At 57.9% G+C, this 55,552-nt stretch carries 57 protein-coding genes and 1 pseudogene (2 of these 58 running past the window's edge); 33 read left to right on the top strand and 25 right to left on the bottom strand.

The genetic code is table 11. The features are described from left to right. A protein-coding gene (gene hldE / locus G5287_RS04920; protein ID WP_043849643.1) for a bifunctional D-glycero-beta-D-manno-heptose-7-phosphate kinase/D-glycero-beta-D-manno-heptose 1-phosphate adenylyltransferase HldE crosses the window boundary here: on the top strand, positions 1-528 show its 3' end. It extends 900 nt beyond the left edge of the window; the window shows 528 of its 1,428 coding nt (coding positions 901-1,428); the start codon falls outside the window, past its left edge; the stop codon is at positions 526-528. A gap of 116 nt (positions 529-644) precedes the next feature. Here the strand turns inward: hldE and tolC are convergent, their stop codons facing one another. Continuing rightward, positions 645-1,967 (bottom strand): outer membrane channel protein TolC, encoded by a 1,323-nt coding sequence (gene tolC / locus G5287_RS04925; RefSeq protein WP_227341446.1) that lies wholly within the window; start codon positions 1,965-1,967, stop codon positions 645-647. A 304-nt stretch (positions 1,968-2,271) separates the two neighbouring features. Between tolC and nudF the strand changes: the two genes are divergently transcribed. The 6 genes from nudF to parC all read left to right on the top strand — a co-directional run bounded on the left by nudF (position 2,272) and on the right by parC (position 9,214). Then, the gene (nudF, locus tag G5287_RS04930) at positions 2,272-2,913 is read left to right on the top strand and encodes an ADP-ribose diphosphatase (protein WP_005335901.1); all 642 of its coding nucleotides are present in this window, start codon (positions 2,272-2,274) and stop codon (positions 2,911-2,913) included. Then, complete coding sequence (locus tag G5287_RS04935) at positions 2,876-3,364, top strand: DUF1249 domain-containing protein (RefSeq protein ID WP_196783449.1); 489 nt, start codon at positions 2,876-2,878, stop codon at positions 3,362-3,364. Before nudF ends, G5287_RS04935 begins: the two co-directional genes overlap by 38 nt. A gap of 22 nt (positions 3,365-3,386) precedes the next feature. Continuing rightward, positions 3,387-4,205: a 3',5'-cyclic-AMP phosphodiesterase gene (gene cpdA, locus G5287_RS04940; protein WP_041202814.1), complete on the top strand. Its 819-nt coding sequence runs from the start codon at positions 3,387-3,389 to the stop codon at positions 4,203-4,205. A 12-nt stretch (positions 4,206-4,217) separates the two neighbouring features. Further along, a complete protein-coding gene (locus G5287_RS04945) occupies positions 4,218-4,805 on the top strand; it encodes a YqiA/YcfP family alpha/beta fold hydrolase (protein WP_139741668.1) in 588 nt (195 codons plus the stop codon). A 132-nt stretch (positions 4,806-4,937) separates the two neighbouring features. After that, entirely contained in the window at positions 4,938-6,848 is a 1,911-nt protein-coding gene (gene parE, locus G5287_RS04950) for a DNA topoisomerase IV subunit B (RefSeq protein ID WP_005363090.1), read from the top strand. 71 nt (positions 6,849-6,919) lie between these two features. Further along, positions 6,920-9,214, top strand: a complete 2,295-nt coding sequence (gene parC, locus G5287_RS04955; RefSeq protein ID WP_421230963.1) for a DNA topoisomerase IV subunit A — start codon at positions 6,920-6,922, stop codon at positions 9,212-9,214. A 48-nt stretch (positions 9,215-9,262) separates the two neighbouring features. Here parC and G5287_RS04960 read toward each other — a convergent pair whose 3' ends face one another. After that, a complete protein-coding gene (locus tag G5287_RS04960; protein ID WP_421230964.1) occupies positions 9,263-9,976 on the bottom strand; it encodes a hypothetical protein in 714 nt (237 codons plus the stop codon). 501 nt (positions 9,977-10,477) lie between these two features. On the opposite strand from G5287_RS04960, the gene G5287_RS04965 reads away from it, so the two are divergent. Further along, positions 10,478-10,858 (top strand): VOC family protein, encoded by a 381-nt coding sequence (locus G5287_RS04965; RefSeq protein ID WP_179903110.1) that lies wholly within the window; start codon positions 10,478-10,480, stop codon positions 10,856-10,858. A 105-nt stretch (positions 10,859-10,963) separates the two neighbouring features. Here G5287_RS04965 and G5287_RS04970 read toward each other — a convergent pair whose 3' ends face one another. From G5287_RS04970 to G5287_RS04990, 5 genes are all read right to left on the bottom strand, one after another. Then, complete coding sequence (locus G5287_RS04970) at positions 10,964-12,451, bottom strand: peptide MFS transporter (protein WP_227341441.1); 1,488 nt, start codon at positions 12,449-12,451, stop codon at positions 10,964-10,966. A 525-nt stretch (positions 12,452-12,976) separates the two neighbouring features. Further along, positions 12,977-13,879 (bottom strand): cold adaptation protein AtcC, encoded by a 903-nt coding sequence (gene atcC, locus G5287_RS04975; RefSeq protein WP_421230965.1) that lies wholly within the window; start codon positions 13,877-13,879, stop codon positions 12,977-12,979. Between the two features lie 11 nt (positions 13,880-13,890). Next, positions 13,891-14,658 (bottom strand): cold adaptation protein AtcB, encoded by a 768-nt coding sequence (gene atcB / locus G5287_RS04980; protein ID WP_005335887.1) that lies wholly within the window; start codon positions 14,656-14,658, stop codon positions 13,891-13,893. A 12-nt stretch (positions 14,659-14,670) separates the two neighbouring features. Beyond that, entirely contained in the window at positions 14,671-15,213 is a 543-nt protein-coding gene (atcA, locus tag G5287_RS04985; RefSeq protein ID WP_216947417.1) for a cold adaptation protein AtcA, read from the bottom strand. A 23-nt stretch (positions 15,214-15,236) separates the two neighbouring features. Beyond that, positions 15,237-15,521, bottom strand: coding sequence for a DnaJ domain-containing protein (locus tag G5287_RS04990; RefSeq protein WP_005343121.1), 285 nt, complete (start codon positions 15,519-15,521; stop codon positions 15,237-15,239). Between the two features lie 284 nt (positions 15,522-15,805). Between G5287_RS04990 and G5287_RS04995 the strand changes: the two genes are divergently transcribed. After that, entirely contained in the window at positions 15,806-16,234 is a 429-nt protein-coding gene (locus G5287_RS04995; protein ID WP_421209333.1) for an EF-hand domain-containing protein, read from the top strand. A 137-nt stretch (positions 16,235-16,371) separates the two neighbouring features. Here the strand turns inward: G5287_RS04995 and G5287_RS05000 are convergent, their stop codons facing one another. Beyond that, positions 16,372-17,115: a DsbA family protein gene (locus tag G5287_RS05000; protein ID WP_421172396.1), complete on the bottom strand. Its 744-nt coding sequence runs from the start codon at positions 17,113-17,115 to the stop codon at positions 16,372-16,374. Between the two features lie 218 nt (positions 17,116-17,333). Beyond that, positions 17,334-17,711, bottom strand: coding sequence for a hypothetical protein (locus G5287_RS05005; protein ID WP_421230966.1), 378 nt, complete (start codon positions 17,709-17,711; stop codon positions 17,334-17,336). 186 nt (positions 17,712-17,897) lie between these two features. On the opposite strand from G5287_RS05005, the gene G5287_RS05010 reads away from it, so the two are divergent. The 4 genes from G5287_RS05010 to pspG all read left to right on the top strand — a co-directional run bounded on the left by G5287_RS05010 (position 17,898) and on the right by pspG (position 19,973). Continuing rightward, on the top strand, positions 17,898-18,626 hold the full coding sequence (locus G5287_RS05010; RefSeq protein WP_421172394.1) for a 1-acylglycerol-3-phosphate O-acyltransferase: 729 nt from the start codon (positions 17,898-17,900) through the stop codon (positions 18,624-18,626). Between the two features lie 211 nt (positions 18,627-18,837). Beyond that, entirely contained in the window at positions 18,838-19,500 is a 663-nt protein-coding gene (gene pspA, locus G5287_RS05015) for a phage shock protein PspA (RefSeq protein ID WP_421230967.1), read from the top strand. A gap of 2 nt (positions 19,501-19,502) precedes the next feature. After that, positions 19,503-19,709, top strand: a complete 207-nt coding sequence (locus G5287_RS05020; protein WP_124241612.1) for a PspC domain-containing protein — start codon at positions 19,503-19,505, stop codon at positions 19,707-19,709. Positions 19,710-19,754: 45 nt separating this feature from the next. Further along, positions 19,755-19,973, top strand: a complete 219-nt coding sequence (gene pspG, locus G5287_RS05025) for an envelope stress response protein PspG (protein ID WP_216952098.1) — start codon at positions 19,755-19,757, stop codon at positions 19,971-19,973. 79 nt (positions 19,974-20,052) lie between these two features. On the opposite strand, the gene G5287_RS05030 is transcribed toward pspG, so the two are convergent. Further along, on the bottom strand, positions 20,053-20,397 hold the full coding sequence (locus G5287_RS05030; RefSeq protein ID WP_421230968.1) for a GIY-YIG nuclease family protein: 345 nt from the start codon (positions 20,395-20,397) through the stop codon (positions 20,053-20,055). 45 nt (positions 20,398-20,442) lie between these two features. On the opposite strand from G5287_RS05030, the gene G5287_RS05035 reads away from it, so the two are divergent. Then, positions 20,443-21,177, top strand: coding sequence for a substrate-binding periplasmic protein (locus tag G5287_RS05035; protein WP_421230969.1), 735 nt, complete (start codon positions 20,443-20,445; stop codon positions 21,175-21,177). On the opposite strand, the gene rarD is transcribed toward G5287_RS05035, so the two are convergent. Further along, on the bottom strand, positions 21,159-22,049 hold the full coding sequence (gene rarD / locus G5287_RS05040) for an EamA family transporter RarD (protein ID WP_201904372.1): 891 nt from the start codon (positions 22,047-22,049) through the stop codon (positions 21,159-21,161). The genes G5287_RS05035 and rarD overlap by 19 nt on opposite strands. Before the next feature lie 99 nt (positions 22,050-22,148). Here rarD and G5287_RS05045 point away from each other — a divergent pair, with 99 nt between their 5' ends. Next, complete coding sequence (locus G5287_RS05045) at positions 22,149-22,736, top strand: uracil-DNA glycosylase family protein (protein WP_139410909.1); 588 nt, start codon at positions 22,149-22,151, stop codon at positions 22,734-22,736. A gap of 3 nt (positions 22,737-22,739) precedes the next feature. Here the strand turns inward: G5287_RS05045 and G5287_RS05050 are convergent, their stop codons facing one another. Beyond that, positions 22,740-23,597 carry a DMT family transporter gene (locus tag G5287_RS05050; RefSeq protein WP_421230970.1) on the bottom strand — a complete coding sequence of 286 codons (858 nt, stop codon included), beginning with the start codon at positions 23,595-23,597 and terminating at the stop codon, positions 22,740-22,742. Between the two features lie 91 nt (positions 23,598-23,688). On the opposite strand from G5287_RS05050, the gene G5287_RS05055 reads away from it, so the two are divergent. Further along, complete coding sequence (locus G5287_RS05055; RefSeq protein ID WP_005335856.1) at positions 23,689-24,579, top strand: LysR substrate-binding domain-containing protein; 891 nt, start codon at positions 23,689-23,691, stop codon at positions 24,577-24,579. 7 nt (positions 24,580-24,586) lie between these two features. On the opposite strand, the gene znuB is transcribed toward G5287_RS05055, so the two are convergent. Further along, positions 24,587-25,366, bottom strand: coding sequence for a zinc ABC transporter permease subunit ZnuB (gene znuB / locus G5287_RS05060; RefSeq protein ID WP_421172390.1), 780 nt, complete (start codon positions 25,364-25,366; stop codon positions 24,587-24,589). A 21-nt stretch (positions 25,367-25,387) separates the two neighbouring features. Further along, positions 25,388-26,164 carry a zinc ABC transporter ATP-binding protein ZnuC gene (gene znuC, locus G5287_RS05065; RefSeq protein WP_005354861.1) on the bottom strand — a complete coding sequence of 259 codons (777 nt, stop codon included), beginning with the start codon at positions 26,162-26,164 and terminating at the stop codon, positions 25,388-25,390. A gap of 93 nt (positions 26,165-26,257) precedes the next feature. Between znuC and znuA the strand changes: the two genes are divergently transcribed. Together znuA and G5287_RS05075 are read left to right on the top strand one after the other, a co-directional pair. Further along, a complete protein-coding gene (gene znuA, locus G5287_RS05070; RefSeq protein ID WP_323896567.1) occupies positions 26,258-27,196 on the top strand; it encodes a zinc ABC transporter substrate-binding protein ZnuA in 939 nt (312 codons plus the stop codon). 67 nt (positions 27,197-27,263) lie between these two features. Then, positions 27,264-27,938 (top strand): transglutaminase-like cysteine peptidase, encoded by a 675-nt coding sequence (locus G5287_RS05075; protein ID WP_005335848.1) that lies wholly within the window; start codon positions 27,264-27,266, stop codon positions 27,936-27,938. Here the strand turns inward: G5287_RS05075 and G5287_RS05080 are convergent. Together G5287_RS05080 and G5287_RS05085 are read right to left on the bottom strand one after the other, a co-directional pair. Beyond that, positions 27,933-28,874, bottom strand: coding sequence for a TAXI family TRAP transporter solute-binding subunit (locus G5287_RS05080; protein WP_227341429.1), 942 nt, complete (start codon positions 28,872-28,874; stop codon positions 27,933-27,935). The two genes, G5287_RS05075 and G5287_RS05080, sit on opposite strands and share 6 nt — an antisense overlap. Beyond that, on the bottom strand, positions 28,871-30,169 hold the full coding sequence (locus G5287_RS05085; protein ID WP_421230971.1) for a LapD/MoxY N-terminal periplasmic domain-containing protein: 1,299 nt from the start codon (positions 30,167-30,169) through the stop codon (positions 28,871-28,873). Before G5287_RS05085 ends, G5287_RS05080 begins: the two co-directional genes overlap by 4 nt. 259 nt (positions 30,170-30,428) lie before the next feature. Here G5287_RS05085 and mepM point away from each other — a divergent pair, with 259 nt between their 5' ends. Beyond that, on the top strand, positions 30,429-31,766 hold the full coding sequence (gene mepM / locus G5287_RS05090; protein ID WP_216952090.1) for a murein DD-endopeptidase MepM: 1,338 nt from the start codon (positions 30,429-30,431) through the stop codon (positions 31,764-31,766). Positions 31,767-31,838: 72 nt separating this feature from the next. Here the strand turns inward: mepM and G5287_RS05095 are convergent, their stop codons facing one another. Next, a complete protein-coding gene (locus G5287_RS05095; protein WP_421230972.1) occupies positions 31,839-32,783 on the bottom strand; it encodes a D-2-hydroxyacid dehydrogenase in 945 nt (314 codons plus the stop codon). 162 nt (positions 32,784-32,945) lie between these two features. On the opposite strand from G5287_RS05095, the gene G5287_RS05100 reads away from it, so the two are divergent. Next, positions 32,946-33,527, top strand: coding sequence for a YjaG family protein (locus G5287_RS05100; RefSeq protein ID WP_216952088.1), 582 nt, complete (start codon positions 32,946-32,948; stop codon positions 33,525-33,527). Positions 33,528-33,598: 71 nt separating this feature from the next. Here the strand turns inward: G5287_RS05100 and G5287_RS05105 are convergent, their stop codons facing one another. Further along, positions 33,599-34,078, bottom strand: a complete 480-nt coding sequence (locus tag G5287_RS05105) for a MarR family winged helix-turn-helix transcriptional regulator (protein WP_216952087.1) — start codon at positions 34,076-34,078, stop codon at positions 33,599-33,601. Positions 34,079-34,241: 163 nt separating this feature from the next. Here G5287_RS05105 and G5287_RS05110 point away from each other — a divergent pair, with 163 nt between their 5' ends. After that, the gene (locus tag G5287_RS05110) at positions 34,242-34,769 is read left to right on the top strand and encodes a hypothetical protein (RefSeq protein WP_216954452.1); all 528 of its coding nucleotides are present in this window, start codon (positions 34,242-34,244) and stop codon (positions 34,767-34,769) included. A 9-nt stretch (positions 34,770-34,778) separates the two neighbouring features. After that, complete coding sequence (locus G5287_RS05115; protein WP_005335834.1) at positions 34,779-36,377, top strand: BCCT family transporter; 1,599 nt, start codon at positions 34,779-34,781, stop codon at positions 36,375-36,377. Positions 36,378-36,495: 118 nt separating this feature from the next. On the opposite strand, the gene G5287_RS05120 is transcribed toward G5287_RS05115, so the two are convergent. Continuing rightward, positions 36,496-37,734 (bottom strand): multifunctional CCA addition/repair protein, encoded by a 1,239-nt coding sequence (locus tag G5287_RS05120; RefSeq protein WP_216952086.1) that lies wholly within the window; start codon positions 37,732-37,734, stop codon positions 36,496-36,498. A gap of 237 nt (positions 37,735-37,971) precedes the next feature. Here G5287_RS05120 and mutY point away from each other — a divergent pair, with 237 nt between their 5' ends. From mutY to mltC, 3 genes are all read left to right on the top strand, one after another. Then, complete coding sequence (gene mutY, locus G5287_RS05125; protein ID WP_421230973.1) at positions 37,972-39,024, top strand: A/G-specific adenine glycosylase; 1,053 nt, start codon at positions 37,972-37,974, stop codon at positions 39,022-39,024. Between the two features lie 8 nt (positions 39,025-39,032). Beyond that, positions 39,033-39,305, top strand: coding sequence for an oxidative damage protection protein (locus G5287_RS05130; RefSeq protein ID WP_005335828.1), 273 nt, complete (start codon positions 39,033-39,035; stop codon positions 39,303-39,305). Positions 39,306-39,422: 117 nt separating this feature from the next. Further along, the gene (mltC, locus tag G5287_RS05135) at positions 39,423-40,526 is read left to right on the top strand and encodes a membrane-bound lytic murein transglycosylase MltC (RefSeq protein WP_042052484.1); all 1,104 of its coding nucleotides are present in this window, start codon (positions 39,423-39,425) and stop codon (positions 40,524-40,526) included. Positions 40,527-40,611: 85 nt separating this feature from the next. Here mltC and G5287_RS05140 read toward each other — a convergent pair whose 3' ends face one another. Continuing rightward, a complete protein-coding gene (locus G5287_RS05140) occupies positions 40,612-40,998 on the bottom strand; it encodes a YgiW/YdeI family stress tolerance OB fold protein (RefSeq protein ID WP_005335826.1) in 387 nt (128 codons plus the stop codon). Between the two features lie 254 nt (positions 40,999-41,252). On the opposite strand from G5287_RS05140, the gene G5287_RS05145 reads away from it, so the two are divergent. Next, on the top strand, positions 41,253-42,290 hold the full coding sequence (locus tag G5287_RS05145; RefSeq protein WP_227341427.1) for an SGNH/GDSL hydrolase family protein: 1,038 nt from the start codon (positions 41,253-41,255) through the stop codon (positions 42,288-42,290). Between the two features lie 265 nt (positions 42,291-42,555). Then, a complete protein-coding gene (gene ompA, locus G5287_RS05150) occupies positions 42,556-43,593 on the top strand; it encodes a porin OmpA (RefSeq protein WP_227341426.1) in 1,038 nt (345 codons plus the stop codon). Between the two features lie 129 nt (positions 43,594-43,722). Here the strand turns inward: ompA and G5287_RS05155 are convergent, their stop codons facing one another. Then, positions 43,723-44,745: a GGDEF domain-containing protein gene (locus tag G5287_RS05155; protein WP_047434508.1), complete on the bottom strand. Its 1,023-nt coding sequence runs from the start codon at positions 44,743-44,745 to the stop codon at positions 43,723-43,725. A 134-nt stretch (positions 44,746-44,879) separates the two neighbouring features. On the opposite strand from G5287_RS05155, the gene rnr reads away from it, so the two are divergent. Further along, entirely contained in the window at positions 44,880-47,267 is a 2,388-nt protein-coding gene (gene rnr / locus G5287_RS05160; RefSeq protein ID WP_042052453.1) for a ribonuclease R, read from the top strand. Between the two features lie 297 nt (positions 47,268-47,564). On the opposite strand, the gene G5287_RS05165 is transcribed toward rnr, so the two are convergent. The 3 genes and pseudogenes from G5287_RS05165 to G5287_RS05175 form a co-directional block, all read right to left on the bottom strand. Continuing rightward, complete coding sequence (locus tag G5287_RS05165; RefSeq protein ID WP_421230974.1) at positions 47,565-48,446, bottom strand: hypothetical protein; 882 nt, start codon at positions 48,444-48,446, stop codon at positions 47,565-47,567. Positions 48,447-48,634: 188 nt separating this feature from the next. Beyond that, a pseudogene (locus G5287_RS05170) lies at positions 48,635-48,817 on the bottom strand (DUF645 family protein). A 283-nt stretch (positions 48,818-49,100) separates the two neighbouring features. Then, entirely contained in the window at positions 49,101-49,793 is a 693-nt protein-coding gene (locus G5287_RS05175) for a DUF4145 domain-containing protein (RefSeq protein ID WP_421230975.1), read from the bottom strand. Between the two features lie 836 nt (positions 49,794-50,629). On the opposite strand from G5287_RS05175, the gene rlmB reads away from it, so the two are divergent. The 3 genes from rlmB to G5287_RS05190 are packed head-to-tail and all read left to right on the top strand — an operon-like array spanning position 50,630 to position 52,466. Continuing rightward, positions 50,630-51,379 (top strand): 23S rRNA (guanosine(2251)-2'-O)-methyltransferase RlmB, encoded by a 750-nt coding sequence (gene rlmB / locus G5287_RS05180; protein ID WP_265061576.1) that lies wholly within the window; start codon positions 50,630-50,632, stop codon positions 51,377-51,379. A 2-nt stretch (positions 51,380-51,381) separates the two neighbouring features. Continuing rightward, positions 51,382-51,954 carry a Crp/Fnr family transcriptional regulator gene (locus G5287_RS05185; protein WP_159162904.1) on the top strand — a complete coding sequence of 191 codons (573 nt, stop codon included), beginning with the start codon at positions 51,382-51,384 and terminating at the stop codon, positions 51,952-51,954. A gap of 56 nt (positions 51,955-52,010) precedes the next feature. Then, on the top strand, positions 52,011-52,466 hold the full coding sequence (locus G5287_RS05190; protein WP_227341421.1) for a GNAT family N-acetyltransferase: 456 nt from the start codon (positions 52,011-52,013) through the stop codon (positions 52,464-52,466). Positions 52,467-52,538: 72 nt separating this feature from the next. On the opposite strand, the gene srmB is transcribed toward G5287_RS05190, so the two are convergent. After that, on the bottom strand, positions 52,539-53,765 hold the full coding sequence (gene srmB / locus G5287_RS05195) for an ATP-dependent RNA helicase SrmB (RefSeq protein WP_236269395.1): 1,227 nt from the start codon (positions 53,763-53,765) through the stop codon (positions 52,539-52,541). A 119-nt stretch (positions 53,766-53,884) separates the two neighbouring features. Here srmB and G5287_RS05200 point away from each other — a divergent pair, with 119 nt between their 5' ends. Both G5287_RS05200 and brnQ read left to right on the top strand, forming a co-directional pair. After that, positions 53,885-54,595 (top strand): tRNA1(Val) (adenine(37)-N6)-methyltransferase, encoded by a 711-nt coding sequence (locus tag G5287_RS05200; protein WP_323912517.1) that lies wholly within the window; start codon positions 53,885-53,887, stop codon positions 54,593-54,595. Positions 54,596-54,786: 191 nt separating this feature from the next. Further along, positions 54,787-55,552, top strand: the 5' portion of a protein-coding gene (brnQ, locus tag G5287_RS05205; protein ID WP_005335813.1) for a branched-chain amino acid transport system II carrier protein. It continues 539 nt past the right edge of the window; 766 of the gene's 1,305 nt are visible here — the first part of the coding sequence; it begins with the start codon at positions 54,787-54,789; its stop codon lies beyond the right edge, outside the window.

Below are 55,552 nucleotides of genomic sequence, written 5' to 3' on the forward strand. Positions count from 1 at the left end.
TCTACCGTCAGCCCGGTCGAGTTGGCCAATGCCCTCTACACCGAGCAGGAGACCGGCTTCGGCGTCATGTCCGAAGCCCAGCTGAAAGTGGCGGTTCGTGCCGCCCGTCTGCGCGGCGAGAAGGTAGTGATGACCAACGGTTGCTTCGACATCCTGCATGCCGGCCATGTCTCCTATCTGGCCAACGCCGGCAAGCTGGGGGATCGCCTGATCGTGGCGGTCAACACCGACGAGTCGGTTCGCCGTCTGAAAGGGCCGGGTCGTCCGGTCAACCCGACCGAGCGCCGTATGGCCGTACTGGCTGCGCTGGGCGCGGTGGACTGGGTTGTGCCCTTCTCCGAGGATACCCCGCAGCGCCTGATCGCCGAGATCCTGCCGGATCTGCTGGTCAAGGGCGGCGACTACAAGCCGGAAGATATCGCCGGTTACGCCGAAGTGACTGCCAACGGCGGTGAGGTCCGCGTCCTCAACTTCGAGGATGGCTGCTCCACCACCGACATCATCAAGACGATCCGCGAGCGCGGCTAACGTTCTGCTAGCCCCGCAATCTGGCGGGGCTCACTATCGGCGGTAGCAAACCGGCAGAAATACGGATAACAAAAAGGCGACCTTGCGGTCGCCTTTTTCATGTCCGATAACGGCTATCAGCCTTTGGCTTTTGCCGTGGCAGGCATCAGACCCTGGTTCACTTCCACCAGGTCCTGCGCTTCCAGAATACCGGCAGCCTGTTTCAGGCTCAGGATATTGAGGATGTAGTTGTAACGGGCTTCGGAGAGTTTCTGCTTGGCTTCATACAGCTTGCGAGTGGAGTCCAGCACGTCGACGATGGTACGGGTACCCACTTCGTAGCCGGCTTCGGTCGCCTTCAGGGCGCTGTCGGCGGAGACTACAGACTGGCTGTAGGCGCGCACCGAGCCGATGCTGGCGTTCACGTTGTTGTAGGAGGAGCGCACTGTGCTCTGCACCGAGCGGAAGTTCTTCTCCAGCAGTTCGCTGGCCGCCACGTAGTTGTATTGAGCCTGTTTCACCTTGGAGCTGGTGGCGCCACCGCTGTAGATGGGCAGCTTGAAGGTCAGACCGATATTGGCCTGATTGTCATTGCCGCCGCTCTGAATACTATCCAGCTTGTAATCGGTATTGCTGGTTTGCAGTCCGGCACCCAGATCCAGCGTCGGCTCATGGCCGGTTTTGGCCAGATCGATCTGCTCCTTGGCAATGTCCTTGCTGATGCGGGCACTGTGCAGTTGCAGGTTTTTGTCCAGCGCCAGCTCCAGCCACTTGTCGGAGCCGAAGGCGGTCTTTTGCGGGCTGAAACGATCGGTGTTCAGCACGTCCAGATTGCGGTGATCAACACCGGTCAGCTCGCGCAGGGTCTCGTAGCTGTTGTCCAGCGAGTTTTCTGCATTGATCTCGTCGGCCAGCGCCTGGTCACGGGAGGCTTCTGCTTCATGGACGTCGGTGATGGCGGTCAGGCCCACTTCGAAACGCTGCTGGGTTTGCTCCAGCTGACGCTCTACCGCAACCTTGTTGGCACGGACGAACTCCAGGGTATCCATCGCCTTGAGCACATCAAAGTAGGCTTTGGCGGTGCGCACCATCAGGTTCTGGATCTCGAGGTTGTAGGCGACATCTGACTGGGTGGCCTGCTTCTCGCTGATATCCAGATTGACCCAGTTACTGCGACGATAGAGGGATTGCGACAGCGTCACCTCGCCCTTGGCGTTGGTATTGCTCTGGGTATCGTTCTTGTTTTGCAGATAATTGAGCCCGGCACCCAGATCGATCTGGGGCAGCAGAGGGGCACGGGATTCGTTGATCTTCTCGAAGGCCTGGTCGCGAACGGCTTTGGACTGCAGCAACTGCGGGTCTTTGATCTGGGCTTGCTGGTAGATGTCGAGCAGGTTTTCGGCATGGGCACCGGCACTGACGCCCAGCAACACCATGACTGACAAAAGTGTTCTTTTCATAGATCGTTTTAACCTTATGTAGTAACCCAAACTGGTTGCTGGAGAGGCAAATATTGTCACCGACCAAGCTTGATTGCAGCTTAATCACTCTACTATAAGCAAAATTTAATGCTAAGAGTCTCAGGTCCGGTGACGGGAACGTCAAGAACCGGACGCAGTTTTCTCCCCGCGCGCCTAGCCAAATGGTCTGTGGCTGCTAAAATCCACCCCTCATTACCATGGCACGCCGAGTGAATGAACGTTCATTCATGTTCCTCGGATTTTATGGTCAAACTGATACAAGTCAAGCTGACGGGAGCCCCGGATGTCGCAGCAACCCTTGCCGCAAGATCGGCATTACGCCGCCGATGATGTGAAAATCATTGAAAAATCAGCTGGATATAACGGCTTCTTCAAGGTGAATGTCTATCGTCTGCAGCATCGGTTATTTGCTGGCGGCTGGAATCAGCCCATCGTGCGCGAGCTGTTCGAGCGGGGCCATGCTGCCGCGCTGCTGCCCTATGATCCGGTGCGCGACCAGATCGTGTTGGTGGAGCAGTTCCGTATCGGCGCCATGGAGACCAGCCCGACCCCCTGGTTGCTGGAGCTGGTGGCCGGCATCATCGACGAAGGGGAAACCGCCGAGGCGGTGGTGCGCCGCGAAGCGGTGGAAGAGGCCGGGATCGAGGTGGCCCGCTGCGAGCATGCCATCAGCTATCTGGTGAGCCCGGGCGGCAGCACCGAGCGGATCGAGGTCTTTGTGGGCGAGGTGGATGCCAGCAAGGCCGAGGGGCTGCACGGTCTGGCGGATGAAGGTGAGGATATCCGGGTGCACGTGGTGAGCCGCGAACAGGCCTATGCCTGGCTCAAAGAGGGGCGCATCGACAATGCGGCCTCGGTCATTGCCCTGCAGTGGTTAGCCCTCAACCATGGCGAGCTGCGCGCCCGCTGGCTGGCGGATCGCTGAGGTGGCGCTGACCCTGCAACAGAGCAGGCGCTATGTGCCTGATCTGATGTCCTTGCAGCGTACCTGCGAGGTCAACTACATGGCATTAATGAAACTGCTGCCGCCAGATGGGGAGGTGGGAGCCGAGCGCCGCTATCGGGTCGGCAACGATCTGCAGTTCCAGCTCACCATCATTGGCGAGAGTCGCTTCACCAATCAGGTGATCCTGAGCCAGCACAACCCCGAATTGCCCGAATATTTACAAGCTCAGATAGAGATTCGTTTGTATCATGATGTGAGGATGGCGGAAGTGTGTGCAGCGCAACAGATTTCCCGTTTGCAACCACGTTATGATTATCCCAATAAAAAGATGCACCAGCGGGACGAAAAGGAGCAGGTAAATCTGTTTCTGGCCGAATGGCTAAAATTTTGTCTCAGACATGGTACCAGCCCGATCAATATCTCCAGTTGAACAAATAAAAAGAAGCGTGATTTTGGAAACAGAGCTCCCCCAGGCGCAGGACGGCAGTGTGCGCCTGTTGCAAATTACCGACACCCACCTCTTCGCGAGTGCCGAAGGGCGGCTGTTGGCTGTGCGCACCGCAGAGAGTCTGGCCGCCGTGCTGGAACAGGTGCAGGCCAATGAACACCCCTACGAGGTGATTCTGGCGACCGGCGATCTGTCGCAGGATCACAGTCCGGAATCCTATCAGCGTTTCGCCTCGATGATGGCGCCCCTGGGCCGCCCCATCTACTGGCTGCCCGGCAATCACGATGACAGCCCGCTGATGACCGAATATCTCCATGCCGCCGGGATCAGTGAATCCAAACAGTTGGTGGGCGACCACTGGCAGGTGATCCTGCTCGATACCCAGGTGCGCGGCAAACCTCACGGCATGATCGGTGATCACCAGCTGGCCGCCCTCGACCGCGCCCTGCGCCAATATCCTGATCGCCACGCTCTTATCACCCTGCACCATCAGGCTGTGCCGGTGGGTTGCGCCTGGCTGGATCAGCACAATCTCAAGAATGCTGATGATCTGTTTGCCGTACTGGCCCGTCATCCACAGCAGAAGACCATCCTGTTCGGTCACGTTCATCAGGAGTTTGACGAGGTGCACCGCGGGGTGCGGCTGATTGCCAGCCCCTCCACCTGCATTCAGTTCAAACCGCTCTCTGATGGCTTCGCGCTGGACGAGTCCGGCCCGGGCTGGCGCTATCTCACCCTCTATCCGGATGGGCGGGTGGCCAGCGAGGTGTGGCGCCTGCCGGTGGGGCAGTTTGTGCCCGACCCCAACGCCACCGGTTATTGAGGAGAGCATCCCATGAAGTCGGTTCTCCTTTATCTGCACGGTTTCAACTCCTCACCGGGCTCCGCCAAGGCGCAGCAGATGGCTGCCTGGGTGGCCGCCAACCGGCCCGACATCGAAGTGATCATTCCGGCCCAGCCCAATACGCCAGCGGCGGCCTGGGCGGCCATCGAGCAGACCATTGCCGATCTGCAGCGTCGTTATGGTAGTGAATACAAGCTCGGCGCCGTGGGCAGCTCCCTCGGCGGCTTTATGGCGACCCGAGTGAGCGAGCAGTACGGCTGCCGCGCGGCGCTGATCAATCCGGCGGTGCGCCCCCACGAGCTGCTCTGTGACTACCTCGGCCCCCAGACCAATCCCTATACCGGGGAGCAGTACGAACTGCGGCCTGAACATATGGATGAGCTGCGGGCACTGGCGGTACCGGTGACGGCGCCGGAGCGGCTCTGGATCCTGCAACAGCAGGGGGATGAGGTGCTCGACTATCGCAAGGCGCTGGATGAATACCGCTTTGCCCGCCTCTCGCTGGAGTGCGGTGGCAACCATGCCTTTGTTGCGTTCGAGCGCTACCCCGCCCAGATCATCCGTTTCCTCGGGTTATAGTCAGGTTTGAGTCAATAAGGGCGGTCTCGCCCTGCTTGTTCTTCTCCAGATCAAGCTTTCGGTGCGGGGAGTTTGTTCTACCCCCGCCTAGCAGTTAAGATTCCCTCCAAACGTCAATTCGCAAGGCCCTCCATGTCTACTCAATACAATGCGGATGCCATTGAGGTCCTCAATGGCCTTGAGCCGGTGCGTCGCCGCCCCGGCATGTATACCGACACCACCCGGCCCAACCACCTCGGCCAGGAGGTCATCGACAACAGCGTCGATGAAGCGCTGGCAGGTCACGCCCGCAATCTGGAGGTGATCCTGCATGAAGACCAGTCCCTCGAAGTGATCGACGACGGCCGCGGCATGCCGGTCGATATCCACCCGGAAGAGGGGGTCAGCGGGGTGGAGCTGATCCTCTGCAAGCTGCACGCGGGCGGCAAATTCTCCAACAAGAACTACCAGTTCTCCGGCGGTTTGCACGGGGTGGGTATTTCGGTCGTAAACGCCCTCTCCGATCGGGTCGAGGTGACGGTGCGTCGCGACGGTCAGGTCTACGACATCGCCTTCGAGCGTGGCGAGAAGGTGCAGGAGCTGACCATCACAGGCACCTGCGGTCGTCGCAACACCGGCACTCGGGTGCGCTTCTGGCCGCAGGCGAGCTACTTCGATTCGCCCAAATTCTCGGTCACCAAGCTGGAGCACCTGCTCAAAGCCAAGGCCGTGCTCTGCCCCGGCCTCACCATCAAGTTCCTCGACAAGAACACCGGCATCAAGCTGGAGTGGTGCTACGAAGATGGCCTCAAGGATTATCTGGTCGATGCGGTCAAGCAGTTCACCTGCCTGCCGGAGCAGCCCTTTATCGGCTCGTTCAGCTCCGAACAGTCGGCGGTGGACTGGGCGCTCTGCTGGTTGCCGGAAGGGGGCGAATGCCTTGCCGAATCCTATGTGAACCTCATTCCCACCGCGCAGGGCGGTACTCACGTCAACGGCCTGCGTCAGGGCCTGCTCGACGCCATGCGCGAGTTCTGCGAGTTCCGCAACCTGCTGCCGCGCGGGGTCAAGCTGACCCCGGAAGATATCTGGGATCGCTGCGCCTACATCCTCTCCATCAAGATGCAGGATCCGCAGTTTGCCGGTCAGACCAAGGAGCGCCTCTCCTCCCGTCAGAGCTCGGCGTTCGTCTCCGGCGTGGTGAAGGATGCCTTCAGCCTCTATCTGAACAGCAACACCGAGCTGGCGGAGCAGATCGCCGAGATCTGTATCAGCAGCGCCCAGCGCCGGATGCGCGCCGCCAAGACGGTGGTGCGCAAGAAGATTACCCAGGGCCCGGCGCTGCCCGGCAAGCTGACCGACTGTAACTGCGCCGACCCCATGCAGGGCGAACTGTTCCTGGTGGAGGGTGACTCCGCAGGCGGCAGTGCCAAGCAGGCGCGGGATCGCGAGTTTCAAGCCATCATGCCGCTGCGCGGCAAGATCCTGAACACCTGGGAGGTAGAAGCCGGTCAGGTGCTCGCCTCACAGGAAGTACACGACATCTCGGTCGCCATCGGGCTCGACCCCGACTCCGAGGATCTCAGTGGCCTGCGCTACGGCAAGGTGTGCATCCTCGCGGATGCTGACTCGGACGGTCTGCACATCGCCACCCTGCTCTGCGCCCTGTTTGTGAAGCACTTCCGCACGCTGGTGGAGAAGGGGCACGTTTACGTCGCCATGCCGCCCCTCTATCGGATCGATATCGGTAAAGAGGTCTACTACGCCCTCGACGAGGACGAGAAGAACGGTGTGCTGCAGCGGGTCGAAGCCGAGAAGAAGAAGGGCAAGGTGATGGTGACCCGATTCAAGGGTCTGGGTGAAATGAACCCGAAACAGCTGCGGGAAACCACCATGGATCCCAACACTCGCCGTCTGGTGCAGCTCACCATGGAGCCGGCAGGAGAGAGTGAAGGGGATGCGGCTGACGAGACTCTGCAGCTGATGGACATGCTGCTGGCCAAGAAGCGGGCGGGTGATCGCCGTGAATGGCTCGAAGAGAAGGGTAACCTCGCCATCATCTAAGCCGTCGGTCACCTGCCGACCCGCATTTCAGGCGTGCCCTCCTGGGGCGCGCCATAGCAAGAGAAAAACATATGAGTGATGCTATCGAGCTCAGTCTGGACGGGGTAGAGCGCCAGCCAATGCGCACCTTTACCGAACAGGCTTACTTGAACTACTCCATGTACGTCATCATGGATCGGGCCTTGCCGCATATCGGCGACGGCCTCAAACCGGTGCAGCGGCGCATCATCTACGCCATGAGCGAGCTGGGTCTGTCGGCCCTCTCCAAGCACAAGAAGTCCGCCCGTACCGTGGGTGACGTGCTGGGTAAGTACCACCCCCACGGCGACAGCGCCTGTTATGAAGCCATGGTGCTGATGGCCCAGCCCTTCTCCTACCGCTACCCGCTGGTGGACGGTCAGGGCAACTGGGGTGCGCCGGACGATCCCAAATCCTTCGCGGCCATGCGTTATACCGAGGCGCGGCTGTCCCGCTTCTCCGAGCTGCTGCTCTCAGAGCTCGGCCAAGGCACGGTGGAGTGGACGCCGAACTTCGACGGCACCATGAAGGAGCCGGTGGTGCTGCCCGCCCGTCTGCCGCACATCCTGCTCAACGGGGTGACCGGTATTGCGGTGGGGATGGCGACCGACATCCCGCCCCACAACGCGCGGGAAGTGGCTTATGCCTGTGCCGAGCTGCTCGACAACCCCAATGCGGGGCTGGATGCATTGATGCAGCACATTCAGGGGCCGGACTACCCGACCAACGCCGAGATCATCACCCCGCGCGACGATATCCGCAAAATCTACGAGACCGGCAAGGGCTCCATCAAGCAGCGAGCGGTCTGGAGCGAGGAGGATGGCGACATCGTCATTACAGCGCTGCCCCATCAGGCCTCCGGCGCCAAGATCATGGAGCAGATCGCCGCCCAGATGGTGGCGAAAAAGCTGCCGATGGTCACCGACCTGCGGGATGAATCTGACCACGAGAACCCGACCCGTCTGGTGATCGTGCCGCGCTCCAACCGGGTGGACGTGGAGGGGCTGATGGCCCACCTGTTCGCCACCACGGATCTGGAGAAGAACTACCGGGTCAACCTCAACATCCTCGGCCTCGACAACCGGCCGCAGGTGAAGTGCCTCAAGACCATCCTCAGCGAGTGGATCCAGTTCCGCCGCGAGACCGTGCGTCGCCGTCTGCAATTCCGCCTCGACAAGGTGCTGGCTCGCCTGCACATCCTCGAAGGCTTGCTGATCGCCTACCTCAACATCGACGAGGTGATCGAGATCATCCGCACCGAGGATGAGCCGGGCAAGGTGATGGTGGAGCGCTTCAACATTACCGAGACCCAGGCCGAAGCGATCCTCGAGCTGAAACTGCGCCATCTGGCCAAGCTCGAAGAGTTCAAGCTGCGCGCCGAACAGAACGAACTGGCCGAAGAGCGCGACAAGCTGGAGCTTATTCTGGGCTCCGAGCGTCGCCTCAACACCCTGCTCAAGAAAGAGCTGCTGGCCGATGCCGAGAAGTACGGCGACGATCGCCGCACCCCGCTGGTGGAGCGTGCCACCGCCGTGGCGCTGACCGAGAAAGAGCTGGTGCCTAGCGAACCGGTCACCGTCATCCTCTCCGACAAGGGGTGGGTGCGTGCCGCCAAGGGCCACGATGTGGATGTCGAGGGGCTCTCCTACAAGGCGGGGGACAGCTATCTGACCCACGCCTGTGGCCGCAGCAACCAGCAGGCGGTGTTCCTCTCCACGTTGGGCCGAACTTACGCCCTCGAATCTCACACCTTGCCATCCGCCCGCAGTCAGGGCGAGCCGCTCACCGGCCGCTTTGCGCTGGGGGCAGGGGAAGAGGTGCGCCATCTGGTGATGGGCAACGAGGGCGAGCCCTACCTCATCTGCTCCGATGCCGGTTACGGCTTTGTCTGCACCTATGACGACCTGATCGGCAAGAACAAGAACGGCAAGGCGCTGCTCACCGTGCCGGAAGGGGGTCAGGTGATGGCACCCCAGAAGATCGGCTTGCCGGAGACCGATCTCTGCATGGCCATCTCCAACGAAGGGCGCATGCTGCTGTTCCCGCTCAACACCCTGCCGGTGCTCGGCAAGGGCAAGGGCAACAAGCTGATCAGCATTCCGTCTGCTCGCGTCAAGGCGCGGGAAGAGTTTGTGGTGATGGCCGCCGTCATTCCACAGGGCCAGTCGGTCACCCTGTTTGCCGGCAAGCGCAAGCTGACTCTCAAGCCGTCCGATCTCGACTACTACCGTGGCGAGCGCGGCCGCCGCGGCGCCAAGCTGCCCCGCGGTTTGCAGCGTGTCGATCGCATTGAGATTGAACCCGCCGCCGGTGCCGAGCCGGTAACCGGGGAAAATCAGGAAGGGTAATTAATATAGAAGGGTGCGAAAGCGCCCTTCATTTATAAATATATGTATTTATTTATATTTTGGAAGACATTCAATATCTAATACACAGATACTATTATTTTTTTCCTCATCAGTTATTTCTGTTGTCGATAATAAAGAGTGCTTCCTCGAGTAATCGTACATTCTACCTAATTTAGCATGTAATAGACATATGTCGTTAGCATGGCTTGAAAATGTACATTCTGTAATTAGGTTGTTTTTATCTTTCATGCTCTCAATTCTTGCGCGTGTTATTTGCATGTCAGATAGTATTGATGCCATGAATTTTGCTTCAGTTTCATGCTCATGAATCATGCAGTTTTTAAATACTTCAAAAACCCATTCTTTTGGTGGAATGGGGGGTTCATGGTTTTCTTTGGTTGTTGATGTATCTATCTGGTGTTTTTCACTAAGAAAAATAAATTCATTTTTTAGGTATGTAGCTAATTCGGTACAGTAGGTGTGTAGCTCTGACAAGGCTAATGGCAGGAGAGATTTTGCGGCGATTAGTTCTCTGTATCTCTTCGCATTTTCAGAATATTGAGCTGCGTATATTGCAAGTACGGCAGCCAAAAGAGCAATCATACCTGAGTTGAATGTCTGCCAGCGATCCCAGACTTTCTGTATTTCAAGCCAAGAAAAATCAGTCATTATCAATGGGGCAGTAATCATTGCATTCACCCACAAGAAAATAAAAGCAAGTGATAGCGATTTAATTAATTTTATTTTCGTTATATGTGTCACGCTAGGAATCCTGAAGTTTGAATTTTATTATTCTATTCAAGGTGGAGTAACTAGTCTAGCTAGATGAAGCAACCGAAGAGCCGTAGATCGCGAAAACAGGTTACCGTAATTCTACCGGTGCTCCAGCTGATCTCTTCTCTATATCCATCGCCACCGAGATTGCAGTGCGGACGATTACGCTTCGCTAATCGACCCTACTTCTTTCTGTTTGCTTTAACGTTTTGCTGCTTGTCGATTGTTTGCTCCCCTCATCCCCGACCCTTCTCCCCTTATCTATGGCAAAGAGTGGGAGAAGGGAGCAGAGATCGCAGCCATTTTGGTATGGCGTGACAACTAGGGCCAAAGGTTGGCATGCACTTGTCCCCTGCGAGATCGTGCTTCTCAGCGCACCATCTGGTCTTTTGACCCGTCTGCGTGGATCTGATGGATGGCTTCATGGCAATAATGGGGGCATGATTCGGTCTGCACGGCGCTTTCGCTAACTAACAAGGAAGGGGTTCGATGGTCAATATTGGGATGCATTTCGAGATTCCGGTGACGGATATGCAGCGGGCAATCGCCTTTTATTCTGCTGTTTTTGATATCGAGTTCGAGCGTGCTGATATCGATGGCAATGAGATGGCGCTATTTCCGCTTATTGACGGTGCCGAAGGCTGCTCTGGTGCGTTGGCCAGAGGGGAGAGTTATGTCCCGAGTCTGGATGGCACGCGTATTTATCTGACGGTGAACGATATTGAGCGGGTGATGGCAGATGCGCTATCGGCGGGCGCCAGGTTGCTTTACCCCGTGACCCGGGTGGGGGAAGTCATCAAGGTGGCCGAATTTCAGGATCCTGAAGGTAACCGGATTGCCTTGCTGGATAAGGCGATTTGCGCTGATTAGCGAAGTCTAAACGATCCATCCCACCAAAAGCAGAGGCCCCGCAATCCATGATTGCGGGGCCTCTAATCTTCTCTGCGGTTCACGCCGCCAAGTGATTCAAACCTATCAGACGGGGATAGCTGTCGCCGCCGGTGGCGGGGTGATCTTGGAGGCGATCAGCTGGCGCAGGCGGGGCACCAGCAACAGCAACACCACGCCGCCCGCCAGCGAGCCCCAGCCGAGCATATTGAATACCGAGCTGTAACCCGGGTTGGTGGCGACCGGGGTGCTGCCGATATTCTGCGGCATGGCGCCGGAGACATAGCCCGCCAGCACCGAGGCAACGCCGGTCACCATCATCCAGCAGCCCATCATCAAGCCTTGCAGGCTGGCGGGAGCCAGCTTGCCAATCATGGCGTAACCGATGGGGGAGATCAGCAGCTCGCCAAAACTCTGCAGCACATAGCTGATGGCGATCCACTTGAAGGCGACCAGCCCGTCGGCCCCCGCCAGATGAATGCCGATCGGCAGCACCAGCATCCCCAATCCCATGCAGAACAGGGAGGCGGCAAACTGGGAGGGGATGTCGATATTCCACCCCTGTTCGCGCAGTCGCTTGAACAGCAGCGCCATCAGCGGGCCACCGATGACGATGACAATGGTGTTGATGTTCTGGATCCACTGGGGAGCAACCCGCAGCCCGAACACGTTGAGGTTGATGTTGTGCTCGGAGAAGAGCATCAGCCCCATGGGCGCCAGCTGGTAGAGCGACCAGAAGATGAGGGAGCCGAGGGCGAGGATCAGGTAGGCCACCATGCGGCTGCGCTCGGCGGCGTCCGGATGGCGGGCGGTCATCACGCAGAGCAGCACCAGCACCACGGCCCCCAGGATCAGCACGAAGCTGCCGCTGAAGCTGGCGTGGGTCAGCAGCAGACGCAGCGCTGGCACCAGCATGGCCAGAATGGCGATACCCGCCAGCATGCGGCGGTAGAAGCCGCTCCCTTTGACATGGCGCAGCGGGGTGCTGATATCCGCCAGAATGGGCCAGCAGGCGAAGGTAGCGATGATGGCAATGATGTTGCCCAGCGTCGCAAACAGGAACAGGGTGCGGTAATCCTCGGTGAGCTGGAAGTAGCCCGCCACCGTGAAGCCGATAAAGAAGCCCAGATTCATCCCGGCGTAGTTCCACAGGAAGGCGCTCTCGCGGCGGTGATCATCCGGGGCGAAGCGCTGGGTCAGCATCATGTTGAGGCAGGTGACGTTGAGGCCGCTGCCGGTGAGGAACATGGCGAGCCCCCAGTAGAGGCCGGTGATCCCCATCTCGGCGATGAAGTAGCAGCCGATCACCTGCAGCACCATCCCCATCACGAACAGGTTGCGGTTGCTGAGGTAGCGCCCGCCGAGATAGCCGCCAAACAGGTGCAGGCCATAGTTGAAGGCCCCGAAGACCCCCATCATGGCGTTGGCCTGGGATTCGCTAAAGCCGAGCCGCTTGGTGGCGTAGAGCACCAGCGTGGAGTAGAGCACGGCAAACCCCAGAGTCGAGAAGGTCTGGATAAAGAACAGCGCCCCGGAGCCGGGGGGAATGGTGGGGTGTTGATTCGAAGCGCTCACGGTCTGTCTCCTGTGAGAGAAGAAAGTCATTACTCGTCCTGAGAGCGTACCGGTCTGCTGCCGGTTAGCCTTGTGCGCTTCCATGCTGGTCTGAAGGCCGGTCTGTCATTTAGCGGCCAAGCGGTGCAAATAGCCATACCTGAAATTTAATCCGGCGCGATTAATTGCTTTTTATTGATCTATTCCGTCTTTTTATGCGTAATTGAGTCGTGGTTTTAGCTCGGCTTACCACGCGGTTGCGGCACGGTTGATGTGATCCAGTCGGCTATTTGGTGCCGATTATGGCGCTGTAGCGGGATCTGCGTCCCGCTTTGTTGCCCCGAAACGCAGCCGGCGCCAAGTTGTTGTATTGCAGGTTGTTTATTCATCCTTGGGCATTGAGTGAATAAATATCGGGAAGAGAAGGGGCAGCCCCAGGGTGACTTGCGTGTGTTCTCTCTTTGCTGTCGAGAGGGTGAGGGGAGGATAGAACAACGCCCGGCAGGCCGGGCGTTGTGGTGCGACTGATGGGCGGCGAAAGCGGCCTTAGAAGTCGTGGTAGAGCGGCCAGCCGAGCAGCGGGTGCTTGAGCCCGGCGCGCATCTCGATGTTGTCGAGCTTCTCCGGCGAGGCGTTCTCTTTTTGCAGCAGCTGGTACTGGCGCACAAAGCCGAGAGTGTGCAGCAGGTTGGGCACAAAGCCCGGGCTCAACTCCTGGCGCAGGGCGGTGGCCATATCGGCGGGTAGCGCGCTCAGCATCAGGGCGAGCTGGGCGGCGAGGTAGTCGGTGTCGTACCAGCCCTCGTCGAGCTCAATCTCCCGCGCCAGTTTGCGCTTGAGATCCTGCTTCACCTTGAGCGGGGCGGCGCCACTGCCCTTGCCGCAGAGGATGCGGTAGAGCAGCGCTTCGGCCAGCTTGTCCTCCATGGTGGGGTGGTCGCTCTCGCAGGCGAAAAAGTGCTGGTCGATGAGCTCCATCAGGCGGCTCTTGTTGTGCTCGGTCAGCGCCTTCTCGTACTCCTGCCACCCTTGCCACTCCTCCACATCGGGCGGGCTCGAGATCTTGTCCAGCAGGCGGGCATCCACGTCACCGTAGAGGCTGTTGCCAGCCTGCTTGGGGCTGACGGTAATGAGCATTGACCAGCCCTTCTGGAACGGCTTGATAGGGCCTTCCGGCGCCTGCAGCAGCGCCAGCGCTTTGGCAGGATCCCGCGCCGAGAGCTCCTGCAGGCCGAGGCTCACCACGCCGATGACGTCGTGGGCCGCCTGCTCCAGCAGGTGCATCTTGTACTTGTTGTAGTACTTGTCGGCGAATTTGAGGCTCATCAGCACCGCCTTGCCCTTGATGGCGGCGAGCTGTTGCTCGGTCAAACGTTCATTGTCGCGGCCAAAGCGCAGCACCTGGGTCAGAAAGGGGCCCTGGTTGGCATCGCGAATGACTAACTGCATGAATGGGCTCCTTAATCCAGAAAGCTGAACATGTCGTCGACGTCGCCGTACTCGTCTTCCTCGACCTTGTTCTTCTCTTTGGCCTGCATCACCAGCTCGGCGGCAAACTTGTTGATGATGCCGTCCCAAGTGGAGTGCTCGTTGCGCAGCAGCGCCTTGATGGCTTTCTCCACCTCGGGGGCCAGCTCGCGAATGAGCATCAAGAGGCTGCGCGGGTCATCCAGCGCGTAGTCGTGAACATCCTCGCTCTGCTGGCGCTCGCTGTAGCGCAGGGACTCTTCAAGATCTTCCTCTTCGGCGTGCAGCACGTCGCGATAGCCTTCGTCCTCTTCATAGCGATCGCCGCGATAGAACTCGATAAAGGGGATGGCGAGGTAGAAGAGACCGGCCGGATCTTCGGCCACGCACTCGAGGATCTCGCGCTGCTTGGCTTCGCTATCCTGGGTGCGGATCAGGTAGTTGAGGAAGTCGAAGGTGTGCTGTTGCAGCTCGTCGGCGTTGTTCTTGATCGCCTCTTCCCAGTAGAGCGGCTGCTGGCAGACGATGTCGCGGATCCGCTCCGGGGTCATCAGCTCGGAGATGATGGAGGGGAAGGAGATATCGTGCTGGCCGTTAATCTGGGTCAGGGTAACGATATCAATGTTTTCAATCACTTCTGCCAGCTGGTCGTCAGACATGGTCTTGGCGATCAGCTCGAACTTCTCGCTGGCCTGCTTCGGCTCGATAACGGCCAGCTCTTTGATCTCGATGGCGGTAATTTCTATCAGACTGTTGCTCATGCCTTGCCCCAATTAGAAACGGACTTCGTCGTACATATCCTGATCGCCGTCGTCATCACCATAGCGGTCACTGCCTCCATGGTAGTCGGCGTCGGCATCTTCCCCGTCTTCATCTTCTTCGTCGCGCAGCTCATAGTCGTCATCACCGCGGTGGCTGCCGCGCGGCAGCGGGTTGTCGAGCAGGAACAGCACGGCGCAGGCTTCCATCAGCTGATCTTCGCTCTGGGCCCGCACCGCCTTGACCAGCGGCAGGGCGGCGTTGTTGAAGCCGACGCTCATCTTGAACTCGTCCCAGCTTGGCTGCTCGCCGCTGGTGAGCCACTTGTTCCACTGCGACTTGGCCTTGGCCGGGAACTGCACCCGGCCATAGAGGGCCAGCGGCAGATACTCGGGCATAAACTCCAGCATGCTCATATCGGCCAGCAGCAGGCTCTTCATCTGGTCGGTGAACTGTTCCAGCCCCTTGGGGTCGTCCTGATCCCGGTAGGATTCGATGTTTTCGCTGGCATCGCTTTGCAGCGACTTGAGCCGCGCCTGGTCCCATCTCTTTTGCATAGTTGCTCTTTCTGCCTGCTGTTTCAGGGGTAGAACTGATCCCACATCTCCTGCATGGCGGAGGCGGGGTCGGTCACGATGACGTTGTTGAAATCCTTGATAAAGGCGGCCCGCTGTTTCGGATCGGACAGCACTTCATAGGCCTGCTTTACCTGGTGCAGCTTGATGGCTGCCTGCTCTTTCTCTTCTTCACTGGCCCCGTGCAGCTTGTCGGGGTGGTACTGGTTCGACAGCCGACGATAGGCTTTCTTGATGTCGTTTTCGCTGGCGTTGGACTTGACGCCCAGCACCCGAAAGTAGTTGTTCATGGCAGATCCTGCATCACTGGCATCATAGGATTCACGCTGCGAGTGCCTGATGGTGGGGATTGGCAAACCAGGCACGGCAAAAACCCGTCATTTTAACGGAAACCTCCCGCCATCGCCATGAATAGGACGCAAGGTCACTGGCAGAAAAGCGTGACGGGGCACCTTGGGATCTGTCTCCCTGTCGGGAATAGCCCAGGGACTACACTACAGGAGGCGCCGGGGATTATCTTGGCGATCGTCAGTTGGCCTCGCGTACCGAGACCCTTACTAAGGAATGGACAGCCATGCTCAAATTTTATCTTCTGCCTATGGTGCTGCTTGGCGGTTTCGCCATCGCTGCCGATGAGAGAATCGATGAGCCCTTGATGTTCATCAAGGGGGACATTACCAAGGCACAGTTTATGGAAAGAGCCGAGCAGCGTTTCACCCGGCAGGACAGTGACAAGGATGGCACCCTCTCGATTGCCGAGAGAGAGGCAGCCATGGCCAAGATGCACGAGGCAATGCAGCAGTCAGGCAAGGCCATGCCTGGCAAGATGGGGAACATGGGCAACATGAGGCCGATGCAGGACACGACCAGGGAACAGTTCATGGCGCATCATGAGGCTCTCTTTACCCAAATGGACAAGAACGGAGATGGTGTGCTTGACGAAGCCGAGCGTACCAGTGCCAGAGGGCGGCTCGGGCAGGGGATGATGGCGCCCGCCCAATAGAGCTGGTTTGTCACCTTTCTTTCCTGAAATAAAGAGCCCGGTAGTGATACCGGGCTCTTTGCATGGAGACGGGGTGACCTGAGGGCTCACCATTGCCGCAGTGCGAGCGCTTCCTGCCCCTGCGGGCGACCCCGACCTTAGCTCTGCCTGGCCAGCTCTGCCTTCACCAGCTGCTCCAGCTCCTCATAGGGGATGGCGCCCGACACCAGCTGGTTGCCGATCAGGGTCGCCGGTGTGCCCTGTACACCCAGCAGGGTGCCAATGCGCAGGCTGTTGCGCAGCTCCTCGGTGGCTTTACCCTCCGGTTTGAGTGCCACATTGCCGGTGGCCGCCAGCGCCTTGTTGATGTCCGCCTCGGTCAGCATCCCCTGCTTGCTCATCAGCTTGTCGTGCAGGGCGAAGAAGCGGGCGGGATCCTGTTGCCACAGGGTCAGGCTGTACTGGGCTGCCTTGGCGGAGCTCTGCCCCTTGAACGGCAGCAATTTGATCACCAGCCCCAGATCATTCGGATAGGCCTTGAGCAGCCTGGTCAGCTGGGGATCGAACTGCTTGCAGTAGGGGCAGTTGTAGTCGGTAAACAGCACCAGCGTCAGCTTGGGGTTTTTGGCACCCAGGCGCGGGCTGGTAGCGCTGTTGAACAGCACATCCTTGTTGCCCTTGATGAAGTTGCCAAGCTGGGCCTCCTGGGCTGCGGCATTCTGCTTCTCCCAGGACTCGGCCGCCTCGTCGAGGATCTTGGGGTTGGCGATCAGAGTCTCGCGGATCAGCTCCTTGATGCGTGCTTCCTGTTCAGGGGTGAAGGGGGCCGCGTGTAGGGTCGGAGCCAGCAGGGGTGCGCAGAGAGAGGCCAGCAGGGGCAGGGCGCTCAGAGTCGGTTTCATGGATACTCCTTAAAATCGGGTAGTGCCAGCCTGAAGTGGCCAGCCTTGTGCAAGCTAGTCGGCAGTCGTCGTGGTTGCGCCGGGGCAGCAAGGTATTCCCCTGCAACAACGCCATGCCGTAAATCTGTTTTCAGTACGCCGCAGTCGTGCCCCGTTGGTGCAAGAAGGCGGCGATGGTCTCGCAAACATGAGTCATGACCAATGGCAAAGAGCCGGAATCATTCCCGCCAGATGCAGAGGGTGAGATGCAGACGCCGTTCGGGTGGCGAGATGACTCTGGGTGGGGGTAGTGGCGGTGTGTAGCGCCAAAGGGGGGCCAGCAGGGCGATCAGCACCGCCACGGCAAAGAAGAGCTGTTCGATGCAGAGCAGGGGGGCGGCGCTCAGCCACTTGCCGTTGAGCTGGCAACTGCCTGGCTGCGGGCTGGCCGGTTTGGCATCCCCCAGATCCGTTGTCGAGTTCTGAACGGGTAGCGCCTGACAGCTGAGCGCCTGATCGAGCAGGGCAAGCCGGGCCAGCGGCTGGGCCGCACAATTGAGCAGCAGCAGGCAGACCAGCAGCAGGAGATGTTTCGCTATCCGTTTTTGCAAAATCATGTTCGCCCCGTCCATCAAGATGGGGCCATCCTAGCGAGCTATGTCTGGAGGGGCAAGTTACCGCGCTCGTTATGACTGATCGCCTGGGTGACAGAGCAGGTAAGTCTGGTCGGTTCTGTTTGGCGAACGCTTGTTCGCTAAAAGGGGGATCAGTATACTGCGCCGAGTTAAAACTCGAGGTGTTCGATGCTCAAAATTGCCCGTGTGCTGCTGCTTGGTCTGCTGCTCATTTTCTGGTTCCTGTTCGGCCTGCTGCTCTGTCTGGTTCGTCCGCGCCATCCCAACAACGTCTATGTCTTCGCTCGCATGTATCACGCGGTCTGCCCGCTGATCGGGTTGCGAGTCAAGGTGACGGTGGCCGACGAGGTGAAATCGGTCGGCCCGGCGGTCTACGTCTGCAACCACCAGAGCAACTTCGACATCTTCACCGTGACCGGTGCGGTGCAGCCCGGTGTGGTGGCGGTGGGCAAGAAGAGCCTGCTGTGGCTCCCCTTCTTCGGCCTTATCTTCTGGCTATCCGGCAACGTGCTGATCGACCGCTCCAACCGCTCCCGTGCCATCGGCACCATAGGTCAGGTGGTGGATCGCATCAAGAATCGCGGCACCTCCATCTGGATGTTCCCGGAAGGGACCCGCTCCAAGGGGCGTGGCCTGCTGCCATTCAAGGCGGGCGCTTTCCACACTGCGGTACAGGCTGAAGTGCCCGTGGTGCCCATCGTCTGCTCCAGCTACTTCGGTCAGATCGACCTCAATCGTTGGGACAACGGCGAAGTGCTGGTGGAAGTGATGGCACCGGTCTGCAGCAAGGAGCACGGTGCCGCTGGCATTCGCGAGCTCTCCGAAGTGTGCCGTGCCAGGATGGAGGCCAAGCTGGCCGAATTGGACAGCAAGCTGGGCCACAGCCACGCAGCTTGACTAGATATCGCAGATGAATCGACAAGGGAGCCTCAGGCTCCCTTTTTTATTGGTAAAAATCACCACCTGGTTGGCTATTTTCACCAATAAACCCTTCTTGAATTTCCTCGGTAAATTCCCATCTATATGTAAAACAACAATAATTTTTCTTGGCACGGCTCTTGTAATGCAATGGGAAGAGATAGCCATCCCATCAACAAGGAACCAGACCATGAGCGTATTCAGCCGCCTGACCGACGTGATAAATGCCAACCTGCACAGCCTGCTCGACAAGAGTGAAGAGCCGGAGAAGATGCTGCGCCTGATGATCGAAGAGATGGAGCAGGTGCAGGTCGAGATGCGTACCCAGGCCGCCCGCGTGATTGCTGAACAGAAACAGCTGGAGCGTCACCAGCAGGCGTTGCAGGCGCAGATCCTGGAGTGGTCGGCCAAGGCCGAGCTCGCCATCCAGAAAGGCCGTGAGGATCTGGCCCGTGCCGCCCTCACCGAGAAGCTGGCGGAGGCCAGGAAATGTGAACAGCTGGAGCAGGACAAGGCCCGGGTGGCCGAGGTGCTGGCCCAGCTTACCGCCGACAGCGAGCGGTTGGCAGCCAAGCTGACCGAGGCGCGGGAGAAGCAGAAACTGCTGACCCTGCGCGAGCAGACGGCCCACAGCCGCATTCGTGCCCGTGCCCAGGTGGACAATCAGCGTATGCACGAGCTGATGGCACGGTTCGAAGGCTTTCAGGGGCGGGTCGATCAGCTGGAAGCCCAGCTGGAGGCGGCCACTTTGGGGCAGAATCCCTCGCTGGAGGCTCAGTTCCGCGAGCTGGAGCTCAATGACGAGATCGAGCGCGAGCTGGCCCGTCTCAAGGGGCAGAAGGTGGAGGTATAACCATGACTCCCTGGCCCAAGGATCTTGTCCATCGCAAGCTGACTGGCGTTTGCGCCGGCATTGCCCAACGGCTGGGGATCTCCAGAGTGACGGTGCGAGTGGTAGCCCTGCTCGCCCTGATCCTGGTGCCACCGCTGGCACTGGCTGCCTATCTGCTGGCGGTGCTGGTGATGCCGCCCCGTTATGAATTGAAACGCTGGCTGGATTGACCGCAAGGCAGCCCGGCGGCACAGAGAGCCCGTAAGGAGCAAGTTATGCTGGAATTTTTCATATTGCTGGGAGTGTTGCTGGTCATGGCACTGACCGGCTTTACCCTGGTAGCCATGCTGCTGGTGAGCGGCGTGTTTGTACTACTGGGGCTGCTGAGCGGCATGCTTGCCCTGATCGTCAAGTTGGCCCCCTGGCTGCTGGTCGCGCTGGCAGTCTGTTGGCTCATCAGCCACCGTCGTCAGCGCAACAATACCTATCTGTAGTTGTGCAACAAGTTATGAAATGCTCCCTGATTTCCCCTTTTCGGCCACTCATCGAGTGGCCTTTTTTTAGCTGTAACCCTTAAGGTCGGGTCGTTTCGGGTAACCACTGCGGGCTCCAGCTCTGCCAGAGTGCCGGGCTGTGGATCAGCTGCTCCTTGAAGGATTTTGGCTGCTGCTTGAGGCGATATTCGAGGCGCAGGGCTGCCCCCTTCTCGCCGACCTCCTGCTGCCAAGCCAGCGTCAAGGGGCCCTTGCCGCGCAGGGCGCGAGCCCCCTTGCCGCTCTGGTGCTGACGCAGACGACGTTGAGGATCCGTGCTGACCCCGGTATAGAGCAGGCCGGTGGCGGTGCGCACCATATAGATAAACCAGCGAGAAGAGGGGGGAGAGGCGTGCGGGGATATCCCGTCAGGAGGTTTTCTCATTTGTACTTCTCTGTGCCAAACTCAAAAGCAGTGCAAGGAGGTGCGATGAGAGTCTGGTTCTGGTTGTGGTTACTGTTGTCGGTTCCGGCTCTGGGGGAGACGATCCGTCTCTACGATTACCATCAGCATCCCCCCTTCAATACCGGAGTGGATGCCGGACTGAGCCGCGAGCTGGTCAAGTATCTCAATGAAAAGTTGGGGGGGGAACCCAGAATCGAGCTCTGGCTGGTTAATCGCGCCCGGCTGGCGCTGGAGATGGCGGATCCCGACTTTGACGGTCTGGTGGTCTGGGTCAATCCCGCCTGGGTAGGGGATCCCCATCGCGAGCGTTATCTCTGGACCTTTCCGGTGATGCGCGACACCAACGAGCTAATCTCGAACATCGACAAGCCGATCACCTATCGCGGACCCGACTCCCTCAAGGGATTGGTGTTCGGCGGGGTGGAGGGCTACCGCTATCAGGGGATCGACGATGCGGCAGCAAGGGGAGAGCTGGAGCGTCACGATGCCAAGAAGGTGAAGACCAATCTTGAGCTGCTAGTGCGCGGCCGCATCGATGTGACCATGGTGCCTGGCTCCGCGCTGGGCTTTTTCATCGACTCAAACCACTATCAGGGTAAGCTGTTTATCTCGCCCTTCCCCCAATCCAGCTATACCCGCCATATCCTGCTGCCCAAATCCCGTCCCGAGCTGCATGCCACCCTTAACGACATCGCCGAGCAGATGGACAGGGATCCCCGCTGGCACAAGGTGTTGGAGTCCTATCGCGGTACGCCCTGAGGGCGGCGCTTGAGCCGATGCAGTGGCAACAGGCTCACTAGCAAACCTGCCCAGACGAAGGCAAAACCGACCGCCTTGATGGGGTCCGGCGCCTCACCAAACCAGTAGATGGCGAGCAGGAAGGCGAGGCTGGGCTCGATATATTGCAGCAGCCCCACCGTGCTCATCCGGGTTCTCGCCACTGCGTAGCAGAACAGTCCCACCGGCAGCAGGGTGGCGGGCGCACTGCCCATCAGCAGCAGCTTGTCGGCCAGATCTCCGTTCACGAATGCCCCTTCCCCGTGCCATGCCAGCGTGCCGATGATGATCAGCGCGACGGGCAGTTGCACCATGGCTTCCAGATAGAGGCTGGTGCCGGTGTCGTAGTGGATTTTCTTCTTGATAAGGCCATAGCAGGCGAAGTTGGCCCCCATGATGAGGGAGAACCAGGGGAGCTGGCCGTAGCAGAAGAGCATGTAGGCGAGACCCGCCAGTGCCAGAGCGACTGCCAGATGCTTTTGCGGGGTGAGCCGCTCTTTGAGGAAGATGACGGCGAATACGATATTGAACAGCGGGGTCATAAAGAAGGCGAGGCTGGTTGTTAGCACCTGCCCGGTAGTGAGGCACCAGGTGAACATGCACCAGCTGATGGACATGACGGGGCCTGCCAGCAGAATGAGGCCGAGCTGGCGCGGCTCACTGCGTAACCGTGCCCACGGCACCTGGTGGCCAAGCAGCAGAAACAGGGCACCCAGCAGCACCACAGACCAGAGCACCCGGTGGGAGATCAGCTCCCACATGTTGACCTCGGGCATGAATTGATAATAGAGCGGTAGCATCCCCCACAGGATGAAGGAGAGGGTCGCGGTGCCGGTACCTAGCCAGTTTTTCATTATTGTCCGTTTATTAAATTAAACACTCATGGCGATAGTAGGGGGCGCGCCCTGTTTCCACAAGAGGGAAAACAGGGAAATGCTGGTACTATCAACGTCATGCAGCGAATCGATAAGTTGTTTGAGCAAATCAGGGCCTGCCGTCTGTGCGAGGCTCATCTGCCACTGGGGCCTCGTCCGGTGATCCGCGGGGCCGAGAGTGCCCGCCTGCTGATCATCGGTCAGGCGCCCGGCACCCGGGTGCATGCCAGCGGTATCCCGTGGGATGACCCCTCCGGTGACAGGCTGCGCCAGTGGCTCGGGGTCGATAAGGCCACCTTTTACGACGAATCCCGCATTGCCATCATGCCGATGGGCCTCTGCTATCCCGGCAGGGGAAAATCCGGCGATCTGCCACCGCGCCCCGAATGTGCGCCCACCTGGCACGACAAGGTATTGATGCTGTTGCCCAATATCGAACTGACCCTGCTGATCGGCCAGTATGCACAGGCCTACTACCTGCGGGGGGCGGCCAAGGGGTCGCTCACCGAAACGGTGCGCAACTGGGCCGATTATGGCCCCGGCTGGCTGCCGTTGCCGCATCCCTCCCCGCGCAACACCCTCTGGCTCAGGAAGAATCCCTGGTTCGAGCAGGAGATCGTCCCCCATCTGCAGCAAAGGGTCGCCCCGTTTCTGGGGAGACCCTGAGTATTAGAGCGCTGGCTCGGCCAGCGGTTTTGGCTTGCTGCGCGCCATGGCGATGAGCGGCAGGACGATGCAGATACAGCCCAGCAGCAGCGGCAGGCCCGGTTGCTCGTCAAACAGCCACACCCCAATGGCGACGGCCATCAGCAGACCGGTATATTCCGCCGAGGCGATCTTGCTCGCCTCCGCCTTGCGATAGGCCACTACGCACAATCCCGCATAGACCATGATCAGCGCCGACGAGCCGAAGGCGGGCCACCACATCTGCCACTGCCAGTCGCCCCCTTCCCACAATGCCAGCGCCAGGATAAAGGGCATGCTCAGCACGTTGGTGAAAAACAGGGTCTGGGCGATGGGCTGCTTGAGCGGGATCCGCTTGATCAGCAGGTTGTTGAGCGCCATCGACAGCGCCACCCCGAGCGCCGCCAGTGCGGCCCAGTTCACTTCGGTCGGGCGCAGCACGATCAGTACCCCGATAAACCCGATAACCGCGGTCAGCACCTTCTGGCGCGAGAGCGCTTCCCCCGCCATCCACACCGCCAGCGGCACCATCATCAGGGGGGCGGCATAGAAGAGGGCATTGGCGGTAGCGAGCGGCAAGCGGGTGAGGGCCACTACCATCAGGCAGACGCCGACCGCCCAGATATGGGCCCGCAGCAGGTGCCACTTGATGGCCACCGGTGGATTGCGGCGCCATGACCAGAGCAGCCAGGGCATCAGCAGAATGGCGGCCGAGAGCTGGCGGAAAAAGACAAACTGGAAGATGGGCTGATCCGGTTCCAGCACCTTGACCAGCGCATCGGAAAAGACCGCCACCATATTGCCCAGCACCAGATAAAGGATGCCGATCCCTACTGCATTCATACCACCTCCCACTTCAGATGAGCGGAGGGTAGCGTGCCGGTTGATATCCAGTAAAATGATAAAAAATGACCACTCATGAGATATTTAGATAATGAAGCTTCCTCCCCTGCGTGCGGTGCAATATTTCGAGGTGGTGGCCCGGCTGCTCAGCTTCTCCCGTGCCGCCCTTGAATTGAACGTCAGCCAGAGTGCGGTCAGCCACCAGATCCGCCTGCTGGAGGATTTTCTGGGTGAGCGCTTGCTGCTGCGTCAGGGTCGGCTGCTCTCGCTGACGCCGCAGGGGGAAAGCTACTTCGAGGGGATTGCCGCTGGGCTCAGCCAGATTGCCCAGAGCAGTGAACAGTTGCGTGGTGGTGGCGAGATGCGGCTGCGCCTCGCAGTCTACAGCTCGTTTGCGGTGAAGTGGCTGATCCCGCGGTTGGCCGGATTGCGCCAGCTCTACCCCGAGCTGGATTTGAGTCTGGAGATGGTGGCGGAAGATCCCGAGCTCTCTGATCGGGTGGCGGACTGTTTTATCACAGTCTCACCCCACGGGCGGGGCTACTGCCACGACCTTATCTATCAGGAGCGGCTCTTTCCGGTCTGCAGTCGCCGTCTGTTGCAGCAGATCAGCGGGGAGTGGCCCGAGGCCATCTGGCAGTTGCCGCTGCTCTCGGTGCAGTCCATTTACAAGGCGCGGGGGGAGGATTGGCAGCGCTGGGCCAAGGCGGGTGGCTTGGTGATCCCTGACGAGGCGCGAATGCACCACTTCAGCCATGTGCTGCTGGCGATGGAGGCGGCGGCCTGGGATCAGGGGGTGGCGTTCGTGAATGACTACATGCTGCGCCCCGATGATCCCCAACTGGTGGCCTTGCCGGTACACCAGCTGGAGACGGGGGATGCCTTCTACTTTACCTGCAAGCGCTCGCGGGCCCATGAGCCCGCCATCAGCCGGTTGCGCCAGTGGCTGATGATGGAGACACGCCAGAGCATGCCGCTCTAGCGCGGCATCAAGCTTTCTTGAACTGGCTTAGGACAAACAGGCTGGTGGCGCAGACGACGACAGAGGGGCCTGCCGGAGTATCTTGATACCAGGAGAGGGTCAATCCACCCAGCACGGCGAGACAGCCAATCAGCGCGGCAAAGCCGGCCATCTGCTCCGGTGTCTGGCTAAAGCGGCGGGCGGTGGCGGCAGGGATGATCAGCAGGGAGGTGATGATCAGCGCCCCGACAAACTTCATCGCTACGGCGATCACCAGCCCGATCAGCAGCATCAGCACGCAGCGCAACACGTCGACCCGGATCCCCTCGACCCGCGCCAGCTCTTCCGAGATGGTTATGGAGAGCAGGGGATCCCAAAGTCGCCACAGGGTGAGCAGCACCAGCGTGCCACCGCCGTAGATCCAGAGCAGGTCCATCGGTTGTACCGAGAGCAGGTCGCCGAACAGGTAGGCCATCAGATCCACCCGCACGTTATCCATAAAACTCAAGGTAACCAGACCGAGCGACAGGGCGCTGTGGGCCAGAATGCCGAGCAGGGTATCGGTCGCCACCTGCTGGTTGCGACTCATGATCACCAGCAGCATCGCCATGGCGAGGCAGCAGACCACCACCGCCAGGGTGAGATCGACCTGCAGCAGGATGCCCAGCGCGATGCCGAACAGACAGGCATGGGAGAGGGTGTCGCCAAAATAGGCCATCTTGCGCCATACCACGAAGCTGCCAAGGGGGCCGGCCAGCAGGGCGATGCCGAGACCGGCCGCGAGGGCGTATAACAGAAAGCTGTCCACTTGAATGTCCTGTTGCTTGCGCTATTTGCTGTGAGCGTTGTTGCGAGAAGGCAGGCGGATGACGGGGGCCTGCGGTTCATGATGATGGTGTTCGCCGTCGCAGTGGTGATGGTGGGTATAGACAGCCAGCACCTCCTGCTCCGGTCGCCCGAACAGACGGGCAAATTCGGGGTGGCGCGCCACGCTTTCCGGCTCGCCATGACAGCAGACGTGGCGATTGAGGCAGATCACCTCGTGGGTGCTGGCCATCACCAGATGCAGGTCGTGGGAGACCATCAGCACGGCGCAATTGAACTCGGCGGCGAGCTGGCCGATGAGAGCATAGAGTTCAATCTGGCCGGTGATATCCACACCCTGCACCGGTTCATCCAGCACCAGCAGCTCGGGCTTGACCAGCAGGGCGCGAGCCAGCAGTACCCGCTGCATCTCGCCACCGGAGAGTTTTTGCATCCGGTTTTCCAGCAATCCCTCTGCGCCCACCCGGGCCAGAGCTTCCTCGATGGAGAGGCGGCTATTTTTGCCCAGTTGCAGGAAGCGTCGCACCGTCAGCGGCAGGGTGGGATCCAGATAGAGGCGCTGTGGCACATAGCCGACTCTCAGATCGCGGCTGCGGGTGATCTTGCCCGAATCCGGCGTGAGCAGGCCCAGCACCAGCTTGCTCAGGGTGCTCTTGCCCGCCCCGTTGGGGCCGACTAGTGTGGTGATTTTGCCTTTATTGAGGGTAAAGGAGACCTTGTCGAGCACAGAGCGTCCATCAAACGAGAGAGAGACCTCTTTCAGCTCTACCAGTTGGCTCATGACAACTCCGGGGTTTACAGCCAGTGAGAGTTATAATATAACAAAAAGCGGCTGTTATATTATCACATACTCACCCCCTGACGAGATTCACCAATGAGAATTATTGCGCTTTTTACTGCCCTGCTGGCGGTGAGTTTGCCTGTTCGTGCCATTGAGGTACTGACCACCATCAAGCCCCTTGGCTTCATCGCTGCGGCGATCACTGACGGCGTGAGTGAGCCCAAGGTATTGTTGCCGACCGGCGCCTCTCCCCACGATTTCTCCCTGCGCCCCTCCGATATTCGCAGCATCAACAGTGCTGGGCTGGTGGTGTGGGTTGGCCCCGAGCTGGAAGGGTTTATGGCCAAGCCGCTGGCCAATCATCCCCATGCTTTGGCCCTGACTCAGGTTGAGGGAATGCCGCTGTTCAACTACGCGACTCAGGATAGTCATGACTCCCATGACCATGATGATCACGATCATGCCGCCCACGAGCACGGTAACCATGATCATGATGAAGGGCATGAGGGACATCATCACGAAGGGGTCGATCCCCATATCTGGCTTGGCCCGACGCAGGCCAAGGTGATTGCCAAGGCGATCGCAAGTGAATTGGGCAAGCTGGATCCGGCCAATCAGGCTCGCTATGACGCCAACCTCGCGGCATTTGATGCCAAGGTGGATGCCAAGGACAAGGTGATTGCCGGCCAGATGAAGGCAGTGAATGAGAAGGGGTACTTTGTCTTCCACGAGGCGTATGGCTACTGGGAGCGCCATTACGGCATGAGTTCAAAAGGTCACTTTACCGTGAGCCCTGAGCGTCGCCCGGGCGCCAAGACCCTGGTGGATATCCGCAAGGCACTGGAAGAGAAGCAGGCGAGCTGTATTTATGCCGAGCCGCAATTTTCACCGGCAGTGATCGAATCGGTGGCACGCAATACTGGCGCCAAGGTGCTGTTGCTTGATGAGGTGGGTGAACAGGTGCCGCTTGGCCCGGATGGTTATCCCCAATTCATGCAACAACTGGCAGACGCATTTGCCCAATGTCGCTGATTAGCGGCTGAGTCTCTCATCCGGACGGACTATACTGACCTCCAGCATCTGACATGGAGTGTCCGGTATGAAATGGTTGTTGATCCCGGCCTGCACGTTGGCGCTATGTTGCGCCAACGTGCAGGCTTCGCGTCTTTCCGAATATATTGCCAGTCCGGACCTGCGGGCCAAGCTGCAGGAAGTGTATGGTGGCCGGGCCATCCAGCGGGCCGAGGCATTTTCTCGCCTGCTCACCCCCAGAGCGGGTACAACCGACCAGCAGAAGATCGAGCTGGTGAACAACTACTTCAACAATCTGACCTACAGCGAGGATCCCAAGCTGTGGGGGGATGAGGATTACTGGGCCAATCCGCTGGAGTTCATCGGTGCCCGGGGTGGGGATTGCGAGGATTACAGCATCTCCAAGTACTACACCTTGATGGAGCTGGGGGTGGATGAGAAGAAGCTGCGGCTGGCCTACGTCAAGGCTGTGCGTTACAACCAGTTCCACATGGTGACGCTCTACTTCCCTACGCCCAAGGCTGACCCACTGGTGCTCGACAACATCAACAGCCGGATCCTGCCGGGCAGCAAGCGTACCGATCTCATTCCCGTTTACAGTTTCGATGCCAAAAGCATCTGGATCATGAAGTCACGGCGGGAAGGGACGCTGGCGGGGAGCGCCGATCGGTTGGCGCAGTGGACATCGATGAAGACCCGTTTCTCGAGCGAGCAACTGCGCTCTCCCCGCCGTCAGCTATAGTTTGCCCGCCGCTTTCAGCTCCTCGAAATATTTCGCCGCGCCCGGATGCTGCTCAATACTCAGCACCGGGCCGGTTTTATTGCGTGCCCGGTGAAACATATTGGCGTAGCCATAAGTCTGCTCATTGAACTTGGTCTGCTGGGTCAGCATGGCCTTGGTCAGACGATAGACAGACTCTTCCGGCATGCTGGCATTGGTAACCAGGGTGGCGGCAATGGCAAAGGTGGGCGTTGCCTTCAGATTGCCGGGGTAGATACGAGCGGGCACCTGACTACGTTGGTAATATTTGACCCCCTTGAGTAGCTGATCCCGGGTGGCCCCATCGATGGGGAGGAAAGTGACCGCGCAACGTTTGGCGGTGTCGAGCACAATCCGGTTGGGATGCCCCATCACCAATGCAAATGCGTCGATCTGCTTGCTGCAGAGCGCATCCGGCAGGTTGGCCATGCTTTTCAGATCGAGATCCTGTTCTTTCGCTCCCAAGATGTTGAACAGGGTCAGCGCCGTCTGGCGGGTTCCCGAGCTCTTCAACCCCATATCGATGGGGGCGAGCTTGAGCTGTTCCAGTGACGTGATATCACCATCGGCACGGATCACTATGGTGAAGGGCTCGGCATGGGTGGCAAACAGGGCGCGCAGCTCAGGTTGCGGCTGCGTGGCAAAAGGGCCCAAGCCCTGGCTTGCCTGATATAGCCAGTCTGACTGCACCATGGCGTAGGCGGTCTCGCCACTCTTCAGCCGCTTCAGGTTTTCTATTGAACCCGATGAGCTCTGCAATGTGCACGCAAGTTGCTCATCGACCTCATGGGCCAGACGGCAAAACTCTTTGGTTATCTGGTGATAAATCCCCTGCTCACCCCCGGTGGTTATAGTGACGGTTTCAGCCATCAGGCCGGGTTGCCACAGCAGAGGCAACAGCATGGCGAGCTTCTTCATGATTGCGCCTCCTTGGCATAACCATCGATACCCCAGGTCCGCAGTTTGTCGATGTCGCGACACTCTCCCGATTCTGCCAGTAGGGTATAGCCAGCAGCATGCATGGTTTGGGAGAGCAGATTCCAGTAGAGCGGCGCATCGGTCAGCTGACAGCTGATAAAAATGGGATTGAGCGGGTCAAGTTGATTGAAGGTATCCGCATTGAGGGGAATGGCGCTGAAGGCGAGCTCACACCCCTGTTCCTGCAACGCAGCCAATGTGGCTTGGCCGTGGGCGGGAAAGGTGACCACATCCCAGCGCCAATCCAGTGTTTTGCCGCGGCCCTGGCTTAGCAGGGGGGAGATCTCGGACCATTGCGGGTGATTGAGCAGGGAGAGGGGCAGCAAGATCCCCTCTATATGAGAGTGCTGCCACTGTTGCAGGGCGCTCTGGATGGTTGCGAGAGCGCTGTCGGCACCGAGGGGCTGACTGGGCAAGAAACGCTGATAGAGCGCGATCTCCCCTTGTGTGGAGACAAATTTTTGCAGTTGCCCGCCTTCCGGCATTGGGCTTAGCCCTTGCAGTGGCTGTGGCATGGTTGGGGCAAGCTGTTTTCCCAGTTGGGTGATCTTGAGTCGTTGTTGCAGCAGATCCCGTTTGCGTTCGGAAACCAATTGGTTGATGGAAAGTGCCACCTCTTTAAGGTCTTGCAACCAGGGAGTGGGCAGGGTGCTGTTGAACTGGTGTTTGCGGATACGGATCAGCTGCAGGTTGATCTGCTCCAGGGGCTGCAGCAGGCGTTTGCACACCAGGGAGATGATCAGGGTAAATACGACGAGGCCCGCCAACAGCGCCAGACCGGTGCGACTGATGGCATTCCACAGATGCTGATAGGCGTAGCCGCTATGTCCCTCAAGGGTCAGAGTGCCCAGCATGCGCCAGCCATCGGTCAACTCTTGCTCAATCTTGACGGGGGGCATGCCGATAACCGAGGGAAGCCAGCCGGGAACATTCTGCTGGGTAGAGTGGAATACCTTCTGAAACAGCACCTGACCATCCGGATCCACCAGCATGACCGAGCTGACGAAACCGCCATCGAACATGGCATTGACGATGGTTTCGGCCAGCACCTGATCATCATTGAGCAGGGTGCCTTGCAGTACCAGTCCAAGGGCTGTGATGGCGGTCTCCAGATTGGCCGACATCTGATCAAGGATTGACTGGCGGACTGTGGAGACTTCAAGAACGAACAACATAACTGCACCAATCAGGAACAGTACAAGGATTATCCAGCGCAACAGTTTTGATAACGTCATATCCACTCCATGGAAAAATTATCGCAACATTTGAATTTTTAATGCCGAATCGAGTCCGACCCGGCTCTTAAAAATAGGAAAAAATAGTTAAAAAAGGCGATCATTTCTGCCCATCAGGGCGTGTTATGCATAAAATGTGAGGTTCATGCAGATTGTGATGAACTATTTGTAATTTGTTTTGTCCAAAAAACAGTTTTATACGGTTTTGTCACAACTGACATCGCAATACTCTCTCTTGGATCTAAATACAGGATAGCGGATGAAACGTCTCCGTCCCTTGGTAGCACAGGCTGCCAATTGGGAACCACCGGTTCCCCGCAAACATTTTTACGCCATGCTGATGCTGACGGCCATGACCTTGTCAGCAGTGGCATTGCTGCCAGCGCCGGGGGATATCCTGGAGCGGCCTCTTCGCCTTGAGTTGCCCATTGATACCGCCGGTACGGCAACCAACGAAAACAACACCGATTTTAACGAAATCCCAGACCACGAACTGGTTGATCAGAGTGCGGCAGAGGACGATATCCCTGTTGATACCGCACCGCAGTGGCAGGATTACCGAGTGCGTAATGGTGAGAACCTGACCGCCATTTTTAACAATCTGGGACTCTCTACCACTACTCTCTACAAGGTACTTGATGCGGACAGCAAGAACTATCTGGCCAGATTGAAACCGGGCCAGACCATAGAGCTGCTGATCGATCAGGACAACATTCTGCAACAACTCAAGATCCGCTTGAACATCAAGCAGACGCTGGTGATGGCGCGCAGTGACGATGCTTATACTGCCTCCATGATCAACGAGAAGGTCGAGTGGCAGCCGCAGCGTTACAGTGGCGTGATCAACGGCAGTTTCTATGTCAGTGCCCGCAATGCTGGCATTCCTGCCAATCATATCCAGAAGATTGCCAACCTGTTCCAGTGGCGGATGAACTTTGCCCAGGATCTGAAAAAGGGCGATAAATTCAAGGTGTTGGTACGCCAGGAGACAGTCGAGGGCAAGAGCACCGGTAACAGCCAGCTGCTGGGTGTGGAAATGATCAGTCAGGGCAAGACGGTGTCGGCCTGGCTCTCCGATGATGGCAACTATTACGATGGTCAGGGCAACAGCCTGGAGCGTGGTTTCCGCCGTTATCCGACCCACAGTCGTTACCGGATCAGCTCAAACTTCAACCCCGCGCGCAAGCATCCTGTGACTGGTGCTATCCGTCCCCACGAGGGGACCGACTTTGCCGTTCCGGTGGGTACCCCGGTACTGGCCACGGGTGACGGTGTGGTCCAGAAGGCGACCAGCCACCCGCTGGCGGGTACCTATATCGTCATCAAGCACGGTCGAACCCTCTCTACCCGTTATCTGCACCTGAGCAAGTTGCTGGTCAAAACCGGTCAGCGGGTGAAGATGGGCGACAAGATCGGCCTCTCCGGCAATACCGGTCGCTCGACTGGTGCTCACTTGCATTACGAGCTGCGGATCAACAACCGTCCGGTTAATGCCATGACCGCCAAGCTGCCGATGGCTGAACCGCTCAGTGGCAAGGAGCGTCGCCAGTTCCTGGCCAAGGTGAAGAGCTACCGCAAGGAGCTGGCCGCCGGTTAATCGCTGTAGCCACTAGCTGAAATGAAAAGGCCCCGCCAGACTGGCGGGGCTTTTTTGCATGAGCAGTGTTGGTCAGTAACCCTTGTCGAAGTCAATCTTGCCATCCAGTGGCTGGCCATCGATAAAGCGAATGTAGTTGCGTACAAATATCTGGGCCACATCCTCTGGAAAGCTGTAGGCGCTGTTGTGGGGGGTGACGATTAGGTTGGGTTGTCCCCACAGTGGACTGTCGGCGGGCAGCGGCTCCTGCTCGAATACATCCAGCACCGCCATTGCCAGCTTGCCGGTACGCAGCGCTGTGAGCAGGTCACCCGAGTGTACAGCGCTGCCACGACCGACGTTGAACAGGATGGCGCCCGGTTTGCAGTGTTCGAAGCGCGCGGCATTGAACAGATGACGGGTATCGCGGGTGGCAGGCAGCACGCTGACGATGACATCGGCCTGCGCCAGCATCTTGTTGAGCGCAGGCAGTTGATAAACCTGGTCAAACCCGGCACGTTCCCGACCACTGCGGCTGATGCCCAGCACCTTCATACAAAAATGTTTGCCGGTGTGGGCGATATGCTGGCCAATGCTGCCGGTACCCAGGATCAGCATGGTTTTCCCTTTGAGCCCCTCATAGGGGTGACTCTGCCAGAGTCGTTGTCTTTGTTGTTCCCGATAGAGAGGAAGTTGGCGTGTCAGACTGAGCAGATGACCAAAGACATACTCGCTCATCAGCGGGCCGAAGATGCCGCGCACGTTGGTGAGCTGATAGTTGCGACGACTGTCCGGATCGAGCAGCACGTCGACCCCGGCATAGGTGGACTGGAACCAGCTCAGCTTGTTGGCTTTGGGCAGCAGTGGCTTGGCGCGGGCTGGCTCTGCCAGCAGAATATGGGCCTCGCCGATAAGTTGTTCGGCATCGCTCGGGTTGTCGGCCCGCAGAATGCGCAGATGAGGGAGGTTGGCCGCCTTGAGCAGACGTTCGTAGTGAGCATTATCCTGGCTGAGCAAAAGAAGGGTACGTTGGCTCATACTCTTGTTCCTTATCAGAATTTGCGGCGCGACAAGATGCCGCTCTCGTCCCATCTTACCCGAGTTGCCAGCGCAACATAGCCGACCAGGGCGCTTTTTCGTTTTCGCCACGCCCCTCGTGGGCTACAATCTGCCCCACATTTTGCAAAGGATCCGACTCCAGTGTTTGGTGACAAGTTTTATAAGCGACTGGCCGAGCTACAGCCTTGGCAACAGACCGTCTACACCCTGGCGCTGGCAGAGCGCATGTACCCCAACTATGCCCTGTTCAGCCAGGCTTCCGGTTTTGGCAATGCAGATGCCTTCCGGCACGCGCTGGATCAGATGTGGAACTATCTGACCGTCAAGGGCTCACGTGTCAATCTGGGAGCCATTCTCGAAGAGTTAGAAGCCCATATCCCGGATCCCCGCAAGTTTGAATCCTACGGCGCCTATCCGGCGCTGGATGCCTGTGTGGCACTGGGCTGCGCCTACAACTCGGTGATCTGCCGGGTTGGCGAAGAGGCCAACGATGCCAGCCATGCCTCCGTTGGCACTGTGGCCGGTTTTATCGAGCTGCTGGAGGAGCGGGATCTGACAGAAGAGGAGCTCTACGAGCACGAGTACATGGAGGCCGAGCTGGAGTTTCAGGTCGAGTTGCTCAAGCGGGTTGCCCATGAGCGCGACAGCGATCGTATCCTGGCTATCAGAGCATTCGCCTCTCAGGATGGCGTCTCCAATATCGGTATCAGCCTGGAAGAGTAATTATCTCCGGTGCCTGATAGACAAAAGCTCCCGGTCGGGAGCTTTTTTTATGTCTGTCATTCTGTGGCTGTTTAAGCTTGCTCTTCGGTCAGGGGTCTGACGCTCAGCACCGGGGCAGCGTCGATTTCGTCTGCATTCATCATGGTGGAGATGCGTTGCAGGGAGGAGAGCAGCAGGGTCTGTTCCCACGCTTCCAGCGCCTGAAAACGCTGGATGAAGCGCTCTTGCAGCGGGGTCGGGGCCTGGGCCAGCAGGGCGCGGCCTGCGTCAGTCAGTGTCGCGTGAACCTTGCGCTTGTCGGTATTGCTGCGAACGCGCTGCACCAGTTGACGGCTCTCCAATCGGTCCATGATGGTAGTGGCGGTGGCCTGGCTCATGTTGGTGTGATCGGCCAGCTGACGCATGGAGATCTGTCCCAGCTCGTCGATCCCTTTTAGCAGCAATAGTTGCGGGGAAGTGAGCCCGGCTTCTTTGATCAAGCGCCTGGAGTGCATGTCGATGGCACGAATAATCTGGCGCAGGGCGACCAGTACTTCATCATGTTTTTCCATGGGGTGTGCGTCATTTGAGGGCTATGGAGAGGCGCAAAATTTTCCGCCTAATTCGTTACAAGGTCAATATTGTTTTTGTTGTAATGGTTTTTGCTCTAATCAATTTTGTGTTAGGTTGTCGGGCATTTCACGGAATTCACCCTGACATTTGAGGAGCGAGATGATGAATGACGAGCTGGATATCAAGTCTCTGGTGGCCGAGTTACGTGTGGTTAGAGTGCGCTATGAACTGCCGGACACCTCGGCTTTTGTGCGTTATCAGCCTGCCTATGATGAAGACCCCAACAACCTCAAGGTACACCACTATGATGGTGAGTTACCCCTCTCTTGCAGTGAGACAGGTACTTTCAACCTAAAGGAGTTGGTGAATGAATTACGCTACGCCTATGTGCTGGTGCACCTCTTTCCTGACGAAAGCGCCATGAACTTCTATCTGACCGGCCTCGATACCGGCCTGGCCCAGCTGGAGTTCATCGGCGGCTCTTACGACTTCAACCGCCTCTGGATCACCAGCGGTGTCTCCAATCAGGGTGTCCCCATGGCCATCTTCCTCGGCAAGCGTCACGCCGTGAACGGCCAGCCCTCGGTTTCGCTGGTGGATCACCGCGAACAGGCAGCCGGCAAACTGGTCTATCGCGCCATCGGCGGGGCCGGTGATCATGTGGGCGAAGACTTTTTCAACAACGACTAAGGAGGCTGGATGCGAGCAAGCAAAGGGCTATTGAAAGGCCTCAACCCCACCATGGCCATGACGGCCCTCACCGTGATCACCCTGTTTTTACTGTTTGGCGTTTTTGTTCCCGATACCGCAGCCGCCTGGTTTGTCGGTGCCAAGGATCAGATTATTGCCGGGTTCAAGTGGTACTACATTCTGGTGGTCGCCCTGTTCCTGTTCTTCGCTGTCTACCTGATGTTCAGCCGTTTTGGCAGCATCCGGCTGGGTGACGACGACCAGGTACCGGAGTTCGGCTACTTCGCTTGGTTCTCCATGCTCTTTAGCGCGGGCATGGGGATCGGTCTGGTGTTCTGGAGCATCGCCGAGCCGATGAACCATCTGCAGGGCAATCCGTTCATTACCGAAGGGATGACCCCGGAAGCGGCCCAGATCGCCATGCGCCTCACCTTTTTCCATTGGGGCCTGCACCCCTGGGCCATCTATGTGATCGTTGGCTTGTCGCTGGCTTTTTTCAGTTATCGCCGCAAGTTGCCGCTGGCTATTCGCTCCGTGCTTTACCCCATTCTCGGTGAGCGCATCTACGGCTTCTGGGGCCATGCGGCCGATGTGCTGGCGGTGTTCGGCACCGTGTTCGGGGTGGCAACCTCCCTCGGTCTGGGGGTCTCCCAGATGAATACCGGCCTCAACCAGATGTTCGGTATGGCAGTGTCGCAGTCCAACCAGCTTTGGCTGATTGGCGGTATCAGCCTGATCGCCACCCTCTCGGCGGTTTCCGGGGTCGGGCGCGGGGTGAAGATCCTCTCCGAGCTCAATATCTGGCTGAGCGTCTTCGTACTCGCACTCTTTCTGGTGCTGGGGCCGACCACCTATATCCTCAACGCCTATGTACAGAACATCGGTGATTACCTGCAGAACATCGTCAAACTGAGCTTCTGGACCAACACCGAGGCCAACGGCACCTCGGCCTGGCAGTCGAGCTGGACGGCGTTTTACTGGGGCTGGTGGATTGCCTGGGCGCCGTTTGTCGGCATGTTTATCGCCCGTATTTCCAAGGGGCGTACTATCCGCGAGTTTGTGCTCGGTGTGTTGCTGGTACCCTCGCTGCTCGGCATGTTCTGGCTCACCGTGTTTGGCGGTACGGCGATGAATCTGGAGCTGTTTGGCGGTGGCGGCGTGGTCGCTGCGGTCAATCAGGATGTGACGCTGGCGCTCTACAAGACGGTCGAACTGCTGCACTGGGATACCTTCGGCTGGATCGCCAAGGCCGTGCTGACCCTGCTCATCTGCACCTACTTCATCACCTCCAGTGACTCGGGCACGCTGGTCATCACCACTCTGCTCTCCATCGGTGATCAGGAGCCGCCGGTACTGCACCGCGCCGTATGGGGTCTGGGGCAGGGGCTGGTTGCTGCTATCCTGCTGGTCTCTGGCGGCCTGGCAGCCTTGCAGGCGGCCAGCATCATAGCGGCGCTGCCCTTCTCGGTGATCATGCTGGCGATGTGCTATTCGCTGATGCTGGGGCTCAAGCAGGAGAGCCAGCGCCAGTTCGAGTATCGCCAGAATCTCAAGCGCCACGATGGCTCATCCCATATGAGCCTGATGGAGCGAATTGGTCCTGCATAACGGCACCAGCAGGGGTTAGCGCCCCCTTACATATAAACTTGGATGCAAAACGGCCGCCCTGGCGATGCTCTCCTTGCGGAGCTCATCATCAGGGCGGCCGTCTGTTATGGGGCCGAGGTTACTCCTCGATAAAGGTCCACTCATCCTTGATGCGGCTAATGGCATCAGTGCGCTTTTTGGCGAGCTGCTCCTTGATCTCTTCTCCCTTGTAACCGGCCGCCACTATCTCTTTCACCGGCACTGCCTGGGCGGCAGCCAGCGCTTCGGCCACATAGTCCGGCTCGGCGTAGACCCGCTCCTCGAAACCGGTGCGGCCGTGGAAGTCGGCGCGGCAGGCATCCAGCAACTGGGCAAAGCGCTCGGGGCGACGCCAGGCATCAGCCTTGTCGAACACTTTGAGCAGGGTGGCGGGCTTGAGCTCAAAGGCAATATGGATGTGGGTGTGCAGATCGCTCACCAGCAGCGCCAGATCCCGGCACTCATTGGGTACCCGGAACCGCTCGCACAGGGCGCGAATAAGCGGCAGCCCTTTCTGGCCGTGACCGTGATGGCTGGGCCAGAACTCCTTGGGGGTCACTCCCTTGCCAAGGTCGTGGCAGAGGGCGGCAAAGCGGACTGTCAGCTCGGGGGAGATCCGGCACGCCTGCTCCAGCACCATCAGGGTGTGGATGCCGGTATCGATCTCCGGATGCCACTTGGCCGGGGCGGGGACGCCGAACAGAGCGTCGATTTCGGGGAAGAGCGCCTTTAGGGCGCCGCACTGGCGCAGCACCTCGATAAAGATCTGCGGGGTTGGCCCCAGCAGCACCTTCTCTAGCTCCTTCCAGACTCGCTCCGGCGTGAGGTGGGTTAGCTCGCCAGCGGCCGTCATCTCGCTCATCAGGGCGAGGGTCTCCGGCGCGATGGTAAAGCCCTGAGCGTGGAAGCGGGCGGCGAAGCGGGCGACCCGCAGGATGCGCAGCGGATCTTCGGCAAAGGCAGGGGAAACGTGGCGCAGCAGCCGTTTTTCCAAATCCTCGATGCCGCCGTAGGGATCGTGGAGCTGGCCCTGATCATCCTCGGCGATGGCGTTGATGGTGAGATCCCGGCGCAGCAGATCCTGCTCGAGCGTCACATCGGGGGCGGCGTGGCAGACAAAGCCGGTGTAGCCCTGACCCTGTTTGCGTTCGGTACGGGCGAGGGCATACTCCTGCTGGGTTTTGGGGTGAAGAAATACCGGAAAGTCGCGACCGACCTGGGTAAAACCCAGCGCCAGCATCTGTTCCACGGTGGCGCCGACCACCAGATGATCCCTGTCGCCCTGCGGCAACCCCAGCAGGCGATCCCGCACTGCGCCCCCAACCAGATAAGTCTGCAAACCGTCTCTCCCGTCATCAATCGTGGGGCCGAGTATATCGTCTTTGTTACCGCTTTGCTGCCTGACCACCACCTGCCCGCAGCGCCAGTCAGCGCGGCTTTGACTTGGGCGTGACGAGGCCTTACGCTGCCGCACCAGACAGCTGGCGCTGTGCTGCGGGATGACTTTATGCCCGCGCAGGCCAGATGAGCCGAAGGAACCGCAGAGTTCCCCATATATCAACGACATGAGCACAACGTGAATCAATCAACCTTCGCAAGCCGGGTTCTGGAGTGGTACGAGCTTCATGGCCGCAAAACCCTGCCCTGGCAGCAGGAGAAGACCCCTTACCGGGTCTGGATCTCGGAGATCATGCTGCAGCAGACCCAAGTCGCTACCGTGATCCCCTACTACCAGCGTTTTATGGCGCGCTTCCCCGATGTGGTGGCGCTGGCCGATGCCCCTGTCGACGAGGTGCTGCACCACTGGACCGGGCTTGGCTACTACGCCCGGGCCCGCAACCTGCACAAGGCGGCCCAGCAGATCCGCGATCATCACCATGGCCTCTTTCCCGAGCGCTTTGACGAGGTGATGGCGCTGCCGGGCATTGGTCGCTCAACCGCCGGGGCCGTGCTGTCGCTCTCTCTGGGTCAGCCCCACGCCATCCTTGATGGCAATGTGAAGCGTGTACTCACCCGCTGGCTGGCGCTGCCGGGCTGGCCCGGCCAAAAACAGGTGGAGAACGAGCTGTGGGAGATCGCCATCCGGCTGACCCCCAAGCTGGGGGTGGCGCAATACAATCAGGCAATGATGGATATCGGGGCCACTATCTGCACCCGCAGCAAGCCTGCCTGTGATCGCTGTCCGGTGCGGGCCGATTGCCAGGGGCTGTCGCAAGGCAAGCCTACCGCTTATCCCAACAGCAAGCCGAAAAAGAGCATTCCGGCCCGCGATGGCGTCATGTTGTTGATCCGCCATGGTGACGAGTTATTGCTGGAGAAGCGGCCGCCACAGGGGATCTGGGGCGGGCTCTACTGCTTCCCGCAGGTGGCCTCGCTGGCGGAGGTGGATGGTCTGCTGGCGTCCCTTGGCCTGAGCCATCACGGTTATCGTGAACTGGCCGGTTTTCGCCATACCTTCAGCCACTTCCATCTCGATATTCAGCCGCTGCTGATTGACATTGATGAGGCGCAGCCGCTGCGGCTCATGGAAGCAGATAACCGACTCTGGTATAACTTACGCCATCCTGCCGAGGTGGGGCTGGCGGCCGCCACGGCCCGCCTGCTCGCCTATCCAGAGTTACAACCATAGAGGTCAACATGAGCCGTACTGTATTTTGCCAACGCCTGAAAAAAGAGGGCCCGGGTCTGGATTTCCAACTCTATCCCGGTGAGCTCGGCAAGCGGATTTTTGACAACATCAGCAAGGAAGCCTGGGCCGAGTGGCAGAAGAAGCAGGTGATGCTGATCAACGAGAAAAAGCTCAACATGATGAATCTTGAGCATCGCCAACTGCTGGAAAAAGAGATGGTCAGCTACCTGTTTGATGCAGGTGAAGTGCAGATCGAAGGTTACACCCCGCCTGCCCAGTAAGCTCTCCGGCTGTTGTACGTGTGAACAGGTGCGGGAATGGCGCCACACTGGCGTGACCGCTCCTGAAGTCGCAGCAAATGAATGATGGGCAGCTCTGCTGCCCGGTTTGAGGATCCTATGGGCCGAATTTTTTGGCTGCTGTGCACCCTGCTGTTTCTCTCTGCCTGCTCATCCTCCCCCAAGCCCAGCGGGAGTGAGGATGACGATCTGGTCAACGGCAAGGACATCCGCGGTTTTGAACACATGATCAGCGCGCTCTCCCATAACGTGAACGAGATATGGGGGCGGGAGGCGCTGTTTGCGGGCAAGTTTGACTACGTCAAATACACGGATCAGTACAAGAGCCGGGCCCACATCGACTTCTCCAGCGGTCACATCATGGTGGAGACGGTCTCGGGCATCGATCCCCGCGCTCACCTGCGTCGCGCCATCATCGAGACCCTGCTGACGCCGGACGATCCGGCCGAAGTGGATCTTTACTCCGACCGGGAAATTCTGACTGGTGGCGAGCCCTTCCTCTACGGTCAGGTGCTGGACAATCAGCGCCAGCCAATCCGCGCCTCCTGGCGCGCCGAGCGTTATGCCGATTACCTGCTCAACACTGCGATGAAGAAGCGCACTTTGGGGATTCGCACCATCTTCTTCGTCGATATTCCCATGGTGGCCAACCATGAAGATCGACGGGGCTACAAGTATGCGGGGATCATCCGGGAAGCGTCGCGCAAATACGGCGTGCCGGAGAGCCTGATCTATGCGGTGATCAAGACCGAGAGCAGCTTCAACCCCTATGCGGTGAGCCATGCCAACGCTTATGGCCTGATGCAGGTGATCCCGGCTACCGCCGGTCGTGACGTCTATGTTCGGGTCAAGGGCAAGAACGGCCAGCCGACCCGGGAGGAGCTGTTCAACCCGGCCTACAACATCGATGTCGGTACCGCTTATCTGCACCTGTTGCAGACCGTCTATCTGGCGGATATCGAGGATCCGCGCTCCCGTCGCTATGCGGTGATCTCCGCCTATAACGGTGGTGCTGGCGGGGTACTCAATACCTTCTCCAGCGATCGCAAGGCGGCGCCGGGTCGGATCAACCGGCTCTCCCCCGAGGCGGTCTATCAGGTGTTGACCGAGCAGCATCCCAAAGAGGAGGCGCGCCGTTACCTCTACAAGGTCAATCAGGCCGAGAAGGGGTTCAAGAGAGCCTTTGCCAGTCGGGCCGGTTAAGCGGTGATGCTGGGTTAACCATGCAAAAGGGCGCTTGATATCAAGCGCCCTTTTAACGTCTGGCCAGTTCGTCGTTGAAGTGGCCTTATTTGGCGATAAAGCCGCCCTTGGTCTGCGGGGCCGCGCCCACTTTCTCCAGGGTTTTCACTTCCACTTCGGTCTTGTTCCAGCTGTGGTCCACTTCACCACGGATGCGGATCTGATCATCCGGGCCCACTTCGGTGCCACGCCACACATCCTGATCCACTTCGACCTCCACTTCACCGCTGGCATCGCGGAACAGATAGTTCTCGCCGCCCAGGTGCTTGACCAGTTTCCCTTCCAAGGTGGCCCAGCTGTCATCGGCCAGATCTTTCAGTTGAGCAACGGAAACCTTGTTCTGCTCCTGCGGGCCGGTATAGGCCGCCATGGCAAAAGAGGAGACAGACATCAGGGTCAACAGTCCGATTACGCTTGCGCTTGCCTTGTTCATTTCATACTCCTGTCGTTGGTATGAGGGCATTGTGCCGGGGGTGGCGTGAAACAAGCGTGAAAGAAATAGGCTGGTGTGATTGTCTGTTTTGTGAGCGCAAGCGATTTCATCGGTGGCGGAACATGTGTGATTTCATCTGGAACTGTAATCTGTCGCCTTCACCAGAAGTCAGTGGCAGCAGACTCTTCCCATGCCTGTCGCCACTCGAGGAGAAGTCCGCAGGTCTCACCTGCTTAATCGAAGAGCATAACAATATGAAAAAATGGCTTGTTTGTTTATTGGGGTTAATGGCATTGACCGCGCAAGCGGCAGAGGGACGTCAACCTTTTTCCCGGGTCGTGATGTTTGGTGACAGCCTCTCCGACACCGGCAAGATGTACAAGAAGATGCGGGGGTATCTCCCCTCCAGCCCACCTTACTTCAACGGGCGTTTCAGCAACGGCCCGGTGTGGCTGGAGCAGTTGGGTGACGAGCGCTTCCCCGGTCTGGTCGTGGCCAACGAGGCGGAAGGCGGTGCAACGGCGGTGGCCTATAACCATCTGGGCGCCCTGAACGGCTGGCTCGGTTTCTGGTCCTGGGATCCCAAATATCAGGTGATCAACAACCTCGATTACGAGATCGATCAGTTCCTGAAAAAGGACAAGTTCCGTCCCGATGATCTGGTGGTGATCTGGGTCGGAGCCAACGACTATCTGGCCTATGGCTGGAACACCGAGCGGGATGCGGATCGGGTGATCGATACCATCCGTCTGGCATCCAACCGGTTGGTGCTCAACGGTGCGCAGCAGATCCTGCTGTTCAACATTCCTGATCTGGGGCAGACCCCGTCAGCCCGCAGCATGAAGGTGGTGGAGAAGGTGCGCCATGTGGCCAGCTACCACAACCAGAAGTTGCAGAATCTCACTCGAGAGCTGGCTCCCCTTGGCATCGTGAAGTTGTTCGAAGTGGACAAGCAGTTTGACGAGATGATGCGCGATCCCCAGCAGTTTGGTCTGAGTGACACTGAGCACTCCTGCTACGGTGGTGGCTATATGTGGAAGCCATTCTCCGGCAGCGCCGCCGAGGTGGCTGCGACCCCGGCTTTAAGTTTCTCCGAAAGAGTGGCTATTGCCGGTAACCCGATCCTGGCGCAGGCGGTGGTGAGCGGGCAGGCAAAAGGGCGAGCAGCGACTCTAAACTGCGATGAGCATATGTTCTGGGATCAGGTGCATCCGACCAGGACGGTGCACAAGGTACTGAGCCAGCGTGTTGCTGACTTTATCGATCAGCACTACGAGTTTGTTCGTCACTGATATCGCTTCGGGCCAGCATGTTGCTGGCCTTTTTTCCCTTTCAGCCCTCATCTGTGCGTCTTTTTGCGTCACATTCAGTTCAAATAACAAACGTTTGTTGCTGTTTTTGTAACGTGGTTGCGTTAGAGTGTTTTTTGTTAATTGATATCAGTGACTTGAAAATAGGCTAACGTTTATCTGCAGTGATCGCTTTTGGGCGATTGCGCCTAGAAGACGAGTTGATATCAATCAACCTCCTCCTACACAAAGTTGCAGAGGCTCAGATATGAAAAAATCATTGATTACCTTGCTGGTTACCGGCTTGCTGGCGGCCAATGCCCAGGCGGCCGGTCAGGACAACACCTGGTATGGTGGTGCCAAACTGGGTTGGTCCAACTTCTACGGCATTGATGAAAGCAATGCCCTGACGCTTGGCAATGAGACCAACGATGCCCTGGGTGCGGGTGTGTTCGGCGGCTATCAGATCAACAAAAATCTGGGGCTGGAGCTGGGTTACGACTACCTGGGCAATTACAAATACGATGCGACTACGGCGGCAGGCGCTTTCAGTGATGAAGTGAAAGCACAGCTGGCCCAACTGACCCTGAAACTGGGTTTCCCGGTTACCGATAATCTGGATCTGTATGGTCGTGTCGGTGGCGGTTATGGCTGGGCTGATACCAAGAGCGATCTCTACAAGGATGACAGCCGCTTTGTCATGGTCGGTGCTCTGGGTGCCGAGTATGCGTTTAACCTCGACTGGGCTGCTCGCCTAGAGTACCAGTACACCACCCCGTATGGCAGCCGTGATGATACCGGCCTGAGAATGGATAACGGCTTGCTGTCGTTGGCAGCGGTTTATCGCTTTGGTCAGGTTGCCCCCGTGGCACCCGCTCCGGCACCAGCCCCGGCTCCCGAGCCTGTGATGGTCGAGAAGCAGTTCACCCTGAGCTCTGATGTGCTGTTTGACTTCAACAAGGCGACCCTCAAGCCAGAGGCCAGTCAGGCTCTGGATAGCCTCTACAGCCAGATTGAAGAGGCTCGACCCAAAGATGGCGTGGCAACCGTAATTGGTCACACCGACCGTATCGGTTCCGATGCCTACAACCAGAAACTCTCTGAGCAGCGTGCCCAGACCGTCGCCAACTATCTGGTTGGTAAAGGGATCCCGGCCGCCAAGATCAATGTGGAAGGGCGTGGTAAATCCTCACCGGTTACCGGCGACAGCTGCGTCAGCAAGTCCAAGCGTGAGCTGATCGTCTGCCTGGCTCCGGATCGCCGTGTTGATGTGAAAGTCGAAGGTGTCAGCGAGGTGCAGGAGTAATCTTCACACTGAGCAGCTCTCCACAGGGGCTGGAATTAACAGCCCCTGTTGGAGCAAGAGAGGCCAAAAAGCCAGTCAGTTGAGCTGACTGGCTTTTTACATTGGCATTGCGGTCGGACAGAGGACAAATCAGGAAGGGAGCGGCATAACCCGGTTGCGCCCCAGCTCCTTGGCCTTGTAGAGCAGCTTGTCGGTACGTTCGACCAGACAGTCTGCACTCTCCTGACCGTTGAACTCGCCCACGCCAAACGAGGCGGTGATGTGGTCGATGCGGCGGCCAGATTTGCGATCCAGAATCGACATCCGCTCGATGGCGCGGCGCATGCTCTCCGCCATCTGTCTGGCCAGCGCCAGCGAGCGATGGGGAACCAGCATGGCAAACTCTTCCCCACCCAGCCGATAGGCGGTGACCCCCTCCTTGCAGGCATCGCGCAGCCGTTTGCTAAAGGCACGCAGCACCTGATCGCCGAGCAGGTGACCGTACTCGTCGTTGAAATTTTTGAACCGATCGATATCGGCGAGGATCAGTGAAAAGGGGTGCTGACTGCGGATCAACCCCTCCAGCTCCAGATCGAAGGCGCGGCGGTTGAGCAGGTTGGTGAGTGCATCCTCGTTGGCCAGTTTGCGGGTTTCGTTGAGCGCGGCACGCAGCTCCTTGATCTCCTTCTCGGCATTGCTGAGCTGGCTGCGAAAGTGCATGGTGGACATGCGTACATCCCGCGATTCGCGCACCAAGTCTCGCAAGATGCCCATGGTATCTTCCAGGCTCAGCCCCTCATCGTCGATCTTACTTAACTTGTCGAAGCTCTTGTCGAGCATCTCCTGAAACATACCGGTATCGGAGATGGCATCCTGCATGGAGTGGCCGAGCTCGTTGGCCATGGCTGCAAGGTTGAGCTTCATCGCCTCCATCTGCTGTTCGTCCTGCGCAGCCAGATATTGGTGATAAAGGCGCTCGCAGGTAGTGAGGGAGCAGGTTCCCTGCAGTTTGATGGCTTGATCGATCGCCTGGTTGAGTTCGGGCATGCTGGCCGAGACATAGTTGTACCAGAGGTGGTAGTTGTCCGGCGTAGTTGGGATTTGGTACTTGATCATCAGGGGAACTGCCTGCTTGAGATAGGCGGCAGATTGGGCAAATGTGTCCTTACTCATGAGTTCTGTGTCTCATCATGCCAGCGAACTGAAGATAGTATGACAGAGAGATTGGCCAAAAGGCAGCCGATGGATGCCATTCGCCCCCCCCTCCGATATAATGGCACCGTTACCACCTACCCTAAGGCCTGCTTATGTCTCAAAAAGATCCTTTCCTCGAACGCGAGGCCGAAAAATACGATAACCCCATCGCCAGTCGCGAGTTGATCCTGGAACTCATCAAGGGCCATGAAAAGCCCATGTCCCGTGAAGAGTTGGCCAAGGTCCTCAAGCTGAAAGATGAAGAGCCGTTGGAAGCCTTGCGTCGTCGTCTGCGCGCCATGGAGCGTGATGGACAACTGGTATTCACTCGCAACCAATGTTATGCCCTGCCGGATCGCCTGAATCTGGTCAAAGGTTATGTAATCGGCCACAAGGATGGCTTCGGTTTTCTGCGTCCGGAAGGTGGTGGTCCGGATCTGTATCTGAACAACCGAGAGATGCAACGCCTGATGCATGGCGATTACGTGCTGGTGCAGCCGACCGAGATCGACCGCAAGGGGCGTCAGGAAGCGCGTCTGGTGCGCCTGCTCAAGTCCCGTGAGGCAGACATTGTCGGCCGTTACTTCGTCGAGAATGGCGTTGGTTTCGTGGTGCCGGATGACAGCCGTATCGGCCAGGACATCATCATCCCGGAAGGGGAAAACAAAGGGGCTCGCCAGAGCCAGGTCGTGGTTGTGCGCATCAATCAGCGCGCCACCTCCCGCATCAATGCCGTCGGCACCGTACTGGAAGTGCTGGGCGAGAATATGGCGCCGGGCATGGAGATCGAAATTGCCCTGCGTACCCACGGTATCCCGCACACCTGGCCGGAAGAGGTGACCAAAGAGGTTGCCGGTCTCGGTGAGCAGGTGCCGGAGAAAGCCAAAGAGGGCCGCATCGACCTGCGCGCCCTGCCGCTGGTGACCATCGACGGCGAAGATGCCCGCGACTTCGATGACGCCGTCTTCTGTGAAGCCAAACGCGGTGGCGGCTGGCGTCTGTGGGTTGCCATTGCTGACGTTTCCGCCTACGTGAAGCCCGGCACGGCGCTGGATGCCGAAGCGTATCAGCGCGGCAACTCCGTCTACTTCCCCGAGTTCGTGGTGCCCATGCTGCCTGAGGTGCTCTCCAACGGCTTGTGTTCCCTGAACCCGCAAGTTGACCGTCTCTGCATGGTGTGCGAGATGACCATCTCCGCCGCTGGCCGCATGTCCGGCTACAAGTTCTACGAAGCGGTAATGAACTCTCACGCCCGTCTGACCTACACCAAGGTTGCCGCGATCCTCGATGGGGATCCCAAGCTGCGTCAGCAGTACGATCCGCTGGTGGGCCATATCGAGGAGCTGAACAACCTCTACAAGGCGCTCAAGCATGCCCGTCACCAGCGTGGCGCGGTGGAGTTCGAGAGCGAGGAGACCCGCTTCATCTTCAACGCCCAGCGCAAGATCGACCGCATCGTGCCGCTGGTGCGCAACGACGCCCACAAGATCATCGAAGAGTGCATGATCCAGGCGAACGTGGCAGCTGCCCGTTATATCGAGAAGAACGAAGCCGCCGCCCTGTTCCGGGTGCACGACCGTCCGGGCGAAGAGCGTCTGACCGGTTTCCGTGACTTCCTGGCCGAACTGGGTCTGGAGCTCAAGGGCGGTCTCGAGCCCGAGCCGAAAGATTTCGCAGAGCTGGCTGCCAAGTTTGAAGGTCGCCCGGATGCGGAGCTGCTCTCCACCATGCTGCTGCGCTCCATGCGTCAGGCCATCTATCAGGCTGACAACATCGGTCACTTCGGTCTGGCGTTGAAGTCCTACGCGCACTTCACCTCGCCAATCCGTCGCTATCCCGACCTGATCCTGCACCGGGCGATCAAGTATCAGACCGCCAAGGAGCAACAGGGCAACCTGCGCCACAAGTGGACCCCGAGCGGTGGTTATCACTACCAGCTGGAAGAAGTGGACCCGATGGGCGAGCACTGCTCCATGACCGAGCGCCGTGCCGACGATGCGACCCGCGACGTGGCCGACTGGCTCAAGTGCGAGTACATGCTGGATCACGTGGGTGACGAGTTTGACGGCGTTATCGCCAGCGTCACCGGCTTTGGCTTCTTCGTCCGTTTGGCTGAGATCCATATCGACGGTCTGGTGCACGTCAGCACCCTCACCAACGACTACTACCAGTTTGATCCCCTGCACATGCAGCTGATTGGCGAGAACTTCCGCCGTCGCTACCGTCTGGGCGACAAGGTGCGCGTCAAGGTGATGGGCGTGAACCTGGACGATCGCAAGATCGACTTCGTGATGGTGGAAGAGCCGCTCAAGGCCACCGGCAAGAACGCCAAAGAGATGGCGCGCAAGCAGGCCGAGATCAAGAAAGAGAAGGCCAAGAGCGCCCAGCGCCACGAAAAACGTAAAGAGGGCAAGGATCACGGCAAATCCGACAAGGGTGGCCGCGCCAAACCGAGCAACAGACGACCGAGCAAAAAAGCGCGCGATAAGGCCAAGGGGTAAGCCCTCGGCCATGGCCTAGGTCCGGCGACCCGGGCTGAGGTAGTAAGGGGCTGATGTGATGGCCCCGGGTTATCTTCCCTAGCGCCTGATAGTCCCGGAAACGAAAAAAAAATCCGAACCCTGTTACCGGGGTTCGGATTTTTTATGGTCAGCGAAAAGGGGAGTGACTTAGATTCTGGGCGGAGCTCGGCCAAGCTCTGTGCCTATAGCTAGCAGCACACTCCTTGCGCGATTACCATTCTATAGGTCGCTACGCGGCGATCAGAAAGGTGGGAGTCCTATTCTATTACGCCGCATTCAGCTGCTCGTCCGCTGCAATGCATTGTTAGAGGTTTTCTTGAGTGGAGGAAATGGATGACTGTGCCTCCAGTTGTTGATCAAATCTTGCTCACCTATAGTGAAATCAGACATTAAGGCTTCCATTGGAACCAAAATGCCGGCTCCATTGTACTCAATATAAAAGTCCATACCTTGCCATTCCGGAGTGTTTCTTTCATTAAATTTTATCTTCACTTGGCCATCTTCGACTTCGTAATCAGGGTGCATTACAATCTCTCTCACATATGGTTTAATCTTTAATCCATCAGATGGCATATTAAGTTGGCTCCCAAACTCATCAGAAAAACAAACTATTCCTGAGACGACATTGCTGTAGAGAGATCTAATTATCCCAAGGAAATAGTTGCCATCACCCAAATCCCCTTTGGAAAACATCACTAGTGATGTATAAAAATACATGAGAGCATCAAAGGATATTTTTAAGGAAAAATCTGTACTTCTAAACTGATAATCTACATTAAGATGATTGCCAGACATATCAAATGATGAAGGGCTATGAACAATCGAATTACGTATTACTTTTGCCACTCTATATAGTTCGCGAAGCATCAACTCTTTATCGTTATCACACGGAATTTGTCTATATTTCTGAGCGAATGACAAGCCTTCTAACTCGGGATATTTGGTATCTATAAAAAAGTCCAACACCGTAAATATCATCATGAACTTCATTTGTTGATTATGTTCAATGCTCACTCTGTTGCCGGTCATGCAACAGAAGCTCATATGAACAGTGCTAGTTCCGTCATCAGAAAAAGTTACATGACGAATATCAGGATATCTAATAGACATACCCATATCTTCCAGCATCATCAGTGTATGAGTAATAAATGAGTTCATTTTACCTCTAACGCCCGCCTAAGGGGCTGGCAACGCATTTACACGAAACTCAAACACAACAACCGTAACCACCTCGGCTCATTGGGACTGGAAACGCCACGCGTTGACAGTCCCTCTTGAGGCGTTTGTTAGCTTCGTAGCCTATTGTTTCACCATCACTCTTTAACACATTTGTTCGAAAATAAATTTTACGCAAAAGCATCAAGCAAGCACACGTCCAACGCCAAAAGCTGTGAGGTTGGCTGTCAAAACTTAAAACGATCAAGGCTAAGTTGGCCACGGTTAAGAGTCCACGACAAAGAAAACCAGATCACAGCGATGATACTGCCTTTTGTGAAACCAAACTTTCCGTGTGGAACATCCAGCAACATTGAAGCATCGAAGCTTGATGGTTTTCAGCGATTTTGAAACTGCTGAACATTCAACACTTTCTACCAAATCAGCATCTGAAAAACTCGAAAGCCAAGTTGTGAAGTTTGAACGCTAAAAGCTGAATTTTCACAGCAAATGAGCTTAGATTTTGATGGTTCTAGCCTTAAAGAAGCTAACGCCTTGCTCATTTACGCAGCGGTTGTAGTGGATTTTTGTGCAAAAATGAGTGCAAGCGAGTGCACAAAAAGTAACGTAGAGCGCTGCGTCAAATGGAGCAATTTTTTATGTGTTATTTCCTTTCTTAACTTCAGCCTTTTCTTCAGCCACAGCAACAATCTCTGCCATTCTCTTCTTTCTTTCCTCTCTGACGACATACCAATCATTGATCAGATTTTCGATAAGGCCAATTAGAAGCCCAGCTTCTCTAGGGTCAACATCAATTATTAGATTGATATCCTTTTCCATATGCGCCCCGATATTCCCTATCTTTCTAACGGCATCTATTGCTGCCCAAGTGACAGGGTCTACCTTTTCTTGGATGGCTTCGATTTCGTCAACTAACCTTCCCTTCTTGACGCTCCAGAAATCTCTTATGATTCCCTGAATGCACCGCCGTGACAGTGTTGCTGATGCTTTTGGTGATAAATCACGAATGAGGCAAGCTTCTTCATAATCACTGATGATCTGGTTCGGTACGTAATCAGGAAAAACTTTGACCTGCGCCTGAGGGATAAGGCTCCAGGTTTTTTTGGCCTTGAGGTCTTTCCACTGTCCCTCCTGTTGCACATGATCGTGCAGAGTGACTGTTAACGTGTACTCTTTGCATTCCGGATTGGGACACGAAACAACGTGAGTTTTTACAGCCTGATAGCCATACTTATTGCCAAAACTAAATCCATATCGACTATTGCCTGCGTTGTGGTCTGTAATTGTTGAATGGTGATTACAGAAAGGGCAGTTCCATGAAAAGCTCATTCGATTTCCTTTTTACACATAACAGTGATTAGATGGAAGGCGGTACTAATCAGTTAGCAGAGAATTCCATATAACTCCGTAACATCTTTATTGCCGCCAAGTGAAAATTATCATTAAACCGTAATGTTACCAGATTGCTTTTTGTGCCGAGCGTATTCGCTTGACTTCCTTTTCTTGCACCACCATTAGCACTGTGTGAAAAAACAGTGCACAGATCAGTCTTGGAAAGCATCGCCTCATCACGCCTGCGTAAACAGGGTATGAATGAAAATGAGGCCGTCACCATTTTGAGTTATCGCTCCACTCGCTTATTCACGTCATCAGGCAAGGCTACCGCCCCTGAATTTCAGCCTTCAGCCTGCTGTTGTTAACCTGTGATGCGGCGTAGGCCTGACCCATGGGTGACTCCGACGAGGCTGTTGCCAAACGGCTATGTTAGCGAGCGATGCTGGAGAGGGAAGTGGGAGATGATAGTTTTCTGGGCAAGATCAATAAATTAGTCATCCTGAGCCGTGTTGAAGTCGAATATCAACAAGGAAAGGGCTGATCTTCAATGAACTGAAATTGGGAAACTGAAATTGGGACACCTATCGTTTTGAGCGCCGCATAGCGGCTAACAGGCCATGATTGGCTTGCCTCCATGTGCCGCCGAAGGGCTCGATATAGCGGCAGGTGCTTGGCCGAGCAGCTTCCTCCTCCCTAGATGCCGGTCTCTCTGGTATGATGCGTCATCATTTAGCGACCGGTGACGACGCCAGCATAATGGTGGTCAGGCTGCCGGTACGGCCATTTTTCTTCGGGGCGCATTTATGCGACCCGACCTACGGATCTTGAACATGAGCACTGAACTGATCTACGGCATTCACGCTGTCACCGCGCTGCTGGAGCGCACCCCGGAGCGTTTCATCGAAGTGTGGGCACTCAAGGGACGCGATGACGACCGGCTGCAGCCCCTGCTGGCCGAGCTGGGGTCCCTCGGCCTCAAGGTGCAGAGCGTGAACCGCAAGACACTCGACGATAAAGCGGAGGGCAACAATCACCAGGGCATCATGGCTCGGGTGAAAGAGGCGCCGAAGCTGGCAGAGCACGATCTGGCCAGCCTGCTGGATGAGTTGGCGGCACAACAGAACCAGCCCTTCCTGCTGGTGCTGGATGGCGTGACCGATCCGCACAATCTCGGTGCCTGCCTGCGCAGCGCCGATGCTGCCGGGGCTCATGCTGTCATCGTGCCGCGGGACAAGGCCACCGGCCTGACCCCGATCGTGCGCAAGGTTGCCTGTGGCGCGGCCGAAGTGGTGCCGCTCATTCAGGTTACCAACCTGGCCCGCACCATGCGCGAGTTGCAGGAGCGCGGCGTCTGGATTGTCGGCACCGCTGGCGAGGCGGATCACGACCTCTATCAGGCCAAACTGACCGGCCCGATGGCGCTGGTGATGGGGGCTGAAGGTAAAGGCATGCGCCGTCTGACCCGCGAGCATTGCGACGAGCTGGTGAGCATCCCGATGGCAGGGGCGGTATCCAGCCTCAACGTCTCGGTGGCAACCGGCGTTTGCCTGTTTGAAGCCGTGCGTCAGCGTCGCGGTTAATCATGCTGACTGACAGACCCCCCTTCGATTGGGCGCAGGTCGCAGATAAAGAGGAGGCCGCGCGCCTCCTCTCTTTTGCCCGCCCGCTGACCCTCAGCCCGAAAAGCTGCCTCTGGCACGCCGGTGACAGCCCGGATCTGCTGGTCAGGGTGGAGCAGGGGCTGCTGCGGGCCAAGCTGGTGCTGGAGGATGGCCGCGAGTACATCAAGGAGTTCTACTGGGAGGGGGACGAGTTTCTCGACTTCCACCACCTGCTCAGTGGCGAGCCAGCCCGCTACAGCGTGGAGGCGCTGGAACCCTGCCATCTGCAGCTGTTCAGTCTGGTCGACTTGCGCCAGCTGCCCGGCTGGCCGCGCTGGTACCAGCACCTGCTGGAGGTGCAGCTGCGCATCAAGGAGGAGAAGGAGCAGTTGCTGCTGACCGGCAGCCCGCAGGCGCGCTATCAGCACTTTCTCGACAGCTTTCCCGCACTCGATGCCAGAGTGCCCGACCACCAGATCGCCGCCTATCTCGGTATCACTCCCATCAGTCTTAGTCGCATTCGCAAACGGCTGAAAGAACTTAACAAAGGTTAATGCAGGGCGCTGGCGCCACGATTATGCTGGCAGGCCGAACTGATAAGGAGTTGCCGATGAACTGGATCCTGAAACCCTGGTCTGAACTGACCACTGACGAGTTGTATGAGTTGCTGGCGCTGCGGGCCGAGGTGTTCGTGGTGGAGCAGACCTGCCCCTTTCAGGATCTGGACGGGCTCGATCGCCGCGAAGGGGTCTGGCACCTGCTCGGCTATCAGGGCGAGCTGCTGGCCGCCTATGCGCGGATCATGGCGCCCGGCATCGGCGACGAGAGCGGTGCCGCCATCGGTCGGGTGGTGACCTCACCAAAGGCGCGTGGCGGTGGTCTTGGTCATAAGCTGATCGGCGAGGCGGTCAAAGCGTGCGAGGCACGTTGGCCGACCCACAGCATCTGGCTTGGTGCTCAGGCTCATCTGCAGGGCTTCTACGGCCAACATGGTTTTGTGGCGGAAGGGGAAGGCTATCTCGAAGATGATATCCCCCATATGGGGATGCGCAGAGTGGTGGAATAACCACTCGTCAGAGTGATTCAGAATGCAGAAGGGCCATCCCGCGGGATGGCCCTTCTCTTTATCGCCAGGCGATCACTTCTTCTTTTTCTTCTTGGTCGCTTTCTTCTTGCCATCGACCGGCTTTTTCTTCTTCACCGGTACCCGCGCCTCTTTATGTTTGGGGCGTAGCTCGTCGATCACCCGGCGCTTGAGGCGCTCTTCGGTGTAGCGTTCGATCTTGGCGACCATCGCCATGTCGTGGGCCTCCACCAGGCTGATGGCGCATCCACGGTTGCCAGCGCGGCCGGTACGGCCAATCCGGTGGACGTAAACGTCGGCGCCGTAGGGCATGTCGTAGTTGATGACATGGCTGACGTTCGGCAGGTCGATGCCGCGGGCGGCGACGTCGGTGGCGATCAGGAAGGGCACTTCCCCTTCGTGGAACTTGCGGATCGACTCGATACGCTTGCTCTGCTCCATCTCGCCACGGATCCAGGCGCAGGAGATACCTGCCGCCTGCAGCTGGCCGGAGAGCTCCGCCAGACGCTCGCGAGTCTTGACGAAGATAATGGCTTTCTGGGTTTCCGGATCTTTCAGGATATGGGTCAACAGCGCCAGCTTGTGGGCGGCGTCATCGGCCAGATGGATCCACTGGGTAATGGGGCGACGTTCGCTGCGGGGCGGTTCGGCATGCAGCTCCACCGGATCCTTGAGGATCTCGTTGGCGAACTTCTCAAGGCCGGCCCCTTCCAGGGTGGCGGAGAAGAGCATGGTGTGCTTGCGGTAGCGCGCCTCTTCCACAATGCGGTTCACATCCTTGATGAAGCCCATGTCCAGCATGCGGTCCGCTTCATCCAGCACCAGCACTTCGATGTCGTGGCTCTCGAACTCCTCTTTCTCGATGTACTCGAGCAGACGACCCGGGGTGGCCACCACGATGTCGGTGGTCTTGGTCAGGGCAGGCAGCTGCTCTTCATGGCTGACGCCGCCGATGATGGTCTCGATGCTGAGGTTGGTGTGAGCCGCCAGCGCCTTGGCGTGGGCGGTAACCTGCAGCGCCAGCTCACGGGTCGGGGTCAGGATCAGCATGCGGCAGGGGCCCGGCTTGCGGCGCGGGAAGTCCAGCAGATGCTGGAGTGCCGGCAGCAGGAAAGAGGCGGTCTTGCCGGTACCGGTCGGAGCGGATGCCAGAATATCGCGGCCGTCCAGGGCTGGCTCCAGCACCATCTGCTGGATGGTGGTGGGGCGGGTGAATCCCATCTCGGCCAAGGCCCGGTTGAGGGCTGGGTGCAGGTCGAAATCATCAAAGGACTGGCTCATGGCAATACTCGGTCATTAAGGAAACAGCAGATTATAGGCGATTATCTCGTCGGCTCCTATTGGTGAGTGTGTCTTAGCCGCTATAATCGCCCACCATTTTTGCAGATGACGGGGGCCAGATGGGACGTAGTCGCGGATTTACCTTCAAACAGTTCCATATCAATCACGATCGCTGCGCCATGAAGGTGGGCACCGATGGCATTTTGCTCGGTGCCTGGGCGCCGGTCGAACAGGCGCGTCGAGTGCTCGATATCGGCACCGGCAGCGGCCTGATCGCCCTGATGCTGGCCCAGCGCAGCAGATCTGACTGCCGTCTTGATGCGGTCGAACTGGATATTAATGCGGCCAGTCAGGCGCAGGAGAATGCGGCGTCCTCTCCCTGGGCCGATCGGGTAACCGTCATAGAGAGTGCCATTCAGGATTATCAGGCCGCCCCTTACGATCTTGTCGTCTCCAACCCTCCCTATTTCGTGGCAGGCCAGTCATTTAGCGATCCGGCGAGGGCGTTGGCCCGCCATACCGGTGCCCTCGACAGCCACGCATTACTGGCGGCCTGCGATCGTTTGCTGAGCCCGAACGGGCAGGTGGCGCTGGTGCTGCCGACGGCGATGGCCGATGAAATTTTATGCATTTCGGCGAATTATGATCTGCATGGCATTTGTTATACAGCTGTTATCACCAGAGAGGGTAAAGAGGCAAATCGTGTTTTATTGCTACTTGGCAGAGGATTAAACAGGTGTGAGAGGGGTGAAATTGTGATCCATTCTGCTGATGGAGCCTATTCCGACAGATATATCCAACTGACCAACCCCTTCTATTTGAAGATGTAAATTTCGTCTTGAACTATTTTTTCACGCCATTATGCTGGTTCCAGATCGAGCGCCCGCTCCAGACCAGCTAAAACCACTGGTTGCGATGAAAAAACATGCGGGGCTCTTTTTTTATACCCCCTGAACACACCCGGTCAGCGACCGATAAAAACTATAACAAGCAATAATTTACAAGACAGACGAGGTTGAACTTGACGAAATCACTCACATTGTCCGATGTACTCGGATTAGGGTTTATGACCTTCGCCTTCTATCTGGGCGCCGGTAACATCATTTTCCCGCCGTTGGCCGGTTACATGGCTGGTGAGCACCTCTCCCTGGCGATGTTTGGCTTCCTGGTCACCGCCGTGGGCCTGCCTCTGGTAACCATTCTGGCCGTGGCGAAAGCCGGTAACGGTTGGGCTGGCATGACCAAGCTGCTGCCTGCCGGTGTCGCGACTGCGCTGGCCGTTGCCATCTATATCATCATAGGCCCGGCCTTTGCCGCGCCCCGTACCGGTCTGGTTGCCTACGAGATGGGCCTCAAGCCGTTCATCGGTGATATGGGGCAGGCGGGTCTGGCGGCCTATACCGTGATCTTCTTTGGTGTGGCCATTCTGGTTTCCATGAACCAGGGCAAGCTGATGGACGCCATCGGCAAATACCTGACTCCGGTACTGATGCTGCTGCTGCTGACTCTGGCTATCGGGGTATTTGTAGCGCCGCAAGGCTCCATGCCTGATGCGTCCGGTGACTATCAGAACAGCCCATTCGTCAAAGGGATCCTGGAAGGCTACAACACCATGGACACCCTGGCTTCCCTGATGTTTGGCGCCCTGATCGTCGATCTGCTGCGCCAGAAAGGCATCAACGATTACAAGAGCCAGTTCAAGTATCTGGCCATTGCCGGCCTCATCTCTGCCGTTGGTCTGAGTGTGGTGTACGTCTCCCTGTTCCAGCTGGGCAACACTGCGGCCG

It is taken from the genome of Aeromonas sp. 603079 (assembly GCF_049172135.1).
Taxonomy (GTDB): Bacteria; Pseudomonadota; Gammaproteobacteria; order Enterobacterales; family Aeromonadaceae; genus Aeromonas; species Aeromonas veronii.

What these genes read in the sequence shown, in the direction of transcription:
- G5287_RS05095 (WP_421230972.1), bottom strand. Translation starts at nt 32,783, where the DNA reads ATGAGCCAACGTACCCTTCTTTTGCTCAGCCAGGATAATGCTCACTAC.
- G5287_RS05000 (WP_421172396.1), bottom strand. Translation starts at nt 17,115, where the DNA reads ATGAAACCGACTCTGAGCGCCCTGCCCCTGCTGGCCTCTCTCTGCGCA.
- G5287_RS04935 (WP_196783449.1), top strand. Translation starts at nt 2,876, where the DNA reads ATGGCGAGCTGCGCGCCCGCTGGCTGGCGGATCGCTGAGGTGGCGCTG.
- atcB (WP_005335887.1), bottom strand. Translation starts at nt 14,658, where the DNA reads ATGAGCAACAGTCTGATAGAAATTACCGCCATCGAGATCAAAGAGCTG.
- G5287_RS05200 (WP_323912517.1), top strand. Translation starts at nt 53,885, where the DNA reads ATGGGACGTAGTCGCGGATTTACCTTCAAACAGTTCCATATCAATCAC.
- G5287_RS05115 (WP_005335834.1), top strand. Translation starts at nt 34,779, where the DNA reads ATGCGAGCAAGCAAAGGGCTATTGAAAGGCCTCAACCCCACCATGGCC.
- parE (WP_005363090.1), top strand. Translation starts at nt 4,938, where the DNA reads ATGTCTACTCAATACAATGCGGATGCCATTGAGGTCCTCAATGGCCTT.
- rlmB (WP_265061576.1), top strand. Translation starts at nt 50,630, where the DNA reads ATGAGCACTGAACTGATCTACGGCATTCACGCTGTCACCGCGCTGCTG.
- G5287_RS05045 (WP_139410909.1), top strand. Translation starts at nt 22,149, where the DNA reads ATGCAGCGAATCGATAAGTTGTTTGAGCAAATCAGGGCCTGCCGTCTG.
- G5287_RS04945 (WP_139741668.1), top strand. Translation starts at nt 4,218, where the DNA reads ATGAAGTCGGTTCTCCTTTATCTGCACGGTTTCAACTCCTCACCGGGC.
- G5287_RS05130 (WP_005335828.1), top strand. Translation starts at nt 39,033, where the DNA reads ATGAGCCGTACTGTATTTTGCCAACGCCTGAAAAAAGAGGGCCCGGGT.
- G5287_RS05020 (WP_124241612.1), top strand. Translation starts at nt 19,503, where the DNA reads ATGACTCCCTGGCCCAAGGATCTTGTCCATCGCAAGCTGACTGGCGTT.
- mltC (WP_042052484.1), top strand. Translation starts at nt 39,423, where the DNA reads ATGGGCCGAATTTTTTGGCTGCTGTGCACCCTGCTGTTTCTCTCTGCC.
- rnr (WP_042052453.1), top strand. Translation starts at nt 44,880, where the DNA reads ATGTCTCAAAAAGATCCTTTCCTCGAACGCGAGGCCGAAAAATACGAT.
- atcC (WP_421230965.1), bottom strand. Translation starts at nt 13,879, where the DNA reads ATGCAGTTAGTCATTCGCGATGCCAACCAGGGCCCCTTTCTGACCCAG.
- G5287_RS05030 (WP_421230968.1), bottom strand. Translation starts at nt 20,397, where the DNA reads ATGAGAAAACCTCCTGACGGGATATCCCCGCACGCCTCTCCCCCCTCT.
- G5287_RS05105 (WP_216952087.1), bottom strand. Translation starts at nt 34,078, where the DNA reads ATGGAAAAACATGATGAAGTACTGGTCGCCCTGCGCCAGATTATTCGT.
- G5287_RS04995 (WP_421209333.1), top strand. Translation starts at nt 15,806, where the DNA reads ATGCTCAAATTTTATCTTCTGCCTATGGTGCTGCTTGGCGGTTTCGCC.
- G5287_RS05110 (WP_216954452.1), top strand. Translation starts at nt 34,242, where the DNA reads ATGAATGACGAGCTGGATATCAAGTCTCTGGTGGCCGAGTTACGTGTG.
- G5287_RS05155 (WP_047434508.1), bottom strand. Translation starts at nt 44,745, where the DNA reads ATGAGTAAGGACACATTTGCCCAATCTGCCGCCTATCTCAAGCAGGCA.
- G5287_RS05005 (WP_421230966.1), bottom strand. Translation starts at nt 17,711, where the DNA reads ATGATTTTGCAAAAACGGATAGCGAAACATCTCCTGCTGCTGGTCTGC.
- G5287_RS05190 (WP_227341421.1), top strand. Translation starts at nt 52,011, where the DNA reads ATGAACTGGATCCTGAAACCCTGGTCTGAACTGACCACTGACGAGTTG.
- tolC (WP_227341446.1), bottom strand. Translation starts at nt 1,967, where the DNA reads ATGAAAAGAACACTTTTGTCAGTCATGGTGTTGCTGGGCGTCAGTGCC.
- mepM (WP_216952090.1), top strand. Translation starts at nt 30,429, where the DNA reads ATGAAACGTCTCCGTCCCTTGGTAGCACAGGCTGCCAATTGGGAACCA.
- znuC (WP_005354861.1), bottom strand. Translation starts at nt 26,164, where the DNA reads ATGAGCCAACTGGTAGAGCTGAAAGAGGTCTCTCTCTCGTTTGATGGA.
- ompA (WP_227341426.1), top strand. Translation starts at nt 42,556, where the DNA reads ATGAAAAAATCATTGATTACCTTGCTGGTTACCGGCTTGCTGGCGGCC.
- G5287_RS05075 (WP_005335848.1), top strand. Translation starts at nt 27,264, where the DNA reads ATGAAATGGTTGTTGATCCCGGCCTGCACGTTGGCGCTATGTTGCGCC.
- rarD (WP_201904372.1), bottom strand. Translation starts at nt 22,049, where the DNA reads ATGAAAAACTGGCTAGGTACCGGCACCGCGACCCTCTCCTTCATCCTG.
- G5287_RS05140 (WP_005335826.1), bottom strand. Translation starts at nt 40,998, where the DNA reads ATGAACAAGGCAAGCGCAAGCGTAATCGGACTGTTGACCCTGATGTCT.
- G5287_RS05080 (WP_227341429.1), bottom strand. Translation starts at nt 28,874, where the DNA reads ATGAAGAAGCTCGCCATGCTGTTGCCTCTGCTGTGGCAACCCGGCCTG.
- atcA (WP_216947417.1), bottom strand. Translation starts at nt 15,213, where the DNA reads ATGCAAAAGAGATGGGACCAGGCGCGGCTCAAGTCGCTGCAAAGCGAT.
- G5287_RS05010 (WP_421172394.1), top strand. Translation starts at nt 17,898, where the DNA reads ATGCTCAAAATTGCCCGTGTGCTGCTGCTTGGTCTGCTGCTCATTTTC.
- srmB (WP_236269395.1), bottom strand. Translation starts at nt 53,765, where the DNA reads ATGAGCCAGTCCTTTGATGATTTCGACCTGCACCCAGCCCTCAACCGG.
- pspG (WP_216952098.1), top strand. Translation starts at nt 19,755, where the DNA reads ATGCTGGAATTTTTCATATTGCTGGGAGTGTTGCTGGTCATGGCACTG.
- nudF (WP_005335901.1), top strand. Translation starts at nt 2,272, where the DNA reads ATGTCGCAGCAACCCTTGCCGCAAGATCGGCATTACGCCGCCGATGAT.
- G5287_RS05145 (WP_227341427.1), top strand. Translation starts at nt 41,253, where the DNA reads ATGAAAAAATGGCTTGTTTGTTTATTGGGGTTAATGGCATTGACCGCG.
- G5287_RS05085 (WP_421230971.1), bottom strand. Translation starts at nt 30,169, where the DNA reads ATGACGTTATCAAAACTGTTGCGCTGGATAATCCTTGTACTGTTCCTG.
- G5287_RS05175 (WP_421230975.1), bottom strand. Translation starts at nt 49,793, where the DNA reads ATGAGCTTTTCATGGAACTGCCCTTTCTGTAATCACCATTCAACAATT.
- G5287_RS04990 (WP_005343121.1), bottom strand. Translation starts at nt 15,521, where the DNA reads ATGAACAACTACTTTCGGGTGCTGGGCGTCAAGTCCAACGCCAGCGAA.
- G5287_RS04965 (WP_179903110.1), top strand. Translation starts at nt 10,478, where the DNA reads ATGGTCAATATTGGGATGCATTTCGAGATTCCGGTGACGGATATGCAG.
- G5287_RS05185 (WP_159162904.1), top strand. Translation starts at nt 51,382, where the DNA reads ATGCTGACTGACAGACCCCCCTTCGATTGGGCGCAGGTCGCAGATAAA.
- G5287_RS05165 (WP_421230974.1), bottom strand. Translation starts at nt 48,446, where the DNA reads ATGAACTCATTTATTACTCATACACTGATGATGCTGGAAGATATGGGT.
- znuA (WP_323896567.1), top strand. Translation starts at nt 26,258, where the DNA reads ATGAGAATTATTGCGCTTTTTACTGCCCTGCTGGCGGTGAGTTTGCCT.
- pspA (WP_421230967.1), top strand. Translation starts at nt 18,838, where the DNA reads ATGAGCGTATTCAGCCGCCTGACCGACGTGATAAATGCCAACCTGCAC.
- G5287_RS05050 (WP_421230970.1), bottom strand. Translation starts at nt 23,597, where the DNA reads ATGAATGCAGTAGGGATCGGCATCCTTTATCTGGTGCTGGGCAATATG.
- G5287_RS05035 (WP_421230969.1), top strand. Translation starts at nt 20,443, where the DNA reads ATGAGAGTCTGGTTCTGGTTGTGGTTACTGTTGTCGGTTCCGGCTCTG.
- G5287_RS05055 (WP_005335856.1), top strand. Translation starts at nt 23,689, where the DNA reads ATGAAGCTTCCTCCCCTGCGTGCGGTGCAATATTTCGAGGTGGTGGCC.
- parC (WP_421230963.1), top strand. Translation starts at nt 6,920, where the DNA reads ATGAGTGATGCTATCGAGCTCAGTCTGGACGGGGTAGAGCGCCAGCCA.